Raw genomic sequence first — 57,671 nt, 5'->3', positions numbered from 1 at the left:
ACGCCCAGACGCAACTGCTGCGCCTGGTCCGGCATCGGCGTCTTGCTGACCTGGTTGACCATGCCGCCGGGGGCCACCTGGCCATACATCACGGCGGACGGACCCTTGAGTACTTCCACGCGTTCCAGATTCCAGCTGTCGAACATGCTGCGGTTCCACTGGCTGCCCTGCGGCGCACGCATCCCGTCCAGGGTGACGTTGTTGGACCAGCTGCCGGCATCGAAGCCGCGGATGCGGAAGTCGTCCACGCGGTTGTCGATGCCCGAGCTTTCCAGGCTGACGCCAGCGACGTAGCGCATCGCATCGTTGAGCGACTGCACGCCGCGGGCGTCGAGCTCGGCGCGCTCGATCACCGACACCGATTGCGGGGTTTCCGCCAGGGCGGTACTGGTCTTGGTCGCGCCGCTGGTGCTGTTGGCGGCGCGATAGGCGTTGACGCGCACGGCATCCAGGTCGGTGGCGGTCTGGGCGTGCGCGGCGGGGACGAGGGCGGCGGCCACGCAGGCCAGGGCCAGCAGGTTGGGGCGCAACCGGCGCGGATTCAGGGGCAGAGAGCAGGACATGGGCAACAACTCGACAACGCGGAGGAAGGGGCGCGGGCGCCGGCTCGATGCCTCGTCGGCAGTGCCGGCCTCGCGGGCGTCGCCGAAGCGACGCATAAGCCGCCATTTTAAGGATTTGCGCCGCATACGCAATTGCGACACATTCGCATGTTCGAACGGGCAGCAACCATTGCCGTCCTATCCATGGCAGCCATGTGGACCAATTGGACTTCATTGTTGCGCCGATGCATCCAATGAGGGCTTGTCGCGGCCCGTCAGAGGTCTACAATGCCGGCTACACCCCAGGTGACCCCATGACTTCGATGCCGCTTCTGACGTTTTTTACCCTGACCCGCGTTTACGCGGCACGGGCGCGTCTGCCAATCGGAGTGCGAGGCTGCTGACCGGAACACCGGTCACCCTGGACCCCAAGCAGAGCGCCCACCGGGCGCTCTTTTCGTTTCCACGTACCAGAACTGTTTGAAGGAGAACGTGCCATGCACCAGATCGCCGAGCCCCAAACCTGGCCGCACGCCCGTTAGCCAACGGCGGCGTGCGGCTCCTCGATGTTGGCAGCGAGACCCATACCATGAACACCCATACCCCGTACCAGACCCTTTCCCTCCGGCGCAACCTCGGCATCATTGCCCACATCGACGCCGGCAAGACCACGCTCACCGAACGCCTGCTGTGGAAAACCGGCGAGATCCATCGCGTCGGCGAAGTCCACGACGGCGCGGCGACCACCGATTTTTCGGCGATCGAGCGCGAGCGCGGCATCACCATCGGCGCGGCCGCCGTGCAGGCGCATTGGGCGCCACGCGATGAGCCGATCCATCACCTGACTCTGATCGACACCCCGGGCCATATCGATTTCGCGATCGAAGTGGAACGCTCCCTGCGCGTGCTGGACGGCGCGGTGGCGGTGTTCTCCGCCGTGGACGGCGTGCAGCCCCAGTCCGAATCGGTCTGGCGCCAGGCGCGTCGCCACGGGGTGCCGCTGATCGCCTTCGTCAACAAGATGGACCGCACCGGTGCCTCGTTCGAGCGCGTGCTCACGCAGCTGCGCGAGAAGCTGCGCGCCACCCCGTGGGCGCTGGGCGTACCGGTCGGCACCGAAAGCCAGTTCAGCGGCTGGGTGGACCTGGTTGACCGCAGCACCGTGCAGTGGGACGACAAGGGCGGCGCCTTGCGTCACGCCTGGACGGCCGATGAGGCTGCCCAGTGGCTGCCGCAGCGCGAGGCCCTGATCGAAGCCGTGGCCGATGCCGATGACGTGCTGGCACAGGCCTGGCTGGAAGGCGAGGCGATCGACAACGCACAACTGCGCGCGGCGATCCGTCGCGGCGCGCTGGCGGGTGCGGGCGTGCCGGTACTGGCGGGCTCGGCGTTCAAGAGCAAAGGCGTGGAGACGCTGCTGGACGCCGTGGTGGACTATCTGCCTTCGCCAGTGGATCGGCCAGCGGTGGTCGCCACGGAGAACGGCACCGACGTGCGGCTGCCGCCCGACCCGGATGGCCCGCTGGCGGCGCTGCTGTTCAAGATCACGCACCAGAACCACGGTGCGCTGAGCTTCGTGCGGGTGTACTCGGGCACGCTGAAGGTGGGCGACGCACTGGCCAGCTCGCAGCACGCACACGGGCGACGCGTCAGCCGCCTGGTGCGGGTGCAGGCCGACCAGACCCACGACATCAAGCAGGCCGTGGCCGGTGACATCGTGGCGGTGCTGGGCTGGAAGGATGCGGTCAGCGGTGAAACGCTGAGTGCGCCCTCGCGCCCGCTGCTGCTCGATACGATCCAGGCGCAGCAGGCCGTGCTGGCGTGGCGGTTGACCGCGGAAAAGGCGTCCGACCTGATCCGCATCAGCCAAGGCCTGGCCAGCCTGGCGCAGGAGGATCCGTCGTTCCGCGTCGAGACCGATGCGGACAGCGGTGAAACCCTGATCTGGGGCATGGGCGAACTGCATCTGGAGGTCATGGTCGAGCGCCTGCGCACGGAGTGGGGCGTCAACATCCGCACCGGCGAGCCACGCGTGGCCTACCAGGAAACGCCGAAGCGCGCCGTGCAACGGGTGGAAGGCAAGGTCGCCAAGCAGACCGGTGGCCAGGGCCAGTTCGCCCAGGTACTGATCGACATCGCCCCGCGCGAGGATGGCGAGGTGACCTTCGTCGATCGCACCGTGGGCGGCGCGATTCCGCGTGGGTTCGTCAATGCGGTGGAGAAGGGCGTGCGTGCCGCACTGGGCGAAGGTCCGCTGGGGCATCCGGTGGTCGGTGTCGAGGTGACGCTGGTGGACGGACAGACCCACGTCAAGGACTCCTCGGACATGGCCTTCCATCGCGCCGGCAGTGAAGCGGTGAAAGCGGCGCTGGCCCAGGCGGGCACGCAGCTGCTGGAACCGGTGATGGAGATCGCCATCCACGCGCCGTCGGGCAACGTCGGCGATGTGGTCGGCGACCTCAACCGCCGCAGTGGACGGGTGGCCTCGATCGAGGACCAGGATGGGCAGACCGAGGTGCTGGGTTATGCCCCGCTGGCGCGGCTCGGTGGCTATACCACGTCGCTGCGCTCGCTGACCCAGGGGCGCGCGTCCAGCGACATGCGCTTGAACGGGTATGAAGCGGCGCAGACGGCCTGACGGCCAAAGCGGAACGGAAAGGGAGCCGGGCAACCGGCTCCCTTTACCTGTCAGCGTTGGGAGTCCGCACAGCCGGATGCACACGGCCGCAGATAGAATATCCAGTGCAGTGTCGCTGACGGCGTGAGTTGTCCGGCGACCGGATGACATCCTTGGAGTACCACCATGAGCAATACGCATTTCTATCCCATCGGCACGCCGGGCCAGCCCTGGGGTGACGCCGAACGCGCCCGGTGGCGCGCAGGCCAGCAGCGCCAGCGCAGCTACCACGACGATGTCGTGGCCGCGCTCGAGCGCCTGGGCGAGCGTTTCGATGTGGTGCAGTACGGGCAGCTGGACTACGCGCCGGATCATTACCCGCTGTTTGCGGTGGTCAGCCATGAGTGGGATCCGGCACTGCCGACCGCGCTGGTGACCGGTGGCGTGCACGGCTACGAAACCAGCGGCGTGCATGGCGCGCTGCAGTTCCTGGATCAGAACGCCGAGGCGTATGCAGGCCGTATCAATCTGATCGTGGCGCCCTGCGTCAGCCCGTGGGGCTATGAGCGCATCCAGCGCTGGAATCCCGATGCGATCGATCCCAACCGCAGCTTCCGTGGTGATGGCCAGATCGAAGAAGCGGCTTCGCTGATGCGCTGGATGGCCGCGCGTGGCGATGACCTGCTGGTGCACCTGGACCTGCACGAAACGACCGACAGCGACCTGCATGAGTTCGATCCGGCGCGCTGCGCCCGCGATGGCATCGCCCTGGTGCCGGACATCATTCCCGATGGCTTCTACGTGATCGGCAACAGCGAAGATCCGCAGCCGGCGTTCCAGCAGGCGTTGATCGCCGCAGTGGAGAAGATCACGCACATCGCCCCGGCCGATGCCAATGGCGAGCTGATCGGCATGCCGCTGCAGTCGCCGGGCGTGGTCTGGGGCGAATCGCGTTCGATCGGCGCCTGCGCCGGCTTCACCGACGCGCTGTACGCCACCACCACCGAGGTCTACCCGGACAGCCCGCGGACGTCGCCGCAGGAATGCAACGATGCGCAGGTCGCGGCGGTATGCGCCGGCCTGGACTTTGCGCTGGCGCATCCGCGCCGCTGATGCTCTCGTTGGAGGTCGCCGCCCAACGACGGGCGGCGCCTTGCTCCTGACGACGGGCTGACCTGCCGGGTCAGCTTTTCAGCCACCGCTCGCAGCCTGCGCTGCTGTCGGTCGAGCTGGCGGCCTTCGCGCATGTTTCGGTCATCCGTGCCTGCAGCCGGGTCAGGCTTTCCGCGCCGTGGTGGTCGCGGCTCCACGCCTGCAACGCACCGCCCAACCGTTCAAACCGCTGGCGGGTGCGCTGGTGGTAGCCGGCTGGCTGGGCAGCCAGATCGGCGATGACCTCGGTGGTGGCCGTCTCGATCGCCGGCGCATCGTCCGGGCTCAAGCGCAGCAGCCCCTCAACGTAGAGAACGCCCCACTGCACGCGCGTGGCCGGTCCCTGCGCACCCTGGTAGGCCTTGTGCAGCCAGGAGATGGCAGAAGCCTTGTCGCCACGTTCTTCAGCCAGTTCGGCCAGTTCGGGCATGTAGTAATAGGGTGTCTGGCTGCGCTCCAGCTCGGCCAGCAGGAGCTTCTCGGCCGCGGCATCGTTCTTGATCTGGCGGAGTACATAGACGGCGGTACTGATCGTGGCCTGGCGTTCGTGTGGTGTGGTCGCGGCGGCATCGGCGGCCGCGACACGCTGCTGCGCCTTGGCCTTCAGCGCCGCTGGAATGTCCTGGTCGGGATGCTGCTGGCGCTGCAGGGCAAGCTCGGTGATGACAGTGCCGAGCCGCGCATCGGCTTTGTCGCCGAGGGCATGATCCGCGGCATCCAGCGCGCCCAGCAGCTGCGTTCCCAGTTGCTGGGCCTGGTCCGGGGTGGAACTGGCGCGGGCCACCAGGGCAGGGCCCTGATAGCCGAGCAGGTCCCGATTGGCCCGCACTTCCGCAGGGGAGGCGAGAACGGCATCCAGCAGGGCGCGGGTGCTGTCGCGCTGGGCGGCGGTCGGCGCGTTGTCCGGCTTGCCTGCACCGAGCGCCAGCAACGCGAACCGCCGCTGCAGCGCCGGCTCGGGCGCAGCAGTGGCCAGTTGCTGCAGCAATGACGCTGCATCGCGCTTGCCCGCCAGGCGGTTGGCATCCACTTCCCAGCCGTAATCGCCGAGCACGCGCCAGTCCTCCGCGCTGACATCCTGTGGTGCCGTCAAGGCATGCTGCAGCACCTCGCTCACGGCGGTGCGACGGCTGGCAGCCAGGGTGAGGGCGCGGGTCAGGGCTTCACTGTCGTTGCCACCGGCCAGGCGGGTGAGCTCGTTGCGCTGCGGGTCAAGCACGATCAGGGTCGGATAGCCGCGCACGCCGAATCGCTCGCCCCAGGCCTGTGCGCCTTCCTCGTCCCCGTCCAGATAGACGGGCACGTACTGACGGGTCAGCGCGATGAAGGCCGGATCCTTGAACAGCGTGGCCTTGAGCTGGTTGCAGGGCGGGCACCACACCGCGCCCCAGTACAGCAGCACGGGCTTGCCGCTGTCGCGCGCATCGGCGAACGCGTCGTCGACGTCGCCATGGCGCCAGGCGATCTCCGCAGGTGCCGGTGCGGTAGCCGTGGGCGCCGCAGCGTCAGCGGGGGAGGGGGCCGGCGTGCAGGCCGGGAGCAGGGCAACCACGCCCAGCAAACCAAGGGATAGAGCAAGGCGCATCAGGACATCCAGGCAGTTGGAGAGGGCAGCAGACAGGCTCGATTGTAGGAAGCCGCGCGGCCGCGGGTGAGCTGACACTGATGCAGATTGCTCATGACGGCAGACCCAGCAGTGATGAGTCACGCGCCGCACACCTGCGCCCGCTACGCGTAACCACGCAGAACCTGCCTGCGCGGTGACCCGTGTCATGGTTTCGGCGCTGTCGATATCGCCATCGGCAAACACCACATAACCCCTGCGCATTTCTGCATTGGGGCGCGAGCGGGGTTAATGAATGTGCGATGTCCAATCCGCCCCGAGGCGGTCACAGACATGGCTTCCCCCACTACCCGTACGACCTTCGATGACGACAGCTCGTTTTTCCCTGCGCCCGCGATTGCTGGCGTTGGCGGTGTTGCTTGCCACCGCCTCCCCGACCCTGCATGCACAGTCCACCACCGGTGCGATCGCCGGCCAGGCGCCGCCATCGGCGCAGCGCATTTTCGTTCGCAGCGATACCGGACTCACCCGCGAAGTGACCGTCGACGCGCGCGGTCGCTATACCATCAGCCAGCTTCCGCTGGGCCGGTATTCGGTCGAGGCGCGCGACGCCGACGGCAAGGTGCTGCAGACCCGCCAGGACGTCGCACTGACGGTCGGTACCAGTACCGAAGTATCGTTCGGCGATGTCACCCGCCTGGACGGCATCCAGGTCAGCGCGGACCGTGCCGCCGCCGCGATCGATGTGAGCAGCGTGGATTCGCGTACGGTCATCACCGCAGAGCAACTGCAGCGGCTGCCGCTGGGCCGTTCGGCCGAGGCCATCGCCCAGCTCGCACCCGGCGTGATCGGCAACAGCGGCAACGGCACCTACGCGGGCCCAACCGGCGCTCAGCTGGTGAGCTTTGGCGGTTCATCCGCAGCGGAGAACGCCTACTACATCAACGGCTTCAACAGCACCGATCCGCTGCGCGGCCTTGGCGGGCTGACCTTGCCGTACGGAAGCATCGACCAGCAGGAGATCTACACCGGTGGCTACAGCGCCAAGTACGGCCGCTCCGATGGTGGCGTGATCAATGCGGTCGGCAAGCGCGGAACGAATCAGTGGCACTTCGGCGGCCAGGCCACCTGGGAGCCGGCATCCACACGTGCGGACAAGGACGACGTGCGTTACCCCGGCGATGGCGCACTGTATGCGCCGGAGAGCAAGGACCGCGAATGGGTCAGCACGCAGAGCATCTATGCCGGCGGCCCGTTGATCGAAGACCGGCTGTTCTTCTTCGGCTCCTACGAGCTGGAGCGCCGTGAAGGCACGGATGTCAAGAACGTGGAGGCGACGAATTCCTATTCCCGCTACGAGTACGAGCGCCCCCGCTGGTACGCCAAGGTGGATTGGAACATCACCGACAATCATCTGCTGGAGCTGACCGGCGCCTCCAGCCGCAACGTATACCGTGGCGACATCTTCGCCTATGACTACGACACGCTCACCCGTGGCGCCCAACGCGGCAAGGACGACACCACCAAGACCGGTGGCGACCTGTGGACGGCCAAGTACACCGGCTACCTGACCGACCGGCTCACCGTCAGCGCGCAATACGGCGAAATGCGCACGGATGACTACATCGGCAACCCGGCCTACGACGGCAGCCTGACCTACCTCAGCAGCCCCAACCTGCAGAATCCGGCGCTGACCGGTGGCACGCCGATCACCAACGCGCAGACCACCTCGCTGCTGGTCAATCCGGTTCGCGGCAACCGCAGCAACAACCTGCGCCTGGATGCGAACTACGTGTGGGGCGACCACAGCATCACACTCGGCATCGACAACCAGAACGCCCGCGCGTTGAACCGCGGTTCGGTCGCCTCGGCCGATGGCTACTACTGGATCTACGGGCAGTCCAACCCGAACGTGCCGATCAATACCGGCCTCGGCGTGCCGGCGACAGGTGGCATCCGCAATGGCGAGGACGGCTATTACGTACGCCAGTATGTCTACAGCGCGCTGGCTTCGGTACGGGCGTCGCAGCGGGCGCAGTACATTGAAGACAACTGGCAGGTCACCGACCGGCTGCTGCTCAATCTTGGCCTGCGCCTGGACCAGTTCACGAATTTCAACCGCGATGGCGACGCGTACATCAAGCAGACCAGTGGGCAGTGGGCGCCGCGCCTCGGCTTCAGCTGGGATGTCGACGGTGATGGCCGCTTCAAGGTGTTCGGCAACGTGGGGCGCTATTACCTGGCGCTGCCGCTGAACCCGGCGTTCAACGCCGCTGGCGCGACGCTGGCCACCTCGACGTACTACACCTACGGCGGCATCGACAGCAACGGCTATCCGACAGACCTCACCCGGTTCTCCGATCCTGTTTCGGCCAACAACAACTATGGCCTGCTGCCGGATGCGAAGACCGTGGCCACCTCCGGCATCGAGCCGTCCTACCAGGATGAGTTCATCCTCGGCTTCAGCAAGGCGCTCGGCCAGGACTGGGTGTACGGGGCCAAAGCGACCTACCGCGTGCTGCGCAGCGGCGTGGACGACTACTGCGATATCGATGCGGTGCTCGGCAAGGCCAGCAGCCTGGGCTACAACGTGACCAAGGACAGCAACCCGGTCAGCTGCTGGCTGATCAATCCCGGCCGCGCCAACACCTTCAACCTGGTCGATACTGGCGGCAATTACGTGACGGTTCCGCTGAGCAACGCGGAAATGGGCTTCCCGCAGTTCAAGCGCAACTACTACGCGGTGAACCTCTCGCTGGAACATCCGTTCGATGGCCGCTGGTATGCCCGCGGCGACTACACCTGGTCACGCAGTTACGGGACCACTGAAGGCCAGTTGCTCTCGGGGATCGGCCAGACGGCGGTGTCCACCACGCAGGCGTGGGACTACGCCCAGCTGATGGAGCACACCAACGGGCCGCAGAGCAACGACCACACCCACCAGTTCAAGCTGCACGGCTACTACCAGCTCACCCCGGAATGGTTGGTGTCGGCCAACCTGAAGGTACTCTCGGGTTCGCCGTTCAGTGCGCTGGGCTCGTACGGGCCGGACTTCGAAGACCCATCCGGCTACGGCATCGCGTATCACTTCTACAACGGCCAGCCGGCGCCTCCCGGGAGCCAGGGGCGCCTACCGTGGCTGAAGCAGCTTGACCTGGGGGTGTCCTACCGCCCGGCAGTGGCCGATGGTCGGCTGGGCTTCAACCTGGACGTGTTCAATGTGTTCAACAGCCAGGTGGCGCTGTGGAAATCGCCGTACGCCGAGCTGGATCCGGGACAGCCGGATCCGCTGTATGGCGCGGCAACCGTGCGTCAGGCGCCCCGTTCGCTGCGGGTCAGCGTGAGTTACGACTACTGAGGGGAAGGGCCAGGCGGGTGGGGGAGGGAGCCCCTGCCCGCCGGCAGCCGCACCAACGCGAACGCCCCAGGGCGTGGCACGTCGTTCACGCATCCCGAGGCAGTCTGGGCCCATTCCCAGTGGAGCCTCTCATGCAGACGCAGATCCGAAACAGGGCAGGGTGGATGGCGGCGGGTTTGACGGCGCTGCTGTGTGCCTGCTCGCCGCAGGGCGAGGGCGGTGCCGCACCCGTGGCGCTGCCGAGCGGCGCCGATCCGGGCGCGGCGAAGGCCGCTGATCCAGTGCCCGCCGTGGCAGCGGACGAGCGGCCGTTACCTGTCTATGAAGAAGCGAAGCCGGGCATTGCGGTGGGTCCGGTGGCGGGAGTGCGGGTTGCGCTCGATTTCCAGCGTGATTACCTGGCCTCGCCCAGTTGGAAGCTGTTTGCACCGCCGGACAGCAAGGGGACGCCGCTGGTGGCGCTGGTGCTGGAGGGATCGGATCGGGTCACGGCAGGCGAGCTGCGGATCGGCCGCAGTGCTGAGGCAAAGCAGGTCACGTCCTGCCTGGAACCGCCGGCCGAAGCAACGGGCCCTGCCGCATCGGCCTCGGTCGATATCGGCGGCGTGCCGTTCACCCACTTCACGGGTGGTGATGCCGCCATGAGCCATTACGTCAGCGCCGAGAGCTACCGCGCAGTCCACAACGGTGCCTGCTATGCGATCGATCTGGTCGTCGCCGGCACGCGCCCGGAGGTGTATGACCCGCCGCGCACGCCACCCTTCAGCCAGCAGGAAGCGGCATCCCGCTTGGCCGAGGCGCTCAAGGCCGTGTACTGGACGCAGTAACGTCGTTCACCCAAGACGCGACGGAAAGGCGAGCGTGACCTGGGCGCCACCCAGCGCCGAGCGGCCGATGCCCAGCGTGGCCCGATGCCGTTCGGCGATCTCGGCCACGATGGCCAGGCCCAGGCCACACCCATCGCCGCTGGCATCGCCCCGCCAGAACCGTTCGGTGACCTGGCTGCGCAAAGACGGATCGATGCCGGGACCATCGTCGTTGACGCTCAGGCGCGTCTGGCCCCGTGTGGTTTCCACGCTGACCGTGATCATCCCTTCCAGTGCGCCGTAGCGCAGCGCGTTGTCGACCAGGTTGCTGATCGTCTCGCGCAGCAGCTGTGGCTCGCCCATCACCATGACGCCGGCATCGGGGCCCTCGTAGCCAAGGTCGACACCGGCGACCACGGCGCGGTCCATCAGCCGTTCCAGTTCATCGCGGGCGAGCACGGCAAGGTCCACCGGGCGCATCGCCAGCATCGCGCCGGCGCTGTCTTCGGAGCGGCTCAGGATCAGCAACTGATGGGTGAGATGGCGCAGTCGGGTCAGCCCACGCAACAGGCCGGCCAGCGCATCGCGCTGTGCTGCGCGATCCTGTTCACGCAGCGCGCTTTCCAGCTCGATCTGGAGGCCGGCCAGCGGCGTGCGCAGCTGATGCGCTGCGTTGCTGATGAAGCGCTGCTGTGCGTCCTGCATCGCCGAGAGCCGGTTCACCAGCTGGTTGAAGGCATCCACCGCCGGCCACAGCTCGCGCGGCGCGGCCTCCCGTGGATCCAGTGGCGCCAGCGCATCCAGCGGCGCGCTGGCCAGCCGTCGCGCGGCACCGTTGGTGTGCCGCGCCGCTGCGCCCGTGCCCGACCACGCCAGCCATGCCGCCAACAGCAGGATCGTGCCCTGCAGCGGGATGCTCGCCAACAGCAGGCGATGCTCCAGGCGCAGCCGCTTGGTGCGGGTCTCGGCCACGCGGATCAGGATCGGGGCGGCAGCGCCGGGGGGTGTCATCGCGACCTGCACAACGCGCACGTCCTGCCCATCGATCACGGCATCGTAGTAAGTGCGGGCCGAGCTGTCGTCGGCGCCTTCGGCCTGCAGCGCCGTGCCACCAGGCAGGACGGCTGCACCATACAGGCGCGTGCCGTCGGCACGGGTTACCTCGCCGTAGATCCGGTCCACGGTGTCCCAGGTGAACATGCGCGAGACGGCGGGGGAGATCTCCATGTGGACGGTGTCGCCGCGGACCTCGGTCAGCTGCGCCAGCGACATGGCCGAGTCCAGCAACCAGCGGTCGTAAACCTGCTCGGCGTAGTGCCTGGCCAATACGAACGAGCCCACGGCACTGGCCAGCAGCAGCACCAGCAGCGGCAGCCACAGGCGCCGCAGCAGCACGCCACGCAGGCTGTAGGGCGCCTCAGTCATCGCAGGCTTCCAGCCGATAGCCCAGGCCACGCAGCATGCGGATGCCAACCTTGGCGCCGGCTACCTGCAGCTTGCGGCGCAACCGGCTGACGTGGACCTCGATCACCGACAGGCTGGCGTCGTGATCCCAGCTGTAGACCGCATCGAACAGGCGCTGTTTGGCCACGATCCGGCCCGGCTGCTGCAGCAGGACTTCCATGAGCGCGAGTTCACGCGCGGTGAGTTCCAGCGGCTGATCGCCAACGCGCAGTTCGCGGGTCCCGGTGTCCAGCCGCAGCGCGCCGAGCTGACGCACGGCGGGGGCGGTAGACTGGCGGCGTGCAAGCGCGCGCAGACGGGCTTCAAGTTCCCCGAGCGCGAATGCCTTGGCCAGGTAATCATCGCCGCCGCTGTCCAGGCCGCGGATCCGGTCCTCCACGCCGTCGCGTGCGGTGAGAATCAGCACCGGCACGCTGAAGCCGTGCTGCCGCAGCCGCGCCAGCAGCTCCAGGCCATCGATGTCCGGCAGTGACAGGTCCAGCACGACCAGGTCGTAGCTGACGCTGGCCAGGGCCGACGGCGCGGCCAGGCCGCGGGCGAGAGGGTCGCAGGCGTGACCGGCGCGGGTCAGGGCGCGCACCAGGCCATCGGCCAGTGCGGCGTCGTCTTCAATCAGCAGAATGCGCATTGCAAGGTTGACGCAAGGTTCGGGAAAGTTTGACGAAAGCGCTGCACCTTACCGTGTCGGCAATGAATACCACCACCCGATGTGCCGCGCTGATCGCGGCATTGATGATCGCGCCTGCCACGGTCTCCGCGCTTACCTTGGCCGAGGCGGAGCGCGTCATGGCACAGCACAATCCCGACCTGCTGGCCGCTGCGATCGAACTGCGCGGCACGCAGGGCGATGCGCAGAGCGCCGCGCGCCGGCCCAGCCCCGAGCTGAGCGTGGGCACCTCCAAGATCAGCCGCCAGGAAGGGATCGGCCCGGGCCGTTGGAAGGACAAGCGCGTGGATTCCACGCTCGGCCTGGGCTGGACGTGGGAGCGCGGCGGCAAGCGGGGCTGGCGCATGCGCCAGGCCGATGCCCTGGTCGAGGCGGCCCAGCTGAGCCTGCTCGATGGCCGCCGCCAGCAGCAGGTGGCGCTGCGGGAAGCGTACTTCGGGTTGAAGGCCGCACAGGAACTGAGCCGCATCGCCGAGGAAGATCGCCGTGCCTCGGCCGAGAGCCTGGCCGCTGCCGACCGGCAGGTCGCCACAGGCGCCATCGCGCTGATCGAGCGCGCGCGACTTGCGGTGGATGATCTGAAAGTGGCCGATGCCGCCCGCGAGGCCGCACTGGGCCTGCGCGAGGCACGGCATGTCCTTGCGCTGCTGCTGGGCAGCGATGCGGATGAGGCACTGCGTGCCGACGACGCGTGGCCACGCCCGGCCTCGGCGGCAACCGCCGCGATGGCCACGCTGGACGAGCGCGTTGACCTGCGTGCGGCCGAGGCGCGGGTGATCGCCGCCGATGCCGCGCGAGCCCTGGCGCGCAGCGAACGGCGGCGCGATGTGCAGTTCGGGATCGAAGCCGAGCGCGAGCCGGCCGACATCGGCGGCGTGACATGGGGACTGTCGATGAGTGTGCCGCTGGGCGGCGCCACGCGCTGGCGCGGCGAACAGCAACGGGCGGAGGCGGACTACGACGCCGCCGTGCTGGAACGGCAACAGCTGCGCCGCGAAGCCGCCGCTGAACTTGACCAGCTGCGGCACGCACTGGCGGCGGCCGCACAACGCCGCACCGCGTACGAACAGCTTCAGGGACCCGCGGCGCGCAAGAGCATGGAGGGTCTGGAACTGGCCTATCGCCGCGGTGCCGCCACGTTGACCGACCTGCTGGATGCGCGGCGCAGCTGGCGCGAATTCGAATCCGACCTGGTCGATGCGCGCCTGGCGCATGCCTCCGCCCTGGCGCGCTGGAACGCCGCCATCTCCGTTTCCGAAGGACATACCCCATGACGTTTTCGCGCACAGCCGGCTCGGCCCGTCTGCTTTCCTTGATCGTCGCCACTGTGCTGGCGGGTGGCTGCGCGCGCGATGCGGGCCCCGAAGCAGCGGCGGCGCCCACGGTGGAGGGCGCAACGATCCGCTTCGCCGCCGACAGCCCCCAACTGAGCGTGCTGCGCAGCGAGACCGTGACCGACGGGTCGGCGTCGGTGCTGCAGCTGCCGGCGCGCGTCACCTGGGATGACACCCGCTCAAGCATGCTGCGCTCGCCGCTGCCGGGGCAGATTGCAGGCATCGAGGCGGCGCCGGGCGAGAAGATCAAGGCAGGCCAGGTCCTGGCGTGGGTGACCTCCCCCGAATTCGGGCAGGTGCAGGCGGAAGGTGCGCGAGGTGCGGCCGAGCTGCGGCAGGCGCGCAATGAACTGGCACGGGTACGAGAGCTGCATGAGGCCGGGGTTGCCTCCGGCCGCGAACTGGGCGAGGCCGAATCCGCGCTGGCCGCCAGCGAAGCCGAGCACGCGCGGCTGCAGGCACTGACCCGTGGCTTCGGCAGCCGCCGCGGCATCGACCAGCGCATGCCGCTGCGTTCGCCGATCGATGGCATCCTCGTCGAGCGCCGGATGAGCCCCGGCATGAGCGTCTCCGCCGATGCCGAGGTGCCGCTGGCCGTGGTGAGCGATCCGGACCGGCTGTGGCTGATCATCGATGTTCCCGAAGCGCTGGCCGGCCGTCTCACGCCGGGTCTGAAGGTGCGTGTGGCGCCTGGCAGCGGTGAGCCCACACAGGGGGTGCTGGGCCACGTCGATGATTACATCGACACCGAGCGCCACGTGGTGCAGGCGCGTGCCGAACTGGACAACCACGAGCGTCGCTTCAAGGCCGGGCAGTACGTGCGTGCCGAGATCACCGTGCCGATGGACGGTGGAGTATCGGTGCCGGAAGGTGCGGTGCTGCTGCTCGGGCGCGAGCAGGTGGTGTTCGTGGACGAGGGCAACGGGCAGTTCGCACGACGCACCGTGCAGGCCGAGGAGTTGGGCCAGGGCCGCCTGTGGGTAGGGCAGGGGCTGCCCGAGGGGACCCGCGTGGTAGTGGACGGCGGTCTGCTGCTGCAGCAGGTGCTCGACCAGAACGTTGGCACTGCTGACCGGTCTGCCGGCACTGCCGTGGCAGGCAGGGGCGCCCCATGATCGATCGTCTGATTGCGTACTGCCTGCGCCAGCCGCTGATGGTCATGCTGGCGCTGCTGATCTTCATCGGCGCCTCGTTCGCGGCATTCCGCGAGCTGCCCGTGGAAGCCTTCCCGGATGTCTCCGATACCCAGGTCACCGTGGTGACCCTGCATCCGGGGCGCGCGGCCGAAGAGGTCGAGCGTGAGGTCACCATGCCGCTGGAAGTGGCGCTGTCGGGCATTCCGCACTCGGTGCGCGTGTTCTCGCATACCCAGTTCGGGTTGTCGATGATCATCCTGACCTTCGACGACGGCGCGGATGACTACTTCGCGCGTGCCCAGGTGATGGAGCGACTGCAGGGCGTGGATCTGCCCGAGGGCGTGCAGCCGGAGATGGAGGCGATGAGCTCCGCGGTGGGCGAGATCTATCGCTACGTGCTGCACGCGCCGCACATGAGTTCCACCGAACTGCGCACCGTGCAGGAATGGGTGATGGAGCGGCGTCTACGCACGGTGCCGGGCGTGGCCGATGTGGTGAGCTTCGGGGGGTTCGCCAGGACGTTCCAGGTCGAACCGGACCTGGGCAGGCTGCGTGATCGCGGGATCAGCCTGGAGGCGTTCGCCGAGGCGCTCGAACGTGGCAGCGCCAATGCCGGTGGCGGCTACGTGGAGCGCGGCCAGCAGCAGTACCTGATCCGCGGCGTGGGGCTGATGCGCTCGCCCGCCGATATCGGCACGGTGGTCGTGGCAGAGCGACAGGGCACGCCAGTGCTGGTACGCGACCTGGCCCGCATCGTCGACACCGGGTTGCCCCGGCAGGGCCTGGTCGGCCAGGACGACAACGATGATGCCGTGTTCGGCATGGTGCTGATGCGCAAGGGGGAGAATCCGTCGCTGGTGCTGGATGCACTGCACGCGCGCGTGGCCGAGATCGAGGCCAACCACCTGCCCGAGGGCGTCACGCTGGAGCCGTTCTACGATCGCTCGTGGTTGGTGTCCACCACGCTGAAAACGGTGTTCCGCAACCTGGTGGAGGGCGCGGTACTGGTGTTCCTGGTGCTGTGGCTGTTCCTCTACAACGCCCGCGCTGCGCTGATCGTGGCGGCGATGATGCCGTTGGCGCTGCTGTCCACCTTCCTCGGCCTGCACTTGTGGGGCGTGCCGGCCAACCTGCTCTCGTTGGGCGCGATGGACTTCGGCATCATCATCGATGGTGCGGTGATCGTGACCGAGCACATCGTCTCACGCATGTCGAAAATGCCGGCCGGCAGCACCCGGCGCGAGCGCATGGCCACCGTGCTGTCCGCGGCGTCGGAGGTCGGCCGGCCGACCTTCTTCTCGATGCTCATCATCATCGCCGCGCACATCCCGATCTTCACCCTGCAGCGGCAGGAAGGCCGGATGTTCGCACCGATGGCCTATTCGGTGACGTCGGCCCTGATCGGCGCGTTGATCCTGGCGCTCACCGTGGTGCCACTGCTGTGTTTCTGGTGGCTGCGCCGCGAGCGCCTGAAAGGCGAGAACCCGGTGATGAACCGGCTGGTGGGCTGGTACCGCCCCTGGCTGGAAGGCGCGATGGCGCGCCCGCGCGCGGTCGTGCTGGCCGCGGTGGCGATGCTCGTGGTGACACTGGCACTGGGCACGCGGCTGGGCTCGGAGTTCCTGCCCGAACTGGATGAAGGCTCGATCTGGCTGACCGCCACGCTGGACCCCAGTACCAGCCTGGCCGAGGCACAGGCGCAGTCCCGACGCATCCGCGACCTGGTGCGGACGCTGCCGGAGGTCTCCACCGTGGTGGCCAAGCTCGGCCGCCCGGAGGATGGCTCCGATGCCAAGGGTGCCAATCAGATCGAAGCACTGGTGGCGCTGAAGCCCGACTCCGAGTGGACCGGAAGATCGACAAACGCGAGCTGGTGGCGCAGATGCAGCGCCTCCTGGAAGAGCGCATTCCCGGCCCCGAATTCTCGATCTCGCAGCCGGTGCGCGACAACATCCTGGAGAGCATTTCGCAGATCAAAGGCCAGGTGGTGATCAAGGTCAGCGGCGAGAACCTGGAGGTGCTGACCGACCAGGCCCAGGCGATCCTGGCGCAGGTCAAGCACGTAGACGGCGTGGAGAGCGCCTTCATCGACCGCGACGGCAGCCTGCCGCAGCTGCGCATCGATATCGATCGCGACCGTGCGGCGCGCTACGGCCTGAACGTGCAGGACATCGATGCCGTGATCGAGACCGCCATCGGCGGCCGCGAGGTCGGCCAGCTGTGGGAAGGCGAGCGCCAGTTCCCGATCAGCCTGCGCCTGTCCGACGCCGACCGCGACCTGCAGCGCCTGCGCACCGTGCCGGTGGGCACTGCCTCCGGCCAGACCGTGACGCTGGGGGATGTGGCGGACTTCACCATGGCCAGCGGCGCGATCAACATCTCGCGTGAGAACGCCCAGCGCGTCAAAGCCGTGAGCATCTTCATCGCCGGGCGCGACATGGGCAGCGTGGTGGCTGACATGCGCCGGCAGGTCGACGCGACCATCGATCTGCCGGAGGGCTACCGGATCGACTGGTCCGGCGAGTTCGAGAACCAGCAGCGTGCCATGGCGCGTCTGGGTTGGGTGGTGCCGCTCTCGGTGCTGATCATTTTCGTACTGCTGTTCGACGCCTTCAAGGACGTCACCAGTGCCGCCCTGATCCTGGCGAACGTACCGCTGGCGATGATCGGCGGCATCCTGGCGCTGCTGCTGACCGGGATTCCATTGTCGGTCTCGGCGGCGATCGGCTTCATCGCCTTGTTCGGGCAGGCCGTGCTCAACGGGGTGATCATGCTGACCCGGTTCGGCCAGCTGCGCGAGCAGGGCATGGCGCTCTACGACGCCGTGGTGCAGGGCGCCCTGCAGCGCCTGCGCACGGTGCTGATGACGGCGCTGTTGGCGATGTTCGGCTTGCTGCCCATGGCCACTTCGCACGCGATCGGCGCCGAAACCCAGAAGCCACTCGCGGTGGTGGTGATTGGTGGGCTGCTATCGGCGATGCTGCTGACACTGCTAGTGCTGCCGACGCTGTACTACTGGGTGCATCGCCGGCGTGAACAGCGGCGGGGTGGGGCAGCGATGGAGGTCGAGGCGGTGTAGGGGGCGCTGAGTGGCTGGGCAGTGTGGCGAGGCGCCATTGCCCGGCCGGTGGCGCTGGAAGGACGGCAATGCGACGACGCCATCCGACGGGGCGCCGTGACCGTTCGCGCCATCACGCTCCCGGCGTCCCCGGCGGCAGGGTATCGTCCCGTTGGTGCCAGGACGGGAGATCCAGCGCGTGGCGTTCGAGCATGGCCTGTATACATGCACGCGCGTGGTCCCTCTCCGTGTTCGAGCATTGGTCAAGAATCTCGCCAGTCAGCTGCTCAAACTGCGGCCAGAACTGCGCCGGGTGGCGCACGCGCGCCACCCAGTGGTCCAGTTGGTCGGCCAGCGCATCAAGCTGCACCTGAATTTCGGCGCGCACGTTCATCCCGGGGGCGCGCCCAGGTCGAGCACGACGCGGTAGTAATGGCCGTCGTCGCGGAGCAGGACGGTGAGGTCCGGCTGCAGGACGCCATCCACATGCAGGGTGGGCTCACCCTGCGCCGTGCGGGTCACCTCGAACTCATACAGGCTGCGGCCGAAGCGGTAGCTCAGTTCGAATGACGGCCAATGATCGGGCAGGCACGGCGCCAGCGACAGACGATCGCCTTCGCGACGGATGCCAAGCAGGGATTCCACCAGCAGGCGGTACATCCAACCGGCCGACCCGGTGTACCACGTCCAGCCGCCGCGGCCGACGTGCGGCGACACGGCGTATACATCGGCGGCCAATACGTAAGGTTCGACGCGGTAGGTCTGGACCGCCGCCGGGTCCAGCGTGTGGTTGAGGGGATTGATCATGCCGGCCAGCTCCCAGGCACGCACCGCATCTCCCTGCTGCGCGAATGCCATCGCCGCCCACACGGCTGCGTGGGTGTACTGGCCGCCATTCTCGCGCACCCCCGGTACGTAACCCCGGATGTAACCGGGGTCTTCCGGGGTCTGGTCGAAGGGCGGATCGAGGAGCTGGATCAGCTTGGCGTCCTTGCGCACCAAGTGCGTGTACAGCGAATCCAGCGCCTGCGAGGCGCGCTCCGGCGCGGCGACGCCTGACAGCACCGACCAGCTCTGCGAGATGGAATCGATGCGGCACTCGTCGTTCTGTGACGAGCCCAAGGTGGCGCCGTTATCGAACCAGGCGCGGCGATACCATGCCCCATCCCAGGCGTGGTGTTCCAGGTTCTGGCGCAGGCGGTCGGCCTGCTCCTGGCACCACTGCGCACGGGCGTCATCGCCGCGCGCGTTCGCCAGCACGATGAAGCGGCGCAGCGTGTCATGCAGGAAGAATCCCAGCCACACACTTTCACCGCGCTGCTGGTCGCCGACGCGGTTCATGCCGTCGTTCCAGTCGCCGGTTCCCATCAGCGGAAGGCCGCGCTCGCCCAGCAAGCGGCAACCGCGCTCGAGCGCGACGATGCAGTGCGCATACAGCGTGCCGCGCTGCACCGATGGGGTCGGCATGTCGTAATACCCTTCCTCTTCCGGGGTCACCGCGCGCCCTTCGATGAAACCGACCACTTCGTCCAGCACGCTGGCGTCGCCGGTGACCTCCAGGTAGCGGCATGCGCCCTGGGGCAGCCAGAGGTAATCGTCGGAGCAGCGGGTACGCACGCCGCGACCTTGCGGGGGGTGCCACCAGTGCATCACATCGCCTTCGGCGAACTGGTGTGCCGCGCAAAGCAGCAGGTGCTCGCGGGTCAGGTCCGGGCGCGTGTGGATCAGGGCCAGCGCGTCCTGCAGCTGGTCGCGGAAGCCGAACGCGCCGCCCGACTGGTAGTACCCACTGCGCGCCAGGTAGCGGCAGCCCAGGGTCTGATACACGAGCCAGCCATTGGCCAGTGCGTCCAGCGCCGGGTCCGGCGTACGTACCTGCACCGTGGCCAGCACATTGCGCCAGTGGATGCGCACCGCGTCCAGCGCATCGATGGCCTCATGATTGCCCTGGCGGCTTCGTGCCAGCGCGAGCGTTTCCTCGCGGTCGCGCCCCGCGCCGAGGCGGAAAGTCGTTTCACTGCGGTCACCCGGTGCCAGTTCCAGTGGCACCTGGATCGCCGCGCAGGGATCCAGGCCCGCGCCGATCCGTCCATCCAGACGTTCGCGCCGCAGCGCGGCCGGCGCGTGCAGGCCGCCGTTGCGCCCGATGAACTCCAGGCGATCACAGGTCCAGCCACAGCCCTCGGCATCGGTGTCGAAGAAGGCCATGCGGCCGCCGAAGTCGGTGTTGTAGGTGTTGCGCGCCAGCAGCGCGCCGCTTTGCGGGTCGCGTTCGGTGAGCACATGCATGCGTGATTTCGGACGCAGGTCACCCATGACCCACTCAACGTAGCCGATGGCCGACAGCCGCCGTGTCCTGCCCGACAGGTTGTGCAACCGCAGGACCGAGAACTTCAGTGGGGCGGTCACGTCGACGAATACCCACAACTCGCTGACGATGCCGTCCTCGATATGCTCATAGACCGTGTAGCCGAATCCATGGCGCGTACGGTACGCGCCGGTGCCCCGGCACGGGAGCGGCATCGGCGACCAGACGCGGCCGGTGACCTCGTCGCGCACGTAGAAGGCTTCACCGCCGGTGTCGGACACCGGATCGTTGAGCCAGGGCGTCAGACGGAATTCGTGTGCGTTCTCGAACCACGTGTAGCCCGGTGCGCTCTCGCTGACGACGGTGCCCAGGCGGGCGTTGGCGATCACGTTGGCCCAGGGCGCGGGCGTCGGGGCACCTTCGCGCACCACCACGACGTATTCGCGGCCGTCCTCGCTGAAGCTACCGGTTCCGTTGTCGAATCGGCCGGTGCCGCGGTACGGAAGGAAGGGCCACGGGTCGTCCAGCTCTTCGTCGTGCCCGGCGCCCGGCGGCATGCCGGGTTCGGGTCCGAGGTCGGCAACCACCGGCAGCCCGGGCGTTGCGTCCATCGACAGTGTCAGCTCCTGCTGCTCCACCTGTGGCACCAGGGCCGGGATCCGGCGGACGGGCAGGGGCTGGCGTCCCACCTGGGCGACCAGCGTACCGTCCTCGTCGCTGATCACCACCCGTGCCACCGCCTGCAACAGAACGCGGTCTTCGTGACTCATGTTCTGCACGGGCCGTACGAAGATGCCGCCAGGGCGATCGAGCAGGCCGGTCTCCGAGCTGGCGGCGACCATGCCCAGAATCTGGTCCTGCAGTTCCTGGCGATAGCCGGCCTTGCTGTCGTTCCAGATCACCAGGTCGGTGTTGAGCCCCTTCTGGCGCCAATAGGCATGGGCCTGCACCAGTTGCCTGACCAGTTCCACGTTCTCCGCGTCGGTGACCTTGAGCAGCACGATCGGCAGATCGCCCGAGATGGCATGCCCCCACAGCCCGGATTGGCCTCGCTGGTTCTGCTGCAGGACGCCGGCACCTGCGCGCAGCAGCGCATTGGAATACAACACGTGGCTGGCCAGGCGCTCGTACAGCGACGCCTCGGCCTGGCTCGCATTGATCTGCCGGCGCACCACCTGGCTGTGCGTCCAGGCCAGATCGAAGACGCGGTCGGCCAGCCGGCGATCACGGTATTTGTCTACGAGTGCCTCGCAACCGGCGCGGTCGGCGCCGATGCCATACACCATGTCCAGCTGGACGGTCTGTTCGGGCTCAAGCACGACGCGGACGCGGATGGCCACGATCGGGTCGAGCACCGAGCCGTCCGTACCGGAGAGGTCGGTATCGATGGTCAAGGCCTGCGGCGTCCGCGGCGTGTTGCCACGACCCAGGAAGCGCGCACGGTCGGTTTCGTAGGAGATCGACACTACCTCTGCGTCATGCACCGCAACCAGATGGAACATCCACGGCGGCACTTCGTCGTGCGAACGTGGGCGGCGCGTGCATAGCAGGGCCTGCTTGGCAGCCAGGATCTCGCTCTGGACGAAGAGATTGCTGAAGGCCGGGTGTGCGTCGTCGGAGGCTGCAGGTGCCAGCACCACTTCGGCGTAGGTGGTGATCTCAACCGTGCGCTGGCGACGGCTGCGGTTGGTCAGGCGCAGGCGCCTGAGCTCGATGTCGTCCTCGGCGGAGATGGCCACCTGCAGGTGGCTCTCGCAACCGCGGCGCGCACCGCGGAATTCAGCCTTGGCGTCAGAGAAGATCGCCTCGTAATTGTCCACCGGCACGCAGGTGGGCTGATAGGCGGCAGACCAGAACTCGCCGCTGTCCACGTCGCGCAGGTAGCAGAACGACCCCCAGGCATCGGTGGTGCCGTCTTCGCGCCAACGGGTGAGCGAGAGGTCGCCATGGCGGCTGTAGCCGCCGCCGGCATGGGTCAGCATGCCGTGGTAGCGCCCGTTGGAGAGCAGCTGCACCTCCGGGCGCGGGCCACCCGGGTCGCGCAGGACGCGCAGGGCCGTCTCGCGCTCGGCCATGGCCGAGTGCTCGCCCAGGGCTTCCACCTCATGGGGATGGAACACGCCGATGCGCGGTATGCGCTCCTGCAGCAGCAACAAGGTGGCCTGGAACTCGACATCGGCCACGAAGCGGCGCTGCATCGGCTGGTCGCGCAACAGGTAATCCAGCGACAGCAGGCCCATGCCCTGGTGGTGGGCCATGAAGGAACGCAGCAGGACGTGATCCTGCCCCGGTGGCACGCGGGCGGGGGTGTAGTCGACTGCTTCGTACATGCCAAAGCGCCCGGAGAAGCCCAGTTCCTCCATGGCCTGGAGGTTCTGGCACGCCGCCTCCGGCGCCACCATCAGCGCCATCATGCTGGCATAGGGCGCGATGACCCGATCCTGACCCAGGCCGCGCTTGAGACCCAGCCCGGGCACGCCGAACGCCCGGTACTGGTAGTTCAGGCGTGCATCGACGGCGTTGTAGCCGGATTCGGACACGCCCCACGGCAGGTTCAACGTACGGCCGTAGACGATCTGCGCTTCCACCGCATGCCGCGCGGTCTGGTCGAGCAGCGTGTCCGGATAGCTGGGCATCACCAGCTGCGGCATGAGGTACTCGAACATCGAGCCACTCCATGACAGCAGCGTCGGGGTGCCGTTGACCTCGGTGAGCATGCGGCCGAGCGCGAACCAGCTCTCCTGCGCCAGCTGGCCCTGGGCGATGGCGACGAAGGCGCACAGACGCGCTTCGGAGGCCAGCAGGTCGTAGAAGCTGTTGTCGAGGCGGTGGTCGTCGACGTTGTACCCGATCGAGAGCAGGTTGCGGGTACGGTAGAACAGGAACCCGTACTCCATCAGCGAGAACTGCCCGGCGCGGTGCGCGAGGGCCTGCAGCTGCTCGATGCGCGCGCGCGCCTCCGCGCCGACCGTGCCGGGCAGCTCGGCGAGCTGGCGCAGGCTGGGTACCGGCGTCTCGTCGGCTGCGTTGGCGTCGGAGGGGATGCCGGCGAGCGATGCCCGGGCAGCATGGCATTCGGCGGCGAACAGGGCCGGCCAGTGCAGCTCACCCTGTTCGGGCGATGCTGGTGCCGGCCACTGTGCCAGTACGGCATCGGCCAGGCCGGCCAGCTCCTGCAACCGGGCGAGCAGCGGGGCCGTGCCACGTGGGCGGTCGGTACGCGTTGATGCCAGGCGCTGGCGAAGGTGGTTGAGTGCCTGGCCCACGTGCGCGTCGTCGGGGCGATGGCGCTGGCGTTCCTCTTCCAGCACGCCCAGCGTATCGGCCAGGCCATCGAACGTGTGCGGCGCCAGCACCGGCGCGTCCACCAGGGCGAGCAGGCCCTGGCGCAGCGTCAGCAGGTGGCCGGCAAGGTTGCCGCTGTCCACGGTGGAGACATAGCGCGGCGGCAGCGGCGCCAGGGTCTCGGTGTCATACCAGTTCAGGAAGTGGCCGCGGTGGCGCGGCAGCTTGTCCAGCGTATCGAACGTGAGAGCGGTACGTTCGGCGACCGCATCCTGCTGCAACCAGCCGAAATCCCACGCCGACAGGTTGGCCAACAGGGACAGGCCGATGTTGGTCGGCGAGGTGCGCCGCGCCACCACCAGCGAGGGATGCTCCTGGATGTTGTCCGGCGGCAGCCAATGATCCTGCTCGCGTACCCAGGCCTGGAAGAAGGACCAGGTACGCCGGGCCAGCCGGCCCAGGAAGGCCCGCTGCGTCACGGAAAGCTCGGCCACGCTCGCGGCCGGCGGTCGGCCCAGCCATGCCATCAATGCGGGCGCGAAGGTCCACGCCAGCAGCAAGGGCAGGGCGACAGGCAGTGCCTGCGGATGCACGCTGGCCACGAGCCCCACCAGCAAGAGCGCCAGCAGCGACCCCGGCGCCATCACCCGCCATTCCGCGCCGCGGTCGCCGCCGAGGCGGCGCTCGACTTCGCTGGAGGGATTCCATTGCAGCAGGTGGCGCCGGGTGACGGCCATGCGCCAGAGCGTGCGCAGGATCGCGCCACCGGCCAGCAGTGCTTCGTAAGGCAGGCACGCGATCTGGGTGGACGCGCGCAGCAACGACTGCAGCGTGCCACGGCCGACCATGATGTAGTGCGCCTCGAGCGATGTGTCATCCGGAACGCTCAGGGCATCGCGCAGCATGCCGATCAGCGGCGGCGCGAACCACAGCGCGAGCACCCACGCCGTCCATGCCGCCGGGTTTTCGGCATACAGCCAGCCTGCGACCAGCAAGGCCAGGGCGGCGGCCGGCACCAGGCTCCGGCGCAGATTGTCCAGCAACTTGCCACGCGACAGCAGGCTCAGCCGGTTGCGTTCCCATGCGGAGCCCGGGCGGGGTGTCCACGGCAGCAACCACGGCAGCAGCTGCCAGTCGCCGCGGATCCAGCGCGCACGGCGCTTGGCGTCGGCGACGTAACGTTCGGGGTAATCCTCGTACAGGCGCACATCGCTGACCAGGCCAGCGCGTGCATAGCACCCTTCCAGCAGGTCATGGCTGAGGATGCGGTTCTCGGGCAGGCGTCCCTCGAGCGCATGCTCGAAGGCTTCAACGTCATAGATGCCCTTGCCCACGAACGAGCCTTCGTCGAACAGGTCCTGATAGACGTCCGACACCATGCGCGTGTACGGATCGATGCCCGGCTCGCTGCCGAACATCCTGGCAAAGCGCGAGGTGCGGCGCGTGCCCAGGCTGGTGCCGACGCTGGGCTGCAGGATGCCGTAACCCTCCACGACGCGTTGCAGTGTCGGATCGAAGCGCGGGCGGTTGAGCGGGTGCGCCAGGGTGGCGACAAACGCCCGTGCCGCATCGCGCGGAAGTTGCGTATCCGAATCCAGGGTGATGACGTAGCGGACGCCGATCAGGGCAGCCGCGTCACCGACGATGCGCATGAACGCGGCCGCATCGCCGTGGCGGAGCAGGGCATTGAGCGCTGCCAGCTTGCCGCGTTTGCGCTCGTGACCCATCCACACCCCTTCGCCCGGATTCCATTGCCGGGGGCGATGCAGCAGGTAGAAGCGATCGCCGCGTTCGGACGCGTAGCGGGCGTTCAACTCCTCGATCCGCTCCACCGCGTGTGCAACCAGAGTGTGGTCCGTCGGCATCTCGGCTTCTGCGGCGTCGAGGAAGTCCGTCAGCAGCACAAAGCGCAGCTGGGGATCGCGGTTGGCCTGGAAGCGGACCTCCAGCGCTTCGACCAGCACGTCGATTCCATCGATGCTGGAGAGCATGGACGGAACCGCGACGACCGTGGCGCAGGCGGCCGGGATGCCTTCGCTGAAATCGAGCTTGGGCAGTGGCCTGGGCGTGACCAGCACTGTCGCGGTCCAGTTCACCAGGACGATGCCCAGCTCACTGAACACCAGCAGCCCGAGCAGCGCGGCCAGCCAGACGGGCGCCGAGCCAACGCCGGTGGCCAGCAGGCCACCCGTGGCCAGCACCGCCAGCAGGATGATCGGCAGCAGGTACAGCGCAAGCGGTACGCGATGCGCCAGTTGCCGTGCCTTGCGGTGCCGCGGCGCTGCCTGGGCCACGGCGTCAACGGTGGCGGGCAGGCCTTCGCCGACCAGCCAGTAGCCTACGTGCGTGCGCGGCCCCTCAACCGGCGCAGCCGCCCGTGCCAGGTCCAGCGCAATCGTGGCAACGCGCTCTTCCGCGACGCGGCTGCCGCGGGCGATCTTCTCCACCACATGGCGGTAAGCGTCGCGTGTGCCGAAATCCATCTGCGCATAGACCCCCATGGGGTCTTCCCGCAGCCGCTGCTCGACCACGCTCATCTCTTCGACGAACGTGCGCCAGTCCATGGTAGAGAGGAAGCGCAGGCTGCCGATGCTGTTGCCGATGGAGACCTGGTCGGCCGCCTGCTGCTGCCCCTCGGCGGCGACCAGTTCATCGATGCGCTGTCCAGCCGCGGCGGCCCACTGTTCCAGCCAGGCGACCGGCATCGCCCACGCGCCGCCGCGTCCCTGCAGCGAGCGGGTAAGCTCGGCGATGAACGCACCGGTCAACGGCGGCTCGGACCGGGCCATGTCGGCCACCACCAGGACCACCTCGGTCGGGGTGTCGGACGCCGCGCGATTGAGGTTCTCAGCCCATTGCGCCGCCAGGCTGCGGTCCGTGCCATCGCGCATCACCCGGGCGGCCATGCGCCGCAGATTCTCGAGCAGTGCCAGGCGCAGCATGATGGGGACGGCCCACAGTTCGCCCAGGCTCAGGGGAGCAAGCGACTGGTAGGAGGCGATGAAACGGCCCAGGGTATCGGCATCAATGCGACCGTCACCGTGTGCGATGGCCTGCATCGACAGTTCATACACACGCGGCAGGCCGGCCGAGGGGCCGGCGACAAGTGAAGGCAACTGACGGCTGTAGCCGCGCGGCAGATGGCGTCGCGCGGTCTGGATCTGTTCTTCGATCAGGTAGTAGTTGTCGAGCAGCCATTCCCCGGCGGGGGTGACCGGCCGCTGTTCACGCACCACGCTGCTGAGCAGCGTGTTGGCGTCTTCCAGGACACGCTCGTTGGCCTGCAGGCGATCGAGCAGGCGCTCTGCGCCGGGCCGCATCCGCACCCGGTGCTGGCGCGCGAGGGCGCGGCCGTACACCTCCATCTGTTCAACGCTGTACAGCGCGGCGCGCAGGGGCCCCTCGGTGGCCTCGATGGCCGGCGCCGAGGCCTGGCGCTCACGCCAGCGCCAACGGACAAGACGACGCAGACGCAGCCAACGGCCAAAAAGACGACGAAGGTGGGGCATAGGTTACCGATGGGGGGCAGGTCGCGGCCCTCATAGTTGCATTGGGGGTGCCGTGGTAGCTGTGAAGGTTGGGTGCGGTCGGCGCCTTGCTTGCCGCCGCTGGGAGCCTGATGATGCGGCCTGCAACTGAAGTGGGCGCCGAAATTCGTCAAGCCGATTCATCCAAGGGGATAAGCACTATGCGTTTGAAGTCGATCGGGGTGGGACTGTCGTTCGCATGCCTGTGCGCCGCGTCCGCTTATGCGCAGGCCGTTGCACCTCTCACCTTCGCCGATCGGCTGGCGCAGGCAGGGTCGCCGCTGACCGTGCGGCCGGAGGGCTTCTCGGGTCCGGGCGCCGCCATTCTGTCCGACGCGGTAGACGCCAGCCGGTACGTTCTCATCGGCGAGAGCCACTTTTCGCGCGAGATCCCCGCCTTCACCACCAACGTCTGTCGGTTGATGGCGCCGGGCGGCCTGGCCGCGATGGCCGTTGAGACAGGACCGGAGGCCGCCAGCGCAGTCAATGCACGGATGAGAGCGCCGGACCGGGAACAGCAGATTTCCGATTTCATGACCGCCTATCCCGACGTCATGGCGTTCCTCAACAGCCGCGCCGAAGGGCAGACGGTGGCCGACTGCGCTGCGGTCGCCGGGCCCGAGTTCACGTTGTGGGGACTGGATCAGGAGTTCCTGGGCGTAAGCGGCTATCTGTTCGACCAGATGCTGGCATCCGGGCCAGGGCCGCTCGCCCGTGCCCAGATCGATGCCTTGGCCAAACAGGAGCGGACGGCGGTGCAGGTCGCGCTCGCCTCAGGGTCGCCCATGGACCTGTTCCTGTTGAAGGTCACCGATGCGACGCTGGAGCCGGCGGGGAAAGCCATCGACCAAGATGGCGGCGACCGGGCAAAGGCCCTGTTCGCCGCCTTGCGCGAAACACGTGCCATCTACCAGGCCTCGCAGTCTGGTCGTGGCGATCCGAACGGGCGCAGGGCGCGGCTGATGAAGCGGACGCTCGCCGCCCATTTCACCGAGGTGCCGCAGGCGCGCGTGCTGATGAAGTTCGGCGCCTATCATCTCTACAAGGGCTACAACCCACTTGGCCAGCGCGACGTGGGCAACTTCGTTGCCGAACATGCCGACGGACAGGGCGTGAGTGCCCTGCACCTGATGGTAGGTGGTGCGAAAGGCGTGGGCGCCGGATACAACGGGGTCGGTCGCCCGATGAAGGTGTACGACTTCGATGCGACCACCGGCAAGGACAGTGACTGGCGCAAGGATGTGATGTTGGCCCGCCCCTCCGGCATGGCACCGGACGACTGGATGCTGGTGGATCTGCGCCGTTTGCGCAGCAAGGATATGGACGACCTGACGCCCGAGTGGCGCGAGCTCATCCGCGGCTACGACCTTGCCGTTGTGGCGCCGAAGCTGTCTCCGTCCACCAAACTCGGGGGCGCTGACGCCCCCTGAAAGGTGTCCGCTCTAGACCGTCGGCACAGTACCGCCATCGATGGTGTACTCCACACCGGAGATGGAGGCCGCCCGCGGGGAGACCAGGAATGCAATCAGATCGGCGACCTCGGCCGGCTGGGCAGGGCGCCTAAGCGGAATGCCTCCCAGCGCCTGCATGACCTGCTGCTTGGCACCCGCATAGTCTGTGCCCGCATTGGACGCAATCCGCTCGACGAATGCGATCGCAGCCTCTGTTTCGATCCAGCCCGGCGACACGCGGACCACACGCACCCCCTTGGGCGTGACTTCCTTGGAGAGCGCTTTGCTGTAGGTGGACAACGCTGCCTTCGCAGCGGCATAGGCAATCGTGGCGTCATGCAGCGGGAGTACTCGCTGGATCGACGTCACGTGCAGGATCACCCCCGAGCCCTGCGCGATCATCCCAGGCAACCAGGTGCGATCCATCCGTACCGCCGTCATCAGGTTCAGATCCAGCGCCTTCGCCCATTCCGCATCGTCCAGCCGTGCGAATCCCCCGGCCGGCGCCGAGGAGCCGCCCACCACGTTGATCAGGATGTCCAGGCCGCCGAGATGATGCATGGTGACCTCCGATGCCTGGCGTACGCCTTCGGCGGTGGCGAGATCCGCCGCCACATAGCGCACGCCATCGACAGGGCGCTTCGGCACCGACAGCGCCGACGCCGCGACACGCGCACCCAGCCTGGACATCAGATCCACGACCGCAGCCCCCAGACCGCGGGCACCACCCGTCACCAGGACGCGCTTGCCTGCCAATTGAAGATCGAACGTCATGGCGCGATCTCCAGCGAGGCGATCTTGTCGCGTTCCAGGGTGAAGGCATAACGCAGCTGGACAGGGCTGCCGGGGAAATTGCCGGCCACTTCGCTGGTCACGATGCAGGTGCGATCCAGTGTCTCCACCTTGCGAGGCTGCACGACATAGGTGTACTTGGCAGACGAAGCGTCTTTCCATGCCTCGATCTGGGCTGTGCCTGTATGGATCTTCTTTTCATCCAGCACGCGTCCGTCTGGCGTGAAGCAGCGGGCAACCGCGCGGCCATCGTGCTGGTCCGCAGTGAAATAGGCGGCGATCGGTTCGGGAAGGTCGAGCGTTTGCATTCTGGTGTCTCCGTTGTGGTGGGCGGCGCCAGATTGACGTGTTCCTTCTGGTAATAGAATCACCTACTATCTGAGCAGGCTATGTAGAAACGAGTGCACAATGCGCGGCGCTGAATTCGCAGAACTGAAGGCGTTCGTCGCCGTCGTGGACAGGTCCAGCTTCGCCAAAGCCGCGGATCACCTGGGGTTGTCGCGGTCAGCCCTCAGCCAGACCATTCGCCAGCTGGAGTCGCGGCTGGGCGTGCGCTTGTTGAACCGGACGACACGCAGTGTTTCTCCGACCGAGCCGGGGCGGCGGCTGCACGAACGCATGGCGCCGATGCTGCGTGAAATGAACGCGGCCGTGGCGGAGGCGGTCGACACACGCACGCACGCCTCGGGCACGCTGCGCATCAACACGCTCAGCATGGCCGCCAAGCGACTGATCGCGCCACGCCTGGGGCGTTTTGCACGTGCCCATCCCGATGTGGTGCTGGATATCGTGATCGATGACACCTTGAGCGACATTGCCGGGGAGGGCTTCGATGCCGGCATCCGCGTGGGCAATCGCCTGCAGAAGGATATGGTGGCGGTCCGGATGACGCCGGATGTCGAACTGCTGGCCGTCGCATCGCCGGAGTACCTTGCCCGCTACGGTGAACCGAGAACGCCTGCGGATCTAAGTCGTCATGCCTGCATCAATTGGCGCTTCCCCGGCAGCGGCAGGATCGCGGGCTGGGAATTCAGTAAAAAGGGCAAAACGGTTGAGTTTTTTGGCGAAGGCAGCGTGATTTCCAACCACCAGGACATCATCGTGCCGGCGGCGTTGCAAGGGCTCGGCATCCTGTATGCCTACAACGACGATGACATCGCCGAGGCACTGCGCGATGGCCGACTGCGGCGCGTGCTGGCGGACTGGTCGCCGACGGTGCCCGGTCTTTATCTGTACTACTCGAGCCGACGGCACATGCTGCCGGGGTTGCGGGCCTTCATCGACTGCATGCTGGATCGTGATCTGGGCAGTGAGGCATCTATACCCTCCGCGCATGAGTGATATGCACTCCCGCTCTTCTTCTCGCATGGTCCCGAAGATAGATTCCCCTGACAATCTGTCACGGAGTGACCCATGCAGACTCGCACGCGCCTTCGCACTCTGGTGCCCAGCCTCCCCTCCACACTGCTCTGGGTTGCGGTTTCCCTCTGCGCCACGACCGCCATGGCCAACGAGCCACTGCAGATCGATTCGCAAGGCAGCTTCCTCGCTGGGGGCACGACCAAGAAGGAGTCTGGCACGTTCGATCCGTTGAAGCCCTCCAATCCGGATGGCCAGAGCTATCACGGCGATCACGTCTACGCCTTCTACCAGAAGCCGGTGGACGCGCGCACGTTGCCCATCGTGATGTGGCACGGTGCGGGCCAGTCTTCGAAGAGCTGGGAGACGACGGCCGATGGGCGTGAGGGCTTCCAGAACCTGTTCCTGCGTCGTCGTTTCGCTACCTATCTGATCGATCAACCCCGACGCGGCAAGGCCGGCCGAAGCATGGTCGAGGCGACGCTGAAGCCCGTGGCAGACGATCAGATGTGGTTCAACCAGTTCCGGATCGGCCTCTGGCCAAACTACTTCGGTGGCAGCCAGTTCCCGAAAGGGGAGGCCGCGCTTGACCAGTTCTTCCGTTCGGTCACGCCCAACACCGGCCCCTTCGACCTCGGCGTAGTGTCGGACGGGGTAGCCGCCGTGCTGCAGAAGACAGGGCCTGCGATCCTGTTTACCCATTCGCAGGCGGGCGGTCCTGGCTGGATGACGGCCATAAAAAGCCCCAACGTCCGCGCGATCGTCGCGTTCGAGCCTGGCAGCAGCTTCGTGTTCGCAAAGGACGATGCGCCGGCACCGATTCCCAGCGCGTTCGATACCGTCGCTCCCGCGCTGGTTTCGCCCGCGGAATTCAAGGCGCTGACCCGGATCCCGATTCTGGTGCTGTATGGCGACAACATTCCTGACAAGCCGGTTGACCTGCCGGCGCAGGACAGTTGGCGGGCCCGGTTGGAAATGGCCCGCGCCTGGCGTGATGCCGTCAATCGGCAGGGCGGTGATGTCACCCTGATCCATCTGCCGGAGATGGGAATCCGTGGCAACAGCCACTTCCTCTTCTCAGACCTCAACAACGTCCAGATCGCCGATCTGGTGAGTGAGTTCCTGCAGAAGAAGCATCTGGATCGTTGAGCCGGACCGCGCCCGTGCATGGATCGCGCCATGGAGTGTGGCGTCCTGGATGCTGCGCCGCTCGCCAATTCGTCATTCATATCATGCACGCATGAGTGATATCCGGCTGATGCTCTGTTTCCATGGGTGCACGGGCGTTAGGTTTACTCCTGAACCCCGCCACCGTCGGCCCGCAACACGCGCCGTCAGGGGTAACGTACAAACCCGGAGCACTTGAATGAAGCACATCGTGCACGCCACGCTGTTGGCGATGTCTCTCGGCTTGGCAGCAGGCAATGCCTCCGCTGCCGACTACACACTCAACCCCTTCCAACTGGCCTACGAAGGTGCGATCACGCGCAATGTGCCCATTGAGGTCAACATTCACTCGGTGTCCTATCCGCTGAATGGAATCGAGATCGCGGCAAACTTCTACACGCCCGCCAATTTTGATGCCTCGCGGAAGTACCCGACCATCGTGGTTGCCCACCCCAATGGCGGGGTCAAAGAGCAGGTGGCCGGCCTGTACGCGCAACGCCTGGCCCAGCAGGGCTACATCGCCATTGCCGCCGATGCGGCCTATCAGGGGGCAAGCGGCGGCCAGCCGCGCAGCGTGGACATGCCTTCCCACCGCATCGAGGACATCCACGGCATGGCGGACTTCATCAGTCGATTCCCCTGGGTGGACACCTCGCGCCTGGGCTTGCTCGGCATCTGTGGTGGCGGCGGCTACTCGCTGGCGGCCGCGCAGACCGACAAGCGCTTCAAGGCCGTAGCCACGATCAGCATGTTCAACTCTGGCCGAGTGCGCCGCAACGGTTATGCCGACTCGCAGCTGGACACCATCCAACAGCGCCTGCAGCAGGCTTCGCAGGCGCGCGCACAGCAGGCCGCCGGCGGCGAAGTGCTGTACTCCGGCGATGCCAACCTCAGCGACGAGCAGATCGCCAAGCTCCCCTTCGATCTGTATCGGCAGGGCTATGAGTATTACTGGAAGACGCATGCCCATCCCAATTCCACCTTCCGCTACACGACCAGCAGCCTGCTGGACCTGATGCGCTGGGACGCCACCAACCAGATCGAGCTGATCAACCAACCACTGCTGATGATTGCCGGCAGCAAGGCGGACAGTCTGTACATGACCCAGGATGCCTTCGCCAAAGCAACCGGTACCATCGACAAGCAGCTGGTGCTGCTGGAGGGGGCCACGCACATCGAGACCTACTGGGTGCCGAAGTACGTGGATGCTGCCGTCGCCTCGCTCACCACGTTCTACACCCGGACGCTTGCACCATGACCACGCCTCGTAAATCACCCGCGCAGACGGCGCTGCTGGGCGCTGCATTGAGCGTGGCGGCACCGTTCTCCGGCGCCGGCGAAATGCCCATCCAGCAGATCACCCGGTCGGGAACACAATCGTCCGTTGCCGGTCCAGCAGAGACCTTCGTTGGCAAAGTGCGCGTGGATCCGCTGTTCCCAGCGGACAAGGACGTGCAGGTCTCATCCGCATACGTCAGCTTTGAGCCGGGCGCGCGTTCGGCCTGGCACACCCATCCCGCCGGGCAGCGATTGGTGGTTACCTCTGGCGTTGGGCTGACCCAGGAATGGGGCAAGCCGGTGCAGCAGATACACGCCGGGGATGTGGTGGTGTGTCCGGCCGGGGTCAAGCATTGGCACGGCGCCGCGCCGCACAACGCGATGACCCATCTCGCGGTAACCGGTGTGGCAGAGGGAAAATCGGTGGCCTGGCTGGAGCAGGTGAGTGATGACCAGTACCGCCAAGCGTCAGCAGGCATCGAGGCGCCCGTTGCCGGGCCGCTTTCGCCGAGGCAGCAGGCGATCCCGCTGATTGCAGCCGCTGCGGCCAGCAGCGACATGCCCCAGCTCAATGCCGCCTTGCGCCGGGGACTGGATGCTGGCCTGACGCTGAGCGAGACAAAGGAAGTGCTCGTGCAGCTGTATGCCTATGCGGGGTTCCCGAAGAGCCTCAACGCCTTGGGCGAGCTGATGAACGTCGTGCGCGCACGTGAGGTGCAAGGCATCGCCACCGCGCCCGGGCAACCGCCCACCGGGAAGGTTCCCGTAGGCGATGCACTCCGCGCGGTGGGCACCGCCAATCAGACCCGGATCTCCGGTGTCCCGGTGACCGGGCCGGTCATGGACTTCGCCCCGATCATCAACCAGTACCTGCAGACGCACCTGTTCGGCGAGATCTTCGAGCGCGACAACCTGGACTGGCAAAGCCGTGAGCTGGCGACGGTGGGTGCACTGGCAGTGATGCCCGGCGTGGAGGCGCAGCTGCGCTCGCACATGGCGGCCAGCCAGCGCGTGGGCCTCAGCCGCGCACAGTTGCAGCACGTGGCCCGACTGCTGGCCCACAACGGTTACGCGGCCGCATCCACCCGCGCGGTGCAGGCGTTGGAACAGACCCCGGCACCCAAGCCCTGACAGCGCCCCACATGGAGACCGGAATGAACGATCTGCCCACCAACGCCCAACGCCGCTCGATCCTGAAGGGCGCCGCCACGCTGGCTGCACTGCCGCTGGCCGGCGCGCTGGCCACTTCCACGGCAAACGCCACCCCCGCAGCTGCAGCGCCGAGAATGGACGCCCGCCGCATGCTCGGAACGCTGCAGGTTTCCAGCATCGGGTTGGGCGTGCAGAACATGAGCCGCACCTACCAGACCACCATCCCCTCCCGCACCGAGATGCACCGCATCATCCGCGCTGCGTTTGATCGCGGGATGACGTTCTACGACGCAGCCGAGGCCTATGGCCCGCACGAAGTGGAACGGATCCTGGGGGAGGGGGTTGCCTCGTTCCGCAACGAAGTGGTGATCGCCACCAAGTTCGGCTGGAACATCGACCTGGAAACCGGTGCGCGTGGCCCGGGCCTGATCAGCAGGCCAGCGCATATTAAACGGGCAGTGGAGGGCATGCTCAAGCGGCTGCGTACCGACCGCATCGATCTGCTGTACCAGCACCGCGTGGACCCGCAGGTGCCGATCGAAGACGTGGCCGGTGCGATCCAGGACCTGATGACCGAGGGCAAGGTGCTGCATTGGGGCCTGTGCGAGATGGGCCTGAAGACGCTTCGCCGCGCGCACGCTGCGCTGCCGGTGGCCGCTGTGCAGAGCGAGTACTCGATGCTCTGGCGCGGCCCCGAACAGGAGGTGCTTGCTGCGTGCGCCGAGCTGGGCATCGGATTCGTGCCGTGGAGCCCACTGGGCGTCGGCTTCCTGACCAGTGCGATCGACGCCCGGACACGGTTTGCCGAGGGCGACATTCGCGGCATCGAAACGCGTTTCGCCCCGCCGAACCTGGAACACAACCTGGCATTGGTGGACCTGCTCAGCGACTGGGCCGCGCGAAAACAGGCGACGCCTGCGCGGATCGCACTGGCCTGGCTGATGGCGCAGCGACCTTGGATCGTGCCGATCCCCGGCACCACGCAGATGGCACATCTGCTGGACAACCTGGGCGCAGGCGGGGTTATCTTCAACGACGGTGAGCTGCAGGAGCTCAACGCGGCAGTTGCCGCGGTGGCAGTGCAGGGCGAGCGTCTTCCGCCAGTAGTGCAGGCATACAGCGGCGTCGAGGCGCCTCTGCGTTAGGGCTCAATCCCGATAGCGCAACGCATCACGCAACAGGGTGAACGCAGGCGACGACTGCCTGCGACTCGGGTAGTACAGATGGTAGCCGGGGAAGGAGGGGCACCAGTCCTGCAGGACATGGACCAAGGTGCCCGCCTGCACGTTGGTGCGGACGAGATCCTCGGGCATGTAGGCCAGCCCCAGCCCCTCCAGCGCGGCGCCCAGGCGCAGCGCGATGTTGTTGAACACCAGTTGGCCTTCCACCCGTACTTTCAGTTCCTGCCCCTTTTTCTCGAACTCCCACGCGAAGATGCCACCATGGGTTGGCAGGCGGATGGTGATGCAGTTGTGCCGGGTGAGGTCGTGCGGCGATTTCGGTTTCGGATGGCGCTGGAAATAGGCAGGCGATCCGACCACGGCCATGCGCAGGTCAGGCCCAACGCGCACGGCAATCATATCCTTGGCCACCTGTTCGCCCATGCGGATGCCGGCGTCGAAGCCCTCGGCGACGATGTCGGTCAACCCGTAGTCGACGATCACTTCGATGTTCAGATCGGGATTGGCCGGCAGCAGCCTGCCCAGTACCGGCTGCATCACGGTGAGCGCGGCATGTTCACCTGCCGTGATGCGCAGGCGACCGGCGGGCTTGTCGCGAAAAGCGTTGAGCTGGGCCAACTCCGTGTCGATTTCCTCGAAGCGCGGTGCAATCACCCGCAGCAGCTGCTCCCCGGCCTCGGTGGGCGACACACTGCGGGTGGTCCGGGCAAGCAGGCGCACACCCAGGCGCTCTTCCAGCTGCCGCATCGATCGGCTCAGGGCAGGCTGGGACATGCCCAGCTGGGCCGCAGCCCGGGTAAAACTGCGCTCCCGCGCCACCAGGACGAACATGGCCAACTGGTCGTAGTTCTCTACGCTCATTGATGCGCACCGGATATAAGCGATATCCGATTATGCCTCTGCAAGAATGTGTTTGGGGGGCGTAGATTGGCGTCATGACAAAGCCAACCGCCAATCACGGTTGCCGGGCAGTGGTCGCCGCTCTGGCCTCGCTGCCGCTGGGATGCTCCGCTGCGGAGCCGCAGGAGGGCGCGGCCGCGGGTCGATCGAATGCACGGACACTGGTTGCGTGCTTCTCGCGCTCGGGCAACACCCGGGTCGTTGCCGGGCTCATTCATCGCAGCATGCCCAGCGACCTGTTCGAGATACAGCCGGCTGTGGACTATCCGGCGGACTACCTGGAAACGGTGGCCAAGGCGCGGCAGGAGCGCGACGACGGGGTAGAACCGGCGCTGCGCACCCACATTGCCGGCATTGGTCGCTATGACACCGTCTACCTAGGCTTTCCGATCTGGGGCGAGACCGCGCCGCCGATCATTCGTTCGCTGTTGTCGCGGCACGACATGAGGGGCAAGACGATCGTGCCGTTCATCACCCATGGCGGCTTCGGCGTGGGCAGCAGCCTGCGCGTCCTGGCCAGCCATGCACCCAACGCCCGCATCCTGGATGCATTCGTGATGCAGGCCGACCAGGAACGCAACACCATGGAGAGCGTCAACGCCTGGTTGGCCACTCCGCACGGCACGATGAGGATTCGACCATGAAGACCCGTACCCTTGGACAAGGCCTTGAAGTTTCTGCCCTCGGCCTCGGCTGCATGGGCATGAGCGCGGCGTATGGCCCGGCCGCAGACAAGCTGGAAATGATTGCGCTGATCCGCACGGCGGTGGAGCGCGGCATCACCCACTTCGACACCGCCGAAGCCTACGGCCCCTTTGCCAACGAAGACCTGGTGGGCGAGGCACTGGCGCCCGTTCGTGACCAGGTCGTGATCGCCACCAAGTTCGGTTTTGACATCGACCCGGTGACCGGTGCCCGCGGCACAGGTACCAACAGCCAGCCCGCCCACATCCGGGCCGCCGTAGAGGCCAGTCTGAAGCGGCTTCGCACCGAGCGGATCGACCTTCTGTACCAGCATCGCGTTGACCCGGCGGTGCCCATCGAGGAGGTGGCCGAGGCGGTGAAAACCCTCATTGCGGAGGGCAAGGTTGCGCACTTCGGCCTTTCCGAAGCGGGTGTGCAGACTATCCGCAGGGCACATGCGGTGCAGCCGCTGACGGCAGTGCAGAGCGAATACTCACTGTTCTGGCGCGAGCCAGAGAAGGCGCTTCTTCCGTTACTTGAAGAGCTGAACATTGGCTTCGTACCCTTCAGCCCGCTGGGCGCAGGGTTCCTGACCGGAAAGATCGACGAGAACACGCAGTTCGATGCAACGGATTTTCGTAATGCGGTGCCGCGTTTCTCCGCGGAGGCACGCCGGGCCAACATGGCATTGGTCGAAGTGGTGAAGACGATGGCGGCAGAGAAGGGCGGCACGCCTGCTCAGGTTGCCTTGGCCTGGTTGCTGGCTCAGCGATCCTGGATCTCGCCGATCCCTGGCACCACCAAGCCCCATCGGCTGGATGAGAATCTGGGCGCGGTGGATCTAGTGCTCGATGCGGCCGACCTGGCGCGTATCGATGAGGACGTGGCCCGCATCAGTATCAGCGGTGAGCGCTTGCCGGAAGCTGCGTTGAAGATGACCGGCAAGTGAGCGATGGCGGGCGGGGTGCTCGGAGGATGTCTGCTTCTGATACAGAGCAGATACTGAGCAGGGGAGATTAGGGTTCGTCATCGAGGGTAGGGCGGACTGATCTTTACCTTCCTTAGAGGTCGCTCTTTCCCCTGCAATCAGGCGGTAGTGCAGGTCGGGCCGTGACTGACGCGAAGCACTGGAAATGACACATACGCCGCTCTCCGCCGCCACCAGTCCAGGTACCGTCTGGACCTTCCAGGGCCGGCTGGCGAAACGGAGTGCTGGTCGAGGTCATGCCGGAATTCCGAGCGGTGGAACTGGGCATCTTCGCGGTGTATCCCACGCGGAAACAGCTTCCGGTTTGGGGCAAGGACTTGCGGGACGTAGAGATCGATGTTGACCGGACGCGCCTGGTCGGTGATCGTTCGAAGTACGCACGGATGTCAGTCGGGGGAGTATGGAGCAGTTGCTAAGTCTGGCCGGAGGTCAGCTCAAGATCGTCATGGGTTTGGCTATCGTGGCCCTTGGGGCGTTCCGGTGGCTGATTGGACGAAGGGATCTTCAGTTCGTCCGACGCCGAGAATTCCTCCAATACTGGAAAAATCCGTGGGAACTCGATGCATTGAGTGTTGAGGTTCTTTCGCGGCAGCTGTTCGGCACCTATCTGCCGGCAGCTGTGGTCCGAGGGGTGTGTGATCGGTCAGGTGCCGAGGTGTGCCGGACGCTAGGTGATCTGTCCGACGTATGGAGCCTGATTGAGTGGAATCAGGAGACCCAGCAGATCCGCTGGAAGTCCAAGGCGGCATCTGCTACGAGACGGGCAAGTTGGAATCTGATCTTCTGGCTGATCTACTTTGTATCGGCCTTCGTCGGAGGATTGATTCTATTTCTGCTGGCATCCACTTCTACTGACGTAAGCAACGCCACCTCTGTTGCATATTCCTTATGGGGCATCATGCTTGTTGGCGTATCGGGCGTGGCTCTATGGCGAACGGACACTTGGGCAGCCGCGACGAGGCTGGGTGACGTGTTCCTGGAAGATGTAAACAGGTTGGCGCTAGTCGAGAGAGATGCATCCGACCCAGGTTCTGGGTCTCAACGAACAGCGCAGGCCTGCGGAGCCGAAGACCAGTAAGCCGGAGTCTTACATAATATACATTATGCGAAATGAATGATGCGCCGTCTTTCGTGGGTCTGGCTCTGGATCAAGTCTTGTGTCAGTTTTCCTGATTCTTGTCCTTTTGCTTAGGATTGTGCCCCTTCTTGATTTCATTGGGAATTTTGAGGCATTCAGGGACATCATCCTAAATAAGGAAGTGTCGGCTGTAGCTGCCTTCTACCCTGTTCGTAAGACGGTTGGCGTACGGTTCCTCCATGGTCAGGTTCAATTTCAGCAGTTCCAAATCTGAGTCAGCTGTGGCCGAGAGCTACAACCAGTGGTTCCGAGCAAAAATTGAGCGCGCCATTGCCGATGCGCGACCGGCGATTCATCACGATCAGTGTTCGTCATCAGACAATTCTGCCCCGTTGAGGTAGAGATTCTGGTTCGCGAGGCAGACATTGTTGGACCGCCGTAAGCCATCGCAGATATTTCTGGGTGTTAGTTGTCTGGATGAACAAAGTTCCGCCCTTTGATCGCCTGGGTGCGCCGGGTTCAAATGCAGCTGTATGAATCGCCCAGGGTTTTCTAGACAGTCGTCAGCCGTTTAGTGCGTACTGCTTCTCGAACTCTACCGGGGACAGCCCGTCGTTGGAACTGTGCCGCCGTTTTGGGTTGTAGAACATCTCGATGTACTGGAAGACGTCGGCCCGTGCCTCGTCGTGATTGCTGTAGATCCTCCGCTTAATACGCTCCCGCTTCAGTAGCTGGAAGAAGCTCTCCATCGCTGCGTTGTCATGGCAGTTTCCTCGTCGACTCATGCTGCACACGATGTCGTGCTCGCGCAGGAAGCTCTGCCAGTCTTCGCTGGTGAACTGGGTTCCCTGGTCGGAGTGAAGCAGAAGCCCGGGGCTTGGCTTGCGCCGCCACACTGCAGCCAATAGCGCCTGCAAAACCAGGTCCGTATGTTGAGTTGGTCGGGTTGCCCATCCAACGACCTGACGCGAAAACAGATCAAGCACTACCGCCAAGTACAGGAAGCCGTCGTACGTGCGGATGTAGGTGATGTCCGTGACCCACGCGCGATTTGGCTCACTGACTTTGAAGCCGCGAGCCAGAACGTTCTTGGCGACTGATCCAACAGGGCCGCTCAATGGGCGTGGTCGCCGACCGTAGCCGACCATTGCCCGCAGCCCCTCGCTCTTCATCAAGCGTGCCACGCGATGACGACTACACGTCTCGCCAAGCTCGCGCAGATCTGTGGTCACTTTGCGGTGGCCATACACAGAGCCGCTTTCCAGCCAGCTGTGCTTGATTAGGCCGAGCAACCGCTGATCGTCCTTGTCGCGAGCGCTTGCCGGCTCTTTTAGCCAGGCGTAGTAGCCACTGCGATGGACGCCAAGCATCCGACACATCGCCGCGAGGCCGAACTCATCTGCGTGTTGCTTCATGAAGGCGTACTTTGCTCTTACCCCTTTGCAAAGTACGCGGCGGCTTTTTTTAGGATGTCTCGCTCTTCAGTGACCCTGCGTAGCTCAGCCTTGAGGCGGCGCACTTCCGCGTTCTGGTCCTGCTCGACACGCCGGCCAACATCGCCTTTGCCTTGTTGCCGCTTCCAGCCGTAAAGACTATGGATCGACACGCCCAGTCGCTCGGCAACCTCCGCTACCGGACGGCCGTACTCAACGATCTGTCGGACCGCCTCGATCTTGAACTCATCGGTGTACCGCTTCGTGCTCATAACCACCTCCGCCTAAGCCATAGTTTATGGCTGCGAGGTGTCTACGGAACCCTGGGCGATTCAAATGGGCAGAGTACGCGTGGTCTAACGATCAGAGGATTGAAGCACTGACCGGGCAGGTATTCAGCGAGGCGTACCGTCAGCAGGTGTTGCTCGGTCCGCATGGCAGCTTCGATTCGGGTCCGATGACCCGTGCACTGACCTTGGCGCGCGGCCTCGACAGACGCCTGGAGCTACCGCTGCTCCACCACTTCCAGCGGCAGCGGTACATCGACGGCCGGGAGACCAGCAGCGCGAGGGTCGCTGCGGCCATCACGTCCGGCTTCCTTGAGCGGCATGGATACGCTTCTGACCCAGTGGTGTTTGCCGAGCAGCTCAACGCTGACGATGCGCTGGCCCTTTTGGCTTGCGAACGCATCGATGAAACTCAGCGCATGATGGAGAGTGAACAGGTCCGGGGCGTTCTAAAGCTGTATCTCCAGACTGCTGGCCAGCTGCAGCCGGTGAGCTCTGAAGTCCTCTATCAGGGAGCGGATGCCGTTCTCGAAGCCATCGCCGTGATGCGGCAAATGCCTGCATAGATCGATAGCTGATATCGAGCACTTCGGTGCCCCTGTCTCCACTGCCCAGCCCTCTCTCACAGCGGCGCCGTCTACACGGCATTCGCCAACAGGAGTACTTATGAAATCAGTCGTAGCCAGTTCATTCGGCCCTGCGCCCACCATGCACATTGAACAACGGCCAGTACCGTCGCCACGTGAGGGCTACACGTTGGTTCGCATGCACGCTGCTACCGTTAACCCACTTTCAAGCCAGGTCCTCGCGGGTATTGTCGAGCACGCACGCGCACCATTGGTGCTGACTAATGACGGTGCCGGTATTGCTGAACACAGCGGCGCTTTTGAGCCAGGAACACGCGTGGCCATCTACGGCGGTGCCGCACTCGGCGTTACTGAGGATGGCCTGCAGCAGCAGTGGGCATTGGTGCAGGACAAGCGCATCATCCGCCTTCCTGATTCCATCACCCTGGATCAGGGGGCCGCCTTTCCCATCAACTACGTCACCGCCTACCAGGCTTTGACCCGCATTGGACAGGTGAAGGACGGGCAGACAGTGCTGATCTCTTGAGCGTCCGGGTCCGTGGGACACGCACTGATCCAGATGAGCAGAGCGCTGGGAGCCATGCCGAGTGCCGTCGTTTCCTCGGCCGCCGAGGTTGAACGAGCGAAGTGGTCTGGTGCTGAGGTTGTTGTGGATCTGGCCGAAGATGATCTGCGTGCAAGCGTGCTGAGAGGCACCGGCGGGAAAGGTGCAGACCTGGCCTTGGATCCAGTTGGTGGCAAGGTGCTCGGCCGCTCCCGCTCCACCCGCCCGGGCCCGGGCAGAACATGAACAAGCCTCAGCTTGCTGAGAACTATGATGCAAGGTATCTTCCCGGCCACGTCCGTATGGGTCGAAGCAGCACGTGACTTCCCTTGCCATCCACGCCAAGCGCTACGCCTTGGCACTGCTACTTGCAGTGCTGGTAATAGTGCCTGTCGTCGATGCTTCGGTCTGTTTCTCTGAAGAGCAGTCCCATCAGGAAGTAGCAGGGCCAGGCGAGAGGCACTCCGACAAGGCACACCCAGCCTGTGGTCATGGTCATTGCCATCACAGCAGTGCATTCGTGGCGTCTAACGGATTTGCGCCGGGCGAGGCGCCACTGGATGAGGGTGGGCACGTGTTCTACGAGCGGCCCGTGGCGCCCCACACCCCCGACAGGCTGATTAGACCTCCCAGGGCTTGATCGCGACCCAGGCGCTAGGCGCCTGTTCGTCCTTCTGCGATCACCCTTAGCGGATCTTTCCATGATCACATCTTGTTTCTGGGCGCTTTGTGCGTCCGGCCGACGCGTGCCTGCTCGCGCAGTCGCCGAACGGCACCGTGCCGCCTCTAAGAAGGCGGCTTGAATGCCCCTCTCAATATCTACCTACCTCCGAACTCCGCGCGGTCAAGCGGCACTGCTGATGGCAACCGCTACGGTGGTCCTCGGTGCGGGCCTGGGCCTGCGCGACCCTTGGCCTGCCGATGAGCCGAGATTCGCCTTGGTTGCCTCCCAAATGGTGGACAGCGGAAACTGGCTGTTCCCACGCCGCGGTGGAGAGCTGTACGCAGACAAGCCTCCGCTCTTCATGTGGATCCAGGCTGCCCTGCTGCAGCTGACCGGAAATCTCAGGATTGCCTTCCTGCTTCCCTCGGTGCTGTCAGGTATCGCATGTGTGTGGATGACCTACGACCTAGGACGGCGCTTGTGGTCCAAGCAGGCCGGGATCTACGCAGGTTGGGCGCTACTCCTCGCCGTGCAGTTCACTCTGCAGATGAAGCGCGCGCAGATCGATCCCCTGCTGCTTGCATGGGTCACCTTGGCCCACTACGGCCTCATTCGGCACATTGTTCGCGGTCCGGATTGGCGGATGTGGACCGTGGCGTGGTTTGCGGCCGGGTTGGGAGTGATCACCAAGGGCGTGGGAGTGATTGCACTCTTCATGCTGGTTCCAGCCCTGGCGCTGACGTTTTCCAGGAAGATGAGTGCTTCTTGGATAGGTGATCGACGCGCGTGGCTGGGACCCCTGGCCTTGTTGGTCGCGATTGGCATCTGGCTCATTCCGATGCTGATCGCTGTATGGATCCACCCCACCCAAGAGAACCTTGAGTACGCGCGTAACATCCTGTTCCGCCAGACGATCCAGCGTTACGGAAACTCATGGCATCACTTCCAGGCACCGTGGTACTTCCTCGTAGTTATAGCTACGTCGTGGTTGCCAACGATCGCCCTTCTTCCCTGGGCGGGGCCAAGCCTCTACAAAGGGCTTTGTCGCTTTGACGAACGTCTATGGCTTCCGGTCGGCAGCCTCGCCCTGATCGTACTGTTCTTTTCAGTTCCTGCAGGAAAGCGAGACATGTACATCCTCCCCGGCCTGCCGATGCTGTGCTTGGCGCTCGCTGCGTCTCTTCCAGACATTGTCGGAAGAGTCGGAGTACGAAGATTGGCGACCGCGTTTGTCTCGCTCCTGGGTACGGCAACGGCGACCTTGGGGATATGGATGCTCGCTTCCAACCCTCGGTTCGAAGTGAAGCTTCTCACTGAGCGTGGCTCTAGTGAGGACTCGCACTCGATCGCCATCCTGGTCCTCCTCGCCTCGTTGCCCTTGCTGGTTGGTGCGGCTCTCTCACTTTCAGGCAGCGCCTGGAAGGGGCTGCTCACGGGGATGAGTGGTTTTTGGGTCGTCTACGGGTTTGCGGGTCCCAGCGTCCTGAACGAGGCAAGCTCATCCCGGGGGCTCATGGAACAGGTGAGCACACGCATCGGACCTTCGGCGCAACTGGGACTGGTCGGTTGGCGCGAGCAGCAATTGCTCATGTCGCAATCAGCCACGGCGGAGTTCGGCTTCAATCGGCCTGCTAGGCAGCAGCTTGCCACGGCATTGAGTTGGCAGCAGGAGCGCCAGGACGTGCGTTGGCTGCTCATTGAGGGGTCGGTGCTAGAGAACTGCGGTGATCGAAGGCCGGATCCATCCTTGCAGTTTGGAGTAGCCAATCGAAGAACCTGGTGGCTCATTCCGGCTGGAGCTCTATCGACATGCGAAACCTCAATTCGCTAGACCTCGCCGCCGCTTCCGAGTGTCGAGGGCGTCAGGTCCTTTGCACCTGTACTGCCCCTCTGAGCGCCCCTTAAGTAGACCCGCGAGCACAGCGACTTCGGTTTGCACAGCGCCGGCGTACTCGCCATGAGCGCGTCTGCGGGTCCATCAAACGGAAAAACAAATGGACTACTTGAAAAAATGCTTCAGCCGGAGTGATCGGCAAGGCCGAGCTGTCTCAGATCCACTCGGTCGGCTTGGGAGGCATGTCAGGGGACCTCAGCTGGGGATCAGTACTCTGATCATCGTTGTGGCGTTGTACTTCACGTTGTTCCTCAACAACGCCTTCTTTGCAGAGGTCATCGCCAAGAGTGGTGTTGATGGAGCGGCCCGTGCGCTGCTTCTCTTGTCAACGGCAGCGATTCTTACCTCCTTGAACGTACTCTTTCTTGGGTTGTTGTGCACTCGATGGACGGTAAAGCCCGTCGTTTCCTTGCTTCTTGTCGTGTCCGCTGCTGCCGCCTACAACTCAGACAATTACAGCGTCTACTTCGATGCAAGCATGGTGCGAAACGTGCTGAAGACTGACAGCGCAGAGGCTGGCGAGCTGCTGACCTGGGGATTCTTCCTTGCGGTGTTGATGAAAGGCGTGTTTCCAGCCGTCGTGGCATGTACGGTTCGGATCCGGCGTCCCTCCAGTCTGGCGAGCGCCGTACTTGCTAGAGTCCTTCTGCTCGGCGTTTCTGTCGTGGTCATAACTGGCGCGGCCTTCGCCTCGTTCGACAACCTGTCCTCGCTCATGCGTAACCACAAGCCAGTCAGGTACTTGGCAACACCCGGAAACTATCTTGCTTCCATTGCCAAGGTTGTCCGAGAACAGACGCGAGCCGAACGGGGTCCGATTCAGGTGGTCGGTCCGGACGCCAGAATGAAGCCCCATCCACCAGGTGCGAAGCCACACTTTCTGGTCATAGTCGTAGGCGAGACGGTTCGCGCGCAGAACTGGGGACTGAATGGATATAGCCGGCAGACAACGCCACAGCTGGCGGCATCGGACGTTGTCAACTTCTCGGACGTGACTGCCTGCGGGTCAAATACTGAAGTTTCCGTGCCTTGTATGTTCTCGGTGTATGGAAGGCGAGACTACGATCGAGACAAGATCAGGGGCTCAGAGTCGCTGCTTCATGTGCTTGAGCGAGCTGGCATCAAGACGTTATGGCGGGACAACCAGACAGGTTGTAAGGGGGTTTGCGCGGACCTGGCGTTTGAGTCCTTCCGCGTGCCTATCAAGGATGGGTTGTGCGATGACCAAGCGTGCCGCGATGAGATCATGTTGCGGGGATTGCATGACGCGATCGATGACAATCCGGGTGATGTTGTGGTCGTTCTGCATCAGCTGGGGAACCACGGGCCGAGCTACTACAAGCGATATCCCGAGGTTCTGAGGAGGTTCACGCCTGACTGCCGCAATGCAGATCTGGGCAAGTGCACACGCCAGCAGATCGTCAATGCGTATGACAACGCAGTTCTTGCAACAGATGACTTCTTAGGAAAGGCCATCCGCATGCTTGAGCAGGATCAAAGCCATGACACTGGATTGATCTACGTATCCGACCACGGTGAGTCACTGGGCGAGGCGAACGTCTATCTCCACGGTCTCCCCTATGCCATTGCTCCCGACACTCAGATCAAAGTGCCCATGGTCATGTGGATGTCCGAGGGCATGAAGAGCAGCAACAACCTGGACCTTCAATGTGTCCGGGACCGATCAAAGCGGCCGGCCAGCCACGACAACCTCTTCCATTCTGTACTCGGCCTCATGCAGGTCCGGACGAAGTCGTTGGACGAAAGCCTGAATCTTTTCTCCGGTTGTTCCATCAACTCCGGGTCCACCCCATAACGGGCGACAACGAGCACGCTGCTGGAAGCGCCCAGCAGCGGCTCTTGGGGTCCTAAATTAAGGAAGCAACGCAGTGGCAGATATGTACGGTCATCGTCCGCGGAGCATTGCCCGCGTCTTCAAGGCGCTCCGCTGGTCCCTCCAAGGACTACGATCAGCTTGGCTGCATGAATCCTCGTTTCGACTCGAGGTTGTCGCGGCCGTGGTGGCACTACCGGCAGCGATTCTGCTGGGCCACTCAGCGGTAGAGCGAGCACTTCTAATGGGGAGCGTGCTGGCTGTGCTGGCCTTGGAGCTGCTGAACTCCGCCATCGAAGCGGTTATCGAACGCTACGGCCCAGAGATCCATGAGCTGGCCGGTCGCGCCAAAGACATGGGTTCGGGCGCTGTGTTCGTGGCTCTTTGCAACGTGGCGCTCATTTGGGCCCTGGTTCTGCTGGGTTGACCCTCTAGGCACCCTAACCTGAACAGGACCCGACAGCGCGTCCGGTGTCGTAACTGTAGTATTTCTATGTAATTGTATCCGTCCAGACGAGGTTGCTAGCCTTCCCCCATGCGTCGCTCTCTGCCCGCCATCCGTATGTACCTGATGCTGCTGCTTCTGGCGGTGTTCGTGGTCGTGCCCGTGGCTGAGGCATTGGCATGCGCGCAGGAGGCTCCAGCCACCGTAGGTGACATGCACGGCGTCTCAGGCGAATCGGACCAGGACCCCGGCAAGGGCAAGGATTCGTCTGGCGCCGATGCCTGTGGCCATGGGCATTGCCACCATTCAACGGCAAGCCTGCCAACTGCCGGTCACGATGATCTCTTCGCCGATGGCCGGATCTCGCTGCACAGTACCAAGCACGCGGACGTCTACGCGTTCCGACTCGACGGTCCCATGCGCCCCCCCCGTATCTGATCTGGCTCTGCCCCGCACTTGCGGGTCATTCGCTCAGATAATTTACGGGAGTTTTTATGTCGATTTTGACAGGCCGGTCGCTTTCAGCGACCGGGTTGGCTGTGGCTATTCTGTTGGCGTTGGTGCCAACCGGACATGTGGCTGCTCAAACTGCACCATCTTACGAATCGTTGCTTTCTCGCTTGGACCAGATGCCTGCGACCGTCCAGGGCGTCGCGCTGGCTGAGGCCGCCGAGGCGCGGGTACAACAGGCTCGGGCACTACCCAATCCAACGGTCTCCATCGAAGCGGAAAATGCATACGGCACGGGACCCTATAAAGGCTTTTCCAACGCTGACAGCATTGTCACGCTTTCCCAGCCATTGGAGATCTGGGGTCAACGAGGGGCCCGAGTGCGCGCCGCGCGTGCGGAGGCAGGCGCGGCAGGCTTACGGGGTGATCTGATGCGCAGTGACGCAGCCGGGCGCTTGGCGGCAACATATGCCGAAGCAGAGGCTGCGTTGCGCCGTTATGAACTGGCCAGCGAAGCATTGGCGTTGATTGAACAGGACGCTAAGGCCGTGGCTGCGATGGTCAGCGAGGGCCGTGAGCCCAACCTGCGCGGTGTGCAGGCACGGAGCGAGGTCGCCAATGCGAAGGCAAGCCTGGATGAGGCCGAGGCCTACCGGGATGCGGCGCTTGCGCGCCTGGCCGGGGTGTCCTTGGTGGACAGTCCCCTGACCGACATCGGTGAAAGCCTGCTTGACCGCGTGCCCTCTCACCCAGTCGCTATTGAGGCACCCCCGCTTGCCGTTCGCATTGCACAGGCTGAAGCGGAGGCCTCCGGTCGCCTTATAGATGTCGAGCGCAAGCGTGCCTTGCCACAATTGAGTGCGTCCGTGGCTCAGACGCGCTTCCGCCAAGCAGGCGACCAGGCCTACAACGTGGGCATCAGCCTTTCGATCCCCCTATTTGACCGTAACCGCGGTGCGATCCAGGCCGCCTACGCGGAACAACGTGCTGCCGAAGCGGTTCTGGTTGCTCAGAAGAGTGACAGTGAAGCAGCCCGCTTGGGGGCAGTTGCGAGTCTCAAAGCATCCAACAGCCGCGCACGGGCCGCAGATGAGAGCGTACAAGCTGCAGACGAAGCCTATCGGCTGGCCCGCATCGGATTCGAGGCAGGTCGTATATCGCAATTGGAGCTGCGTAGCACGCGATCAACCCTGATCGCTGCTCGTGGCAGTGCTGTGGATGCCCGTCTTAGCCGGGTGGCAGCAGAAATCGACCTCGCCCGCCTTGAAGGGCGCGCACCGTTTGTGGAGGCAAAATGAACAAGTACGGAAACAAAACGCTCATCGGAGCGACGCTGTTGGCTACCTTGCTGATGACCGGCGGGCTGACCGCATGCAGTGGCGGTGCCCAGGAGGATGCTAAATCCAGTGGTGCCCAGGCAGAGAAGCCGGCTGGCAAGGATGACGGTCACGACGATCACACAGCTGACGCTAAGCCGGGCTCCGCCGAGGCGCACAGTGAGGGTGATGGCGATGGCGATCACGGCGAAGAGGAGGCCGAGGAAGGTGTAGTCAAGCTGACCCCTGACCAGATCAAGGCTTCTGGCATCGGCGTGGTGGCTGTCGGGCGCGGCGGTGGCGCATCGACCCGCCTAGCTGGGCGCGTCGAGCCGGCCATCGGGGGGCGTGCTGCGATCGCATCAACGGTCACCGGCCGCGTTGAACGCGTGCTTGTTGCACCTGGTACGGCCGTCAAGAGCAACCAGCCCCTGGTGATCGTTGTCAGTGGAGAAGCCGCGACGTTCAAGGCCGCCGCTACTGCCGCAGCGGCGGAGGCCGAAGCCATCCGCCTGGCCTACGGCCGCGATAAATCCCTTGTCGAGCAAGGCGTAGTGGCACGCCAGGAGCTGGAGGCGTCGCGTGCGCGATCTTTGGCCGCGGATGCTGCCGCTAGTGCTGCACGTGCGCAGGTTGCGGCCAGCGGGTCTCCGGACAGTTCCGGCCGGGTGACCATCTCGAGTCCTGTCGCTGGCTTGGTTGGCAACGTCCAAGTGACGCCCGGTGGCGTCGTCTCAGCTGGGACGCTTGTTGCGGAGGTTTCCAATCCCGACATGAATGAACTCGTATTCACTGCACCGCCAGCACTGGCCACTCTCGCGGTGCCCGGAATGAAGCTGGAAGTGACTGGCCCGGGCGGAAGCTTCGAAGCTGAGGTCATTGCCGCCGCTGCGAATGTGATGCAGCAGGGCGGCACTGCGACCATTCGCGCCAAACCAATTTCGGAGAAGTTGCCACCGGCCGGCTCCCCCGTTTCGGCCGTCATCATCGCCGATGGCGCCGCCGGAGGCATGAGCGTGCCGGCAGATGCGGTCCAAAGCGTTGATGGCAGAAGTGTTGTCTTCGTTGCCGTCGAGGGTGGTTTCAAGGCAACGCCGGTACTCGCTGGCCGTCGTGCAGGTAATCGAATCGAAATCCTTAGCGGCCTGACGGGTAGTGAGCGCCTCGTAGGCGCCAATGCCTTCCTGCTCAAGGCCGAACTGGCCAAGGGTGAAGCCGAGCACGGCCACTAAGGGAACTCATACACCATGTTCAAGATCATCATTGAAGCAGCGGTCAAGTTCCGCTGGCTCGTGGTGTTTCTGGCTGCATTGATTGCCTGCTTTGGCTTGTTCCAACTGAGCAAGCTGCCAGTCGATGCTGTACCAGATATCACCAACCGCCAAGTTCAGATCAATACCATCGCACCTGCCCTTACTCCGGAGCAGATTGAGCGCCAGGTTACCTATCCTCTGGAAACGGCCTTGGCCGGAATCCCGGGTCTGAACACCACTCGTTCCCTGTCACGCAATGGCTTCTCTCAGGTCACGGCGATCTTTACTGATCAGACCGACATCTATTTCGCCCGCCAGCAGGTGGCAGAGCGGATGCGGGAGGCTGCCGGAGATCTGCCCGAGGGCGTGTCCCCCATGCTCTCCCCGGTTACAACCGGGCTGGGCGAGGTTCTCATGTGGACGGTGGACTTCAAGCCATTTGACCCCAAGAAGCTAGCCAAGCCCGGCCAGGCTGGCTGGCAAGAAGGTGAGGTTTACCTGACACCAGAGGGCGATCGACTTGGAACCGCCCAGGAGCGCGCAACGTACCTGCGTACTGTCCAGGACTGGATCATCGCACCACAGATGCGCTCCAGCCCCGGCCTGGCCGGTGTTGATACCGTAGGTGGCTACGTCAAGGAATACGGCATCTACCCCGACAGCGCTCGACTGGCGGCATACAACCTGGGTCTGGCCGATTTGGTCCAAGCTCTGGAACGCTCCAACGTCCAGGCTGGTGCCGGTTTCGTCCAGCGTGCGGGCGAAGGACTGGTCGTTCGGGCCGACGGCCTTGCCCTGACGACCGACGACCTGGCTCAGTCGCCGGTTGCCACCAAGGACGGCGTGGTGATCCGGGTGGCCGATGTTGCCGAGGTCGGGATGGGGCGCGCCCCACGGCTTGGTGCAGCTAGCCGAAACGGTCATGAGGCAGTACTGGGCACGGCACTCATGATCGCTGGCGGCAACAGCCGCACCGTCGCTCAAGCTGCTGCTGAGCGTCTGGCACAGGTCAATGAATCCCTACCCGCCGAGATCTTCGCAGAGCCAGTGCTGGACCGTAGTGTGCTGGTTAACTCCACTGTCAAGACTGTCGCCAAGAACCTAACCGAAGGTGCCCTGCTGGTCGTCGTTGTGCTGTTCCTGCTGCTAGGCAACCTGCGTGCGGCAGCCATCACCGCCTTGGTTATTCCGCTGTCGTTCCTGTTCGCTGTTATCGGCATGAACAAGTTCGGTATCAGCGGCAACCTGATGAGCTTGGGAGCGCTGGACTTCGGCATCCTTGTAGATGGCGCGGTAATTGTGATCGAGTCCACCCTGCTGATGCTTGGGAAGAGGCGTGCCGAACTTGGCCGACCCCTCAATGCAATGGAGCGACTGCGTGTGGCCGCCGACTCGGCGAGGAAGATGGCGCGTCCTGCAGCGTTCGGCCAGGTGATCATCCTGTTGGTCTTCGCACCGATCCTTACGTTGGAAGGTGTGGAAGGCAAGACTTTCCACCCGATGGCCGCCACCTTCATGCTCGCCCTCGTTGGCGCGTTCATCTTCTCCTTTACCTTCGTACCGGCGATGGCTGCCCTGCTGGTCAGGGAACCCAAGCTCCATGCGAATAAGGAGGGACACGAGGGCGACCAGGACGAAGAACATGAGACAGCAATCATCCGCGTCCTGCGCGGCCGTATTGAACCGGCGATCCAAGCGGCGATTCGTAGGCCCAAGGCAGTGTTCGCTAGCGCCCTTTTGATGCTCGGGATGGGCGTGGTCGGCTTTACGATGCTGGGTCGAGAGTTCATGCCAACCCTTGATGAGGGAAACCTCGCCATGCAGGCATTGCGTGTGCCATCGACGTCGCTTGAGCAATCGTTGGCTATGCAGTTGGCGCTGGAGAAGGCTATTGCTGCTGAACCAGAGGTCGTGACGGTCTTCTCGCGGACCGGTACCGCAGAAGCAGCTATCGACCCCATGCCGACCAACATCTCCGACAGTGTGATCGTACTTAAGCCAAGAAAGGAGTGGCCAGACTCTTCCCTGAGCAAGGAGGATCTGATTGCGAGGTTTGAAAAGATCGCCGCCTCGCAGATAGGCAACAGCTTTGAATTCAGCCAGCCCATCGAGCTGCGCTTCAATGAGCTGATCTCAGGTGTACGTACGGACTTGGCCGTCATGATCTACGGCGACAACTTCGAGCAACTGCAAGCTGTTGCCGACCAGATCGCGCTGAAGCTAAGAAACGTTCAGGGCTCGGCAGATGTCCGTGTTGAGCAGATTTCCGGCCTACCCACCCTCAATGTGGCGATCGATCATCTTGCAGCTGCGCAGTATGGCCTCACGGCGGCGGACGTAAGCGACGCGCTTTCAACCGGTATTGGCGGCGCCGCGGCAGGCAAGATCTTCGAGGGTGACCGCCGGTTCGATGTTGTTGTTCGCCTCAGCGACGACGCACGCAATGACCCCGATCAGCTCGCATCGCTGCCGATTGCAACGCCTACTGGGGGCATCGTCCCGCTCTCCTCTGTCGCACGCATCGAGATCAGCGAGGGGCCGAACCAGATCAGTCGAAACAACGGAAGCCGCCGTGTCGTGGTGCAGGCAAATGTTCGCGGTCGTGACTTGGGCGGGTTTGTGGGAGAGGCCCAGGCGGCGGTGAAGGACGTACAGCTTCCACCGGGCGCGCACATGACGTGGGGCGGTCAGTTCGAGAACTTGCAGCGGGCTGAAAAGCGACTCATGACAGTTGTTCCGATTGTCTTCCTGCTGATCGGCAGCCTCCTGTTCATGGCATTGGGCAGTGCAAAGGAGGCGGGTTTGGTGTTCACCTGCGTCCCGCTTGCCCTAGTTGGCGGAATTCTCGCATTGCTGGTGCGTGGTATGCCGTTCTCGGTATCGGCCGCTGTCGGATTCATCGCTGTATCGGGTGTTGCGACGCTGAACGGATTGGTGCTCATGCAAGCCATCAGAGAGAGGCTTGATGCTGGTGACAGTCCACTGATCGCGGCAATGAACGGCGCCGGCAGCCGAATTCGCGCTGTCGTGACCACCGCGCTGGTGGCGATCGTCGGCTTCATTCCTATGGCCATTGCCAGTGGGTCTGGCGCTGAGGTGCAGAAGCCTCTCGCGACGGTGGTCATTGGCGGCCTGTTGACCGCCACAGTGCTCACACTGCTTGTGCTGCCGACATTTGCGGGCCGTTTGTCCAAGCCAGATCCCAAAGGGCAACCGGAAACTGCCCACTGATTGATGGAATGTTTGGGTCCGGCAGCGCATCTGCCTGCCGGACTTCCCGATCCATTCTTATGACGTTGGAGGGAACACATGAACCTGACCACAGAAATCGAACTGCCGCTACTACTCCCAGGCGTCGCTCGCGACGACAGCTGCGTGCAGAGGCTGGTCGATGGCCTTGAGGAAATGAACGGAGTATCGCGCGTGCACGCGTGCGAGGGTGGCGAGGGAGCTCTCGGAATGCTCTGCATTCATTACAACCCCGAGATCGTCTCGCTTCAGCGAGTGCGAGAGGTGGCGGCATCCATGGGCGTTGAGTTGGGTGATCGGTATGGCCACCTTTTCTTGGAGCTTGGTTCGGCCGTTCACGCACGAAAGGCAAGGACAATTGCGGCGCAAGTGCAGGCCGTACCAGGCGTCATTGAAGCCACCACCAGCCCAGCTGGCGGCATAAGTATCGAGTACGAGAGAGCCAAGACAGGCGAGGCGGAGCTGAGAGCGAAGCTTGACGCGCTGGGTGTAGCGCAAGAGCCACCGAGTCCGAGGGGAGATTTGAAGGATCAGCGCGAAGGACACGATCACAAGGACGGACAGGACCCCGGTCATTCCCACGGGGGCCTCCTGGGTGGCAATAGTGAGCTGATCTTCTCACTTGCTTGCGGCCTGCTCCTGATCGTGGGATTTGCGATTGAAAAGCTTGGGTTGACCCAAACGCCCTGGATTCCCACAGCGTTTTACGTAGCAGCCTACGTCTTTGGCGGCTGGTTCACGCTTGGCGAGGCGATCGGGAATATCAAGCTAAAGCGCTTTGAGATCGATACGCTGATGCTGGTTGCAGCGGCAGGCGCAGCCGCGCTCGGCGCATGGGCCGAAGGCGCTTTGCTTCTGTTCCTCTTCAGTCTCGGTCACGCCCTTGAACATTACGCGATGGGCCGGGCGAAGCGTGCGATCGAAGCTCTCGCCAAGCTTGCCCCTGAGACCGCCAAGGTACTGAGGGATGGACGGGTGGTTGAAGTCCGGGTTGAAGCCTTGATACCTGGAGACGTCGTGGTCGTACGTCCCAATGACCGGATGCCGGCGGACGGATTCGTTATCAAAGGGGCTAGCAGCGTTGACCAAGCCCCTGTCACCGGGGAAAGCATCCCGGTCGATAAGCTGGCAGTCAGTGACCCTGCCCTGGCACGGGTTCGGTCTGATTCGGTGGCAATGGAGTCACGTGTTTTCGCCGGCACTATCAATGGCTCTGGCGCCTTGGAGGTTGAAGTCACGCGTAGATCAGGGGAATCCGCCCTCGCTCGCGTCGTCAAGATGGTAAGTGAGGCTGAGACGAGGAAGTCGCCCACGCAGCGCTTTACGGACAAGTTCGAGAGAGTGTTCGTTCCTGCGGTATTGATTCTGGCTGCACTCCTTCTCTTCTCCTGGGTTGTGGTTGATGAGCCATTCCGTGACAGCTTCTATCGTGCTATGGCAGTTTTGGTAGCAGCGAGCCCCTGCGCACTGGCCATAGCCACGCCAAGTGCTGTTCTGGCGGGGATCGCAAGAGCCGCACGTGGTGGTGTACTCATCAAAGGTGGAGCGCCGCTCGAAGAGTTAGGAATGATCCGCGCCATCGCGTTTGACAAGACCGGAACGCTCACCCAAGGCAAGCCGCGCATCACCGATATCAAGGTCATGCAGGGGGCAACGGAGAAAGAGTTGCTCCAAATTGCGGTGGCCGTAGAGGCCCTCAGTGACCACCCGTTAGCTGCAGCCATCGTTCGCGACGGGAGCGCTCGACTGGGCGACATCCAGGTGACGGGCGCGACGGATCTTACGAACTTTGCGGGGAGCGGCGTTCAGGCAAAAGTGAACGGCATCAGCGCCTGGATCGGAAAAGCAGAGATGTTCGGTAACGGTAGCATTGGAGCTCTCACCACTGACGCGCAGTCTGCTATCGATGTACTGCGCGAAGCTGGGAGAACGACCATGGCGGTTCGCCTGGGCGACCGGGACCTGGGCATCATCGGGCTGATGGACACGCCGCGCCCAGAGGCACGTGAGGCATTGGAAAAGTTACGGAGCTTGGGCATCCAGCGGATGATCATGATCTCCGGTGACCATCAGACTGTTGCCCAAGCTGTAGCAAGGGACGTCGGTTTGGACGAGGCATGGGGCAATCTCATGCCCGACGATAAGGTAAAGGCGATCCGTCAATTAAAAGAGACGGAGCGGGTGGCGATGGTGGGCGACGGCGTAAATGACGCACCTGCAATGGCCAGTGCAAGTGTGGGTATTGCGATGGGAGCGGCCTCTTCCGATGTCGCGCTGGAGACTGCTGATGTTGCCCTCATGTCCGAGGACCTGAAACAGGTTGCCTTCGCTGTGGAGCTCAGTCGTCGCACCCGAGGGGTGATCCGTCAGAACGTCTATGTCAGCCTTGGCGTTGTCGCACTGCTCGTTCCAGCCACAATCATGGGTCTTGGCATTGGTCCCGCCGTAGCCGTGCACGAGGGCTCGACGTTGCTGGTGGTGTTCAATGCCCTTCGGCTTCTCGGCTACCGTCAGTCCTGACATGCGCCTTCTTGTCATTGACCGTGATCTCCGGGTTGCCAAGGCGATTTTCGAGTATTTCGAGTGCAGGGGGCATCAGCTCGATGCTGCGGGAGACGGCGTCACAGGGCTGCACCTTGCAGTGTCTAATACCTATGACGCAGTCGTCTTGGATTGGACGTTGCCGCGTATCGAAGGCCCTGATCTGATCAGCAAGCTGCGGTCTGAGCATGGTGTATCGGTACCAGTTCTGATGCTTACTGAGAGGCGGGAGCTGTCCGATAAAATTCGTGCCTTCCGTTCTGGGGCGGATGACTATGTAACCAAGCCATTTGACATCCCGGAATTGGAAGTCCGGCTTCAGGCGATAGTGAACCGCGCCCAAGGGCGTCCGGCCACCAGACGGCTGACAGTCGGTGGCCTTACTCTCGATCTGGCAACGTTGATAGCGACCAGGGAAGGAAGGCAGCTGCGGCTCTACCCTGGATCCCGAAAGTTGCTACAAGTTCTGATGCGGGCGAGCCCTTCGGCTGTGAGTCGCCAAGAGCTGGAGCACGCTTTATGGGGGGACGATCCGCCAGATCGGGACCTGCTCCGATCTCATATGTCCGCCCTCAGACGAAGCGTTGATGGGGGGTTCGACGAGAGGTTGATACATACGCTGCCACGCTTTGGCTATCGATTGGGGGCCGAGATGATCGTTTCGGGCTCGCCAAGAAGAGCCTGCACGTCGGATGTAGCAGCTCTATGCGAAAAGTAAGCCAAGCTGTATGGCCTATCGTGTCGTTCCTTGCGATGGCCACCTGGGGCGTGGTGGCTATGGAGCCTTTCGCGCCGGGACCGGAGGAGAGGATGCTCTGGATCCCAGCCTGTATCACGCTATCCAGCATGGCCGCAATGACGGTGGCTAGCCTTATTCAGGACATGTTTGCATTAGCCCGAAGAAGTTGGGGGCAGTTCCTGAGGAGATATCCCAGCGTGTGCCTTGAGGCACTGGTCTTGTTGGCGGCTCCATTCCTTCTTTACACGCAGCAGTCTGGTTGCCAGCTTCTGTGCCCCGCATTAACGGCAAGCCTTTTACTGATTCTTCTGTCGGCTGTAGAAACGCTTTCCACCTCGGTTGTCTTCAGGGTTCGCACTTCGCCGACGTCGTTGATAATGCTGGCGCATTCCGGTGCAGGCATGTTTGCGACGTATATGTTTACCAAGGGGCTGAAGGTTACCTCGCCCATTAGTCATTTCTGGTTCTTTGGCTCCGTCCTTATGAGTGGCGTGCTGTCTTTTCTCATTGCTCGGTTCTGGACCAACCTGCTCAGAGGTGCGACGGTGGGGTATTCAACTGTAGTTGAAAGGATCATTAGGACCTTCAGCGCGGAACCGTCTGCTGCCCAGTGGATTACAAGGCATGTGGTGACAGGGGGTAGGAAGCAGAAGGCAGCGAAAGGCCAATGCAGAACCATAAAACGCAAAAAGTAGCCAGACGTACGTCTCATCTGACGGCGTAACGGATGGCTCTCGTGAGGGCCGTTTAGCCGCCTGAGCCTTTTTTCTGCTTTCATCAACTGCGACCAATTATCATGGGCACAAAGGTTCTCATTGGACCGGCCAAGATTTCGTAGACATCTCAGAGCCATAAGCAATGGAAGCCAGAGAGGTGTCTATGGCGAGCAAGCAGTACACGGATGAGTTCAATGCCGAAGCGGTCAAGCAGGTTACCCAAAGGGGCTTTGCTGTAGCCGAGGTTGCCAAGCGGCTGGGGGTCTCATCCCACAGCCTTTACCAATGGCTCCGCAAGGCCAAGAGCGAGGCCTTGGCGGGCACACCAGAGGGGTCGATGTTGCCCACGCCCAAGGACTCAGCCGAGGTGCGTCGGTTGAAGGCCGAGGTGAAACGTCTGACTGAGGAGCGCGATCACTCCAATTAGAGAAGACATATGAAAATGCTGTCCCTTACACTTGGCACGCTTTCGGCGCTAGGCCTCCAGAGCAACGCAGATGCTGCAGGCGTCTCGGGCGCGACGACGTCGTTCCAGCAGATACGCAATGCCACGGCTAAGATTACGTATGGCGAAACCGTATTGCTGGTGGACCCTATGCTGGCCTCTAAAGGCGCCTATCCAGGCTTCCCGGAAACGTATCGCAATGAATTGCGCAACCCGACCGTCGAACTTCCCTTCGACACCGGTCAGGTGCTCAAGGGAGTGGATGCGGTGCTTGTGACACATACCCACTTGGATCATTGGGATCCCGCCGCTGAGTCGCTGATTCCGAAGCAGATGCCCGTATTCGTCCAAAACGAAGTTGACGCTAAGCTGCTGAGGGATAAGGGTTTCAAAGACGTCCGGATCCTGCGTCCGCGCGAAATTTTT

39 protein-coding genes and 2 pseudogenes (2 of these 41 only partly in view) are annotated in these 57,671 nt (G+C 64.3%); 31 read left to right on the top strand and 10 right to left on the bottom strand.

The window, feature by feature from the left end:
• Positions 1-563: the start of a TonB-dependent siderophore receptor gene (locus POS15_RS07395; RefSeq protein WP_284129306.1), read on the bottom strand. Its footprint begins 1,636 nt before the window's first position; 563 of the gene's 2,199 nt are visible here — the first part of the coding sequence; its start codon is at positions 561-563; the stop codon falls past the left edge of the window.
• A 568-nt stretch (positions 564-1,131) separates the two neighbouring features.
• Between POS15_RS07395 and fusA the strand changes: the two genes are divergently transcribed.
• Together fusA and POS15_RS07385 are read left to right on the top strand one after the other, a co-directional pair.
• Positions 1,132-3,180 (top strand): elongation factor G, encoded by a 2,049-nt coding sequence (gene fusA / locus POS15_RS07390; RefSeq protein ID WP_284129305.1) that lies wholly within the window; start codon positions 1,132-1,134, stop codon positions 3,178-3,180.
• A 165-nt stretch (positions 3,181-3,345) separates the two neighbouring features.
• Complete coding sequence (locus POS15_RS07385; protein WP_284129304.1) at positions 3,346-4,272, top strand: M14 family metallocarboxypeptidase; 927 nt, start codon at positions 3,346-3,348, stop codon at positions 4,270-4,272.
• 70 nt (positions 4,273-4,342) lie between these two features.
• Here the strand turns inward: POS15_RS07385 and POS15_RS07380 are convergent, their stop codons facing one another.
• Positions 4,343-5,896, bottom strand: a complete 1,554-nt coding sequence (locus POS15_RS07380; RefSeq protein ID WP_284129303.1) for a thioredoxin family protein — start codon at positions 5,894-5,896, stop codon at positions 4,343-4,345.
• A gap of 343 nt (positions 5,897-6,239) precedes the next feature.
• Between POS15_RS07380 and POS15_RS07375 the strand changes: the two genes are divergently transcribed.
• Together POS15_RS07375 and POS15_RS07370 are read left to right on the top strand one after the other, a co-directional pair.
• Positions 6,240-9,233 (top strand): TonB-dependent receptor, encoded by a 2,994-nt coding sequence (locus POS15_RS07375; protein WP_284129302.1) that lies wholly within the window; start codon positions 6,240-6,242, stop codon positions 9,231-9,233.
• 131 nt (positions 9,234-9,364) lie between these two features.
• Positions 9,365-10,060: a hypothetical protein gene (locus POS15_RS07370; RefSeq protein WP_152663671.1), complete on the top strand. Its 696-nt coding sequence runs from the start codon at positions 9,365-9,367 to the stop codon at positions 10,058-10,060.
• A gap of 6 nt (positions 10,061-10,066) precedes the next feature.
• On the opposite strand, the gene POS15_RS07365 is transcribed toward POS15_RS07370, so the two are convergent.
• Together POS15_RS07365 and POS15_RS07360 are read right to left on the bottom strand one after the other, a co-directional pair.
• Positions 10,067-11,464, bottom strand: a complete 1,398-nt coding sequence (locus tag POS15_RS07365) for a sensor histidine kinase (protein ID WP_284129301.1) — start codon at positions 11,462-11,464, stop codon at positions 10,067-10,069.
• Positions 11,457-12,131 (bottom strand): response regulator, encoded by a 675-nt coding sequence (locus POS15_RS07360; protein ID WP_284129299.1) that lies wholly within the window; start codon positions 12,129-12,131, stop codon positions 11,457-11,459. The genes POS15_RS07365 and POS15_RS07360 overlap by 8 nt, the downstream gene beginning before the upstream one ends.
• Before the next feature lie 62 nt (positions 12,132-12,193).
• Between POS15_RS07360 and POS15_RS07355 the strand changes: the two genes are divergently transcribed.
• The 3 genes and pseudogenes from POS15_RS07355 to POS15_RS20425 all read left to right on the top strand — a co-directional run bounded on the left by POS15_RS07355 (position 12,194) and on the right by POS15_RS20425 (position 17,719).
• A complete protein-coding gene (locus POS15_RS07355) occupies positions 12,194-13,444 on the top strand; it encodes a TolC family protein (RefSeq protein ID WP_284129298.1) in 1,251 nt (416 codons plus the stop codon).
• Complete coding sequence (locus POS15_RS07350; protein ID WP_284129297.1) at positions 13,441-14,619, top strand: efflux RND transporter periplasmic adaptor subunit; 1,179 nt, start codon at positions 13,441-13,443, stop codon at positions 14,617-14,619. The genes POS15_RS07355 and POS15_RS07350 overlap by 4 nt, the downstream gene beginning before the upstream one ends.
• A pseudogene (locus POS15_RS20425) lies at positions 14,616-17,719 on the top strand (CusA/CzcA family heavy metal efflux RND transporter). The gene POS15_RS07350 and the pseudogene POS15_RS20425 overlap by 4 nt, the downstream one beginning before the upstream one ends.
• A 112-nt stretch (positions 17,720-17,831) precedes the next feature.
• Here the strand turns inward: POS15_RS20425 and POS15_RS07335 are convergent.
• Together POS15_RS07335 and POS15_RS07330 are read right to left on the bottom strand one after the other, a co-directional pair.
• A complete protein-coding gene (locus POS15_RS07335) occupies positions 17,832-18,092 on the bottom strand; it encodes a hypothetical protein (protein WP_046272424.1) in 261 nt (86 codons plus the stop codon).
• The gene (locus tag POS15_RS07330; protein ID WP_284129294.1) at positions 18,089-26,800 is read right to left on the bottom strand and encodes a glycoside hydrolase family 94 protein; all 8,712 of its coding nucleotides are present in this window, start codon (positions 26,798-26,800) and stop codon (positions 18,089-18,091) included. Before POS15_RS07330 ends, POS15_RS07335 begins: the two co-directional genes overlap by 4 nt.
• 179 nt (positions 26,801-26,979) lie before the next feature.
• On the opposite strand from POS15_RS07330, the gene POS15_RS07325 reads away from it, so the two are divergent.
• Positions 26,980-28,248 (top strand): hypothetical protein, encoded by a 1,269-nt coding sequence (locus POS15_RS07325; RefSeq protein ID WP_046272423.1) that lies wholly within the window; start codon positions 26,980-26,982, stop codon positions 28,246-28,248.
• 12 nt (positions 28,249-28,260) lie between these two features.
• On the opposite strand, the gene POS15_RS07320 is transcribed toward POS15_RS07325, so the two are convergent.
• Both POS15_RS07320 and POS15_RS07315 read right to left on the bottom strand, forming a co-directional pair.
• Positions 28,261-29,043, bottom strand: a complete 783-nt coding sequence (locus POS15_RS07320; RefSeq protein ID WP_046272422.1) for an SDR family oxidoreductase — start codon at positions 29,041-29,043, stop codon at positions 28,261-28,263.
• Positions 29,040-29,369, bottom strand: coding sequence for a nuclear transport factor 2 family protein (locus tag POS15_RS07315; RefSeq protein ID WP_046272421.1), 330 nt, complete (start codon positions 29,367-29,369; stop codon positions 29,040-29,042). The genes POS15_RS07320 and POS15_RS07315 overlap by 4 nt, the downstream gene beginning before the upstream one ends.
• Before the next feature lie 100 nt (positions 29,370-29,469).
• Here POS15_RS07315 and POS15_RS07310 point away from each other — a divergent pair, with 100 nt between their 5' ends.
• The 5 genes from POS15_RS07310 to POS15_RS07290 all read left to right on the top strand — a co-directional run bounded on the left by POS15_RS07310 (position 29,470) and on the right by POS15_RS07290 (position 35,162).
• Positions 29,470-30,402, top strand: coding sequence for a LysR family transcriptional regulator (locus POS15_RS07310; RefSeq protein ID WP_284129293.1), 933 nt, complete (start codon positions 29,470-29,472; stop codon positions 30,400-30,402).
• 72 nt (positions 30,403-30,474) lie between these two features.
• Entirely contained in the window at positions 30,475-31,569 is a 1,095-nt protein-coding gene (locus POS15_RS07305) for an alpha/beta fold hydrolase (protein ID WP_284129292.1), read from the top strand.
• Positions 31,570-31,786: 217 nt separating this feature from the next.
• Positions 31,787-32,845: an alpha/beta hydrolase gene (locus tag POS15_RS07300; protein WP_284129291.1), complete on the top strand. Its 1,059-nt coding sequence runs from the start codon at positions 31,787-31,789 to the stop codon at positions 32,843-32,845.
• Positions 32,842-33,996: a carboxymuconolactone decarboxylase family protein gene (locus POS15_RS07295; RefSeq protein ID WP_284129290.1), complete on the top strand. Its 1,155-nt coding sequence runs from the start codon at positions 32,842-32,844 to the stop codon at positions 33,994-33,996. The genes POS15_RS07300 and POS15_RS07295 overlap by 4 nt, the downstream gene beginning before the upstream one ends.
• A gap of 23 nt (positions 33,997-34,019) precedes the next feature.
• Entirely contained in the window at positions 34,020-35,162 is a 1,143-nt protein-coding gene (locus tag POS15_RS07290; protein WP_343311959.1) for an aldo/keto reductase, read from the top strand.
• A gap of 3 nt (positions 35,163-35,165) precedes the next feature.
• On the opposite strand, the gene POS15_RS07285 is transcribed toward POS15_RS07290, so the two are convergent.
• The gene (locus tag POS15_RS07285) at positions 35,166-36,059 is read right to left on the bottom strand and encodes a LysR family transcriptional regulator (protein ID WP_046272417.1); all 894 of its coding nucleotides are present in this window, start codon (positions 36,057-36,059) and stop codon (positions 35,166-35,168) included.
• 74 nt (positions 36,060-36,133) lie between these two features.
• Between POS15_RS07285 and POS15_RS07280 the strand changes: the two genes are divergently transcribed.
• From POS15_RS07280 to POS15_RS20420, 4 genes are all read left to right on the top strand, one after another.
• Entirely contained in the window at positions 36,134-36,742 is a 609-nt protein-coding gene (locus POS15_RS07280; RefSeq protein WP_284129289.1) for a flavodoxin, read from the top strand.
• Positions 36,739-37,731 (top strand): aldo/keto reductase, encoded by a 993-nt coding sequence (locus tag POS15_RS07275; protein WP_284129288.1) that lies wholly within the window; start codon positions 36,739-36,741, stop codon positions 37,729-37,731. The genes POS15_RS07280 and POS15_RS07275 overlap by 4 nt, the downstream gene beginning before the upstream one ends.
• A gap of 439 nt (positions 37,732-38,170) precedes the next feature.
• Positions 38,171-38,848 carry a hypothetical protein gene (locus tag POS15_RS07270; protein ID WP_284129287.1) on the top strand — a complete coding sequence of 226 codons (678 nt, stop codon included), beginning with the start codon at positions 38,171-38,173 and terminating at the stop codon, positions 38,846-38,848.
• A 239-nt stretch (positions 38,849-39,087) separates the two neighbouring features.
• On the top strand, positions 39,088-39,249 hold the full coding sequence (locus POS15_RS20420) for an antitoxin (protein ID WP_343311958.1): 162 nt from the start codon (positions 39,088-39,090) through the stop codon (positions 39,247-39,249).
• 162 nt (positions 39,250-39,411) lie between these two features.
• Here the strand turns inward: POS15_RS20420 and POS15_RS07265 are convergent.
• Positions 39,412-40,553 (bottom strand): IS3-like element ISStma9 family transposase gene (locus tag POS15_RS07265; RefSeq protein ID WP_087944428.1). Its coding sequence is split into 2 segments (ribosomal slippage): positions 39,412-40,316 and positions 40,316-40,553, totalling 1,143 coding nucleotides; the frame shifts between segments, so codons are not numbered across the junction.
• A 185-nt stretch (positions 40,554-40,738) separates the two neighbouring features.
• On the opposite strand from POS15_RS07265, the gene POS15_RS07260 reads away from it, so the two are divergent.
• The 14 genes and pseudogenes from POS15_RS07260 to POS15_RS07195 all read left to right on the top strand — a co-directional run.
• On the top strand, positions 40,739-41,134 hold the full coding sequence (locus POS15_RS07260; RefSeq protein ID WP_284129286.1) for a hypothetical protein: 396 nt from the start codon (positions 40,739-40,741) through the stop codon (positions 41,132-41,134).
• Between the two features lie 100 nt (positions 41,135-41,234).
• Positions 41,235-41,681 carry a zinc-binding alcohol dehydrogenase family protein gene (locus POS15_RS07255; RefSeq protein WP_146027639.1) on the top strand — a complete coding sequence of 149 codons (447 nt, stop codon included), beginning with the start codon at positions 41,235-41,237 and terminating at the stop codon, positions 41,679-41,681.
• 878 nt (positions 41,682-42,559) lie between these two features.
• Positions 42,560-44,194: a glycosyltransferase family 39 protein gene (locus tag POS15_RS07250; RefSeq protein ID WP_167390411.1), complete on the top strand. Its 1,635-nt coding sequence runs from the start codon at positions 42,560-42,562 to the stop codon at positions 44,192-44,194.
• Between the two features lie 163 nt (positions 44,195-44,357).
• Positions 44,358-46,073, top strand: a complete 1,716-nt coding sequence (locus POS15_RS07245) for a phosphoethanolamine--lipid A transferase (protein WP_284129285.1) — start codon at positions 44,358-44,360, stop codon at positions 46,071-46,073.
• A gap of 73 nt (positions 46,074-46,146) precedes the next feature.
• Positions 46,147-46,518: a diacylglycerol kinase gene (locus POS15_RS07240; protein WP_101098476.1), complete on the top strand. Its 372-nt coding sequence runs from the start codon at positions 46,147-46,149 to the stop codon at positions 46,516-46,518.
• A 108-nt stretch (positions 46,519-46,626) separates the two neighbouring features.
• Positions 46,627-46,974: a hypothetical protein gene (locus POS15_RS07235; protein ID WP_046272799.1), complete on the top strand. Its 348-nt coding sequence runs from the start codon at positions 46,627-46,629 to the stop codon at positions 46,972-46,974.
• Between the two features lie 56 nt (positions 46,975-47,030).
• The gene (locus tag POS15_RS07230) at positions 47,031-48,284 is read left to right on the top strand and encodes a TolC family protein (protein ID WP_182338194.1); all 1,254 of its coding nucleotides are present in this window, start codon (positions 47,031-47,033) and stop codon (positions 48,282-48,284) included.
• 53 nt (positions 48,285-48,337) lie between these two features.
• Entirely contained in the window at positions 48,338-49,534 is a 1,197-nt protein-coding gene (locus tag POS15_RS07225) for an efflux RND transporter periplasmic adaptor subunit (RefSeq protein ID WP_312329106.1), read from the top strand.
• Between the two features lie 15 nt (positions 49,535-49,549).
• On the top strand, positions 49,550-52,786 hold the full coding sequence (locus POS15_RS07220) for a CusA/CzcA family heavy metal efflux RND transporter (RefSeq protein ID WP_182338192.1): 3,237 nt from the start codon (positions 49,550-49,552) through the stop codon (positions 52,784-52,786).
• 78 nt (positions 52,787-52,864) lie between these two features.
• Positions 52,865-55,324: a heavy metal translocating P-type ATPase gene (locus tag POS15_RS07215; RefSeq protein WP_102789636.1), complete on the top strand. Its 2,460-nt coding sequence runs from the start codon at positions 52,865-52,867 to the stop codon at positions 55,322-55,324.
• A gap of 1 nt (position 55,325) precedes the next feature.
• Positions 55,326-56,063, top strand: coding sequence for a response regulator transcription factor (locus POS15_RS07210; RefSeq protein ID WP_080341495.1), 738 nt, complete (start codon positions 55,326-55,328; stop codon positions 56,061-56,063).
• A 20-nt stretch (positions 56,064-56,083) separates the two neighbouring features.
• Positions 56,084-56,779: a hypothetical protein gene (locus tag POS15_RS07205; protein WP_284129284.1), complete on the top strand. Its 696-nt coding sequence runs from the start codon at positions 56,084-56,086 to the stop codon at positions 56,777-56,779.
• Positions 56,780-56,963: 184 nt separating this feature from the next.
• Positions 56,964-57,215 (top strand): annotated as a pseudogene (locus POS15_RS07200) (transposase); the annotation flags it as partial.
• Positions 57,216-57,236: 21 nt separating this feature from the next.
• Positions 57,237-57,671, top strand: the start of a protein-coding gene (locus tag POS15_RS07195) for an MBL fold metallo-hydrolase (RefSeq protein WP_232767548.1). Its footprint extends 435 nt past the window's final position; the window shows 435 of its 870 coding nt (coding positions 1-435); the start codon lies at positions 57,237-57,239; its stop codon lies off the right edge, out of view.

Origin of the sequence: Stenotrophomonas sp. BIO128-Bstrain, from assembly GCF_030128875.1 — a bacterium.
Classification (GTDB): Bacteria; Pseudomonadota; Gammaproteobacteria; order Xanthomonadales; family Xanthomonadaceae; genus Stenotrophomonas; species Stenotrophomonas bentonitica_A.
Note: the sequence above shows the minus strand (reverse complement) of the source record. Positions and strands in the feature narration are given on the sequence as shown.

Coding starts and splice junctions, on each gene's coding strand:
- POS15_RS07385 (WP_284129304.1), top strand. CDS start 3,346: ATGAGCAATACGCATTTCTATCCCATCGGCACGCCGGGCCAGCCCTGG.
- POS15_RS07375 (WP_284129302.1), top strand. CDS start 6,240: ATGACGACAGCTCGTTTTTCCCTGCGCCCGCGATTGCTGGCGTTGGCG.
- fusA (WP_284129305.1), top strand. CDS start 1,132: ATGAACACCCATACCCCGTACCAGACCCTTTCCCTCCGGCGCAACCTC.
- POS15_RS07235 (WP_046272799.1), top strand. CDS start 46,627: ATGCGTCGCTCTCTGCCCGCCATCCGTATGTACCTGATGCTGCTGCTT.
- POS15_RS07355 (WP_284129298.1), top strand. CDS start 12,194: ATGAATACCACCACCCGATGTGCCGCGCTGATCGCGGCATTGATGATC.
- POS15_RS07225 (WP_312329106.1), top strand. CDS start 48,338: ATGACCGGCGGGCTGACCGCATGCAGTGGCGGTGCCCAGGAGGATGCT.
- POS15_RS07305 (WP_284129292.1), top strand. CDS start 30,475: ATGCAGACTCGCACGCGCCTTCGCACTCTGGTGCCCAGCCTCCCCTCC.
- POS15_RS07290 (WP_343311959.1), top strand. CDS start 34,020: ATGAACGATCTGCCCACCAACGCCCAACGCCGCTCGATCCTGAAGGGC.
- POS15_RS07230 (WP_182338194.1), top strand. CDS start 47,031: ATGTCGATTTTGACAGGCCGGTCGCTTTCAGCGACCGGGTTGGCTGTG.
- POS15_RS07250 (WP_167390411.1), top strand. CDS start 42,560: ATGGCAACCGCTACGGTGGTCCTCGGTGCGGGCCTGGGCCTGCGCGAC.
- POS15_RS07360 (WP_284129299.1), bottom strand. CDS start 12,131: ATGCGCATTCTGCTGATTGAAGACGACGCCGCACTGGCCGATGGCCTG.
- POS15_RS07245 (WP_284129285.1), top strand. CDS start 44,358: ATGGACTACTTGAAAAAATGCTTCAGCCGGAGTGATCGGCAAGGCCGA.
- POS15_RS07335 (WP_046272424.1), bottom strand. CDS start 18,092: ATGAACGTGCGCGCCGAAATTCAGGTGCAGCTTGATGCGCTGGCCGAC.
- POS15_RS07380 (WP_284129303.1), bottom strand. CDS start 5,896: ATGCGCCTTGCTCTATCCCTTGGTTTGCTGGGCGTGGTTGCCCTGCTC.
- POS15_RS07365 (WP_284129301.1), bottom strand. CDS start 11,464: ATGACTGAGGCGCCCTACAGCCTGCGTGGCGTGCTGCTGCGGCGCCTG.
- POS15_RS07260 (WP_284129286.1), top strand. CDS start 40,739: ATGACCCGTGCACTGACCTTGGCGCGCGGCCTCGACAGACGCCTGGAG.
- POS15_RS07330 (WP_284129294.1), bottom strand. CDS start 26,800: ATGCCCCACCTTCGTCGTCTTTTTGGCCGTTGGCTGCGTCTGCGTCGT.
- POS15_RS07295 (WP_284129290.1), top strand. CDS start 32,842: ATGACCACGCCTCGTAAATCACCCGCGCAGACGGCGCTGCTGGGCGCT.
- POS15_RS07370 (WP_152663671.1), top strand. CDS start 9,365: ATGCAGACGCAGATCCGAAACAGGGCAGGGTGGATGGCGGCGGGTTTG.
- POS15_RS07325 (WP_046272423.1), top strand. CDS start 26,980: ATGCGTTTGAAGTCGATCGGGGTGGGACTGTCGTTCGCATGCCTGTGC.
- POS15_RS07315 (WP_046272421.1), bottom strand. CDS start 29,369: ATGCAAACGCTCGACCTTCCCGAACCGATCGCCGCCTATTTCACTGCG.
- POS15_RS07285 (WP_046272417.1), bottom strand. CDS start 36,059: ATGAGCGTAGAGAACTACGACCAGTTGGCCATGTTCGTCCTGGTGGCG.
- POS15_RS07255 (WP_146027639.1), top strand. CDS start 41,235: ATGAAATCAGTCGTAGCCAGTTCATTCGGCCCTGCGCCCACCATGCAC.
- POS15_RS07270 (WP_284129287.1), top strand. CDS start 38,171: ATGGAGCAGTTGCTAAGTCTGGCCGGAGGTCAGCTCAAGATCGTCATG.
- POS15_RS07210 (WP_080341495.1), top strand. CDS start 55,326: ATGCGCCTTCTTGTCATTGACCGTGATCTCCGGGTTGCCAAGGCGATT.
- POS15_RS07320 (WP_046272422.1), bottom strand. CDS start 29,043: ATGACGTTCGATCTTCAATTGGCAGGCAAGCGCGTCCTGGTGACGGGT.
- POS15_RS07220 (WP_182338192.1), top strand. CDS start 49,550: ATGTTCAAGATCATCATTGAAGCAGCGGTCAAGTTCCGCTGGCTCGTG.
- POS15_RS07280 (WP_284129289.1), top strand. CDS start 36,134: ATGACAAAGCCAACCGCCAATCACGGTTGCCGGGCAGTGGTCGCCGCT.
- POS15_RS07300 (WP_284129291.1), top strand. CDS start 31,787: ATGAAGCACATCGTGCACGCCACGCTGTTGGCGATGTCTCTCGGCTTG.
- POS15_RS20420 (WP_343311958.1), top strand. CDS start 39,088: ATGGTCAGGTTCAATTTCAGCAGTTCCAAATCTGAGTCAGCTGTGGCC.
- POS15_RS07310 (WP_284129293.1), top strand. CDS start 29,470: ATGCGCGGCGCTGAATTCGCAGAACTGAAGGCGTTCGTCGCCGTCGTG.
- POS15_RS07350 (WP_284129297.1), top strand. CDS start 13,441: ATGACGTTTTCGCGCACAGCCGGCTCGGCCCGTCTGCTTTCCTTGATC.
- POS15_RS07215 (WP_102789636.1), top strand. CDS start 52,865: ATGAACCTGACCACAGAAATCGAACTGCCGCTACTACTCCCAGGCGTC.
- POS15_RS07275 (WP_284129288.1), top strand. CDS start 36,739: ATGAAGACCCGTACCCTTGGACAAGGCCTTGAAGTTTCTGCCCTCGGC.